We start from the raw sequence: 55041 nt of genomic DNA on the forward strand, positions 1-55041 counted from the left end.
ACGAGATTACAAGGTGACTGGAGTTCAGACGTGTGCTCTTCCGATCTTTTCCAAGTCCAGGCGCCATGCGCAGCAGCTATTTCATCGGCCTGATGTCGGGCACCAGCACGGACGGCGTCGACGGCGTGCTGGCGCAACTGCCCGACGACGCATCGCCGGCCCCGGCGCCGCATCAGGCGCCCGCCGACGCTTCAGCGGCGCCCATCCCCGCATCGGCCATCACCGTGCTGGCGGACGCCAGCCTGCCCCTGCCCGCCTCCCTGCGCCGGGAACTGCTGGCGCTGAACACGCCCGGCCCCGACGAGCTGGCCCGCGCCGCTCTGGCGGCCAATGCGCTGGCCGACTGCTACGCCGACACGGTGGCGGCGCTGCTGGCGCAAGCCGGCCTGCGGGCGGCCGACATCCGCGCCATCGGCGCCCACGGCCAGACGGTGCGCCACGCGCCCGAATCGGGCTATACCCTGCAGATCAATGCGCCCGCGCGGCTGGCCGAACGCACCGGCATCGCCGTGGTGGCGGATTTTCGCAGCCGCGACGTCGCCGCCGGCGGCCAGGGAGCCCCGCTGGTTCCCGCCTTCCATGCGGCCCGGTTCGGTTGCGGCACGGGCCGCGTGGTGCTCAATCTGGGCGGCATCGCCAACATCACCGTGCTGGAAGACCCGGTCCGGGGCTTCGACACGGGCCCGGCCAACATGCTGATGGACGCCTGGATCCAGCGGCATCAGGGGCGCGCATACGACCATGACGGCGCGTGGGCGGCGCGGGGCCGCTGCCACCCCGGGCTGCTGGACGCCCTGCTGTCGGAACCCTGGCTGGCGCTGCCGCCGCCCAAATCCACGGGCCGCGACCTGTTCAACCTGGACTGGCTGCAGGCGCGGCTGGACGCTCTTCCCGCCCGTCCCGATCCGGCGGACGTCCAGGCGACGCTGCTGCGATTTTCCGTGGAAACGATCGCCCAGGCGGTGGTCCGGCATGCTCCCGGCGCCCGCGCGGTCCTGGCCTGCGGCGGCGGGGCCCTGAACCCGGTGTTCATGCAGGCGCTATCCCGGGCGCTGCCGTGTCCGCTGGGCACGACCGCCGATCACGGGGTCCCGGTGCAATCAATGGAGGCGCTGGCCTTCGCCTGGCTGGCTCAGGCCCACGTCCTGGGCCGACCGGCCTGCCTGCCCGCAGTCACGGGCGCGCGGCACGCGACGATCGCGGGCTGCCTGTACCCGGTGTGAAAGGCCTTCAGGGCGCGAACGAGGAACCGCAGCCGCAGGTGGTGTTGGCGTTGGGGTTGCGGATCACGAACTGGGCGCCTTCCAGATCGTCCTTGTAGTCGATTTCCGAACCGACCAGATACTGGAAGCTCATGGCGTCGACCAGCAATTGCACGCCGTCGCGTTCGATGGTGGTGTCGTCGTCGGCCACGTCCTCATCGAAGGTGAAGCCGTACTGGAAGCCGGAACATCCGCCCCCCTGGACAAACACCCGCAGCTTGAGATCGGCGTTGCCTTCCTCGGTCAGCAGTTCCCGGACCTTGGCGGCGGCCGCATCGGTAAACACCAGCGGGCTGGGCGGAATGTCGAGGTCCACGTGTTCGATAGTGGTCATGATTGAGGCTCCTGCGCAGGGGTGGCCGCGCGGTTCAAAGCAGCATCCTGGGTGGCGCGAATGGTGTCGCCTTCCAGGATTTCCAGGCGCACCGACTGGATTTCCATGCCGGCGGGGATCTGCAGGACGCCGGTGCTGCGCTGGAATTGATCAAATACCAGCGCCAGCGGATCAACCGCGCCCGGCGCTGCGTCGGCCCCGCCGGCCTGATCCGGGGCCAGCGGCGGATTCAGATCCATTTTAACGGCTTTGCCCTGCAAGCGGCCCTGCGCCACAAAGCGCATGCGGCCTTTGAAGGGGTCGGCATTGGGCGCCGCATTGCGGGTCAGCAGCACCCGGTAGCGCAGGAAATCGGCATCCGCCTGGATTTCGAACGCCCGGACCGTCAAGGCGCCCGCGGGCCCCGGGGGAATGAGCTGTTCGTAAAAGGCCAACTGGCCGCGCACCTGCCCCAGCTGCTGCTGCAGATCGGCGAGCTTCTCCTGCAGCACCCGCTGCGTGCCGTCCTGCACGTCGGCGCGGCTGCGGGCCGCCGCCAGGTCGGTCTGCGCCTGGGCCAGTTCCGCCTGCCGGGCGGCGGCCTGCGCCTGCAGGTCCTGGATGCGTTGCTGATCGCCCGCGTGCATGCCCAGGTGCATGGCGGCCGCGCCGGCCAGGAACGCCAGCGCCAGAAGCAGCGCCAGCGTCAGGGTGCGGACCAGCCAGCGCCGGAAACCGCCGGTATGCGTATCGTCGCGTGCCATGCCAGCCCCCGTCAGGGCAATACCGCCACCTGTTGCAGGCCGGTGGTTTCAGGAAAACCGAACATCAGGTTCATGTTCTGCACGGCCTGCCCGGCCGCGCCCTTGACCAGATTGTCCTGCACGACCAGCACGACCAGCGTGTCGCCGTCCGCCGGACGATGGACGGCGATGCGCAGCATGTTGGACGCCCGCACCGACCGCGTCTGCGGCAGGCTGCCGGCCGGCATCACATCGACGAAAGGTTCGTCGGCGTAGCGCCGTTCGTACAGGGCCTGGAAATCGGTATCCAGGGCGTCGGGCAGGATGCGCAGATACAGCGTGGAGAACATGCCCCGGATCATCGGCACCAGATGCGGGACGAAGGTCAGGCCCACGGGGTGTCCCGCGACCCGGGCCAGGCATTCGGCGATCTCGGGATGGTGACGGTGGCCCGCCACCCCATAGGCGGCGAAATTGTCGGCCGCTTCGGAAAACAGGGATCCGACCTGGGTCTTGCGCCCCGCTCCGGACACGCCGGACTTGGAATCGGCGATGATGTGCGCGGTATCCACCAGGGGACGGTCAGCCTGCAGGAGAGGAGCGAGCCCCAGCAGCACGGTGGTCGGATAGCAGCCGGGGTTGCCCACCACCCGCGCCTGGCGGATGCGCTCGCGGTCCAGTTCGGGCAGGCCGTACACGGCATCCTTCAGCACCGTGGGGCAACTGTGCGGCATTTTGTACCAACGCTGGAAGGCATCGATGTCCTGCAGGCGGAAATCGGCCGCCAGATCGATCACGCGCACGTCATGTTCCAGCAGGCCGGGGGCCTGTTCCATGGCGACGCCGTGCGGCGTGGCGAAGAACACGACGTCGCACTGATCCAGGGAGGCTTCTTCAGGCGTCTGGAAGCGCAGATCGACGTGGCCCCGCAGGTTCGGGAACATGTCGGCCACCGGCATGCCGGATTCCTTGCGCGAGGTGATGGCGTGCAGCTGCACGTTCGGGTGCAGCGACAACAAGCGCAACAGTTCGACGCCCGTGTATCCGGTGCCGCCGACGATGCCGGCCTTGATGCGTGATGCGGTGATCATGGTGATGGATCCTGTCTGAGAAGCATGGCCCGCCGCGGCGGAACCGGAACATTCCAAGATTATGGCACGGGCCGCGCCCGAGCCAGGCTGCAAAAAGTCACAGGCCGCGCAGGCGCCGCCCGCCCTGCGCGCCGGGCCGGAAGCGGACTTCAGGGCGGGCGCAGAAGCGAAAAACCCCGGCGCAGGCCGGGGTTTTTGCATCGCGCCGGGCGGCGAACCGCCCGGAACAGAATCAGCGCTTGCTGAACTGCTTGCGACGACGGGCCTTGTGGAAGCCGACTTTCTTGCGTTCGACTTCGCGGGCGTCGCGCGTGACGAGGCCGGCTTGCTTCAGCGGCGACTTCAGCGTTTCGTCGTATTCGATCAGGGCGCGCGTGATGCCGTGACGCACCGCGCCGGCCTGGCCGGATTCACCGCCGCCGTGGACGTTGACGTGGAAGTCGAACGATTCCAGGTGGTTGGTCAGTTCCAGCGGCTGACGCACGACCATGCGGCCGGTTTCACGTGCGAAGTATTCGTCGACGGGGCGGCCGTTGACGATGATCTTGCCCGTGCCTTTTTTCAGAAACACCCGAGCCACCGAAGTTTTGCGGCGGCCAGTGCCGTAATTCCAATTACCGATCATGATGGCCTATCCTCAAATATCCAGGGTTTGCGGCTGCTGCGCGGTATGCGGGTGCTCGGCGCCCGCATAGACCTTCAGCTTTTTCGCCATGGCGTAACCCAACGGCCCCTTGGGCAGCATGCCTTTGACGGCTTTCTGCAGGGCGCGGCCCGGAAAACGCTGCTGCATTTTCTGGAAGTTGGTTTCCGTGATCCCGCCCGGATAGGTGGAGTGACGGTAGTAGCGTTTGTCCTGCGCCTTGGCGCCGGTCACGACGATATCGGCGGCATTGACGACGACGATGTAATCGCCCGTGTCAACGTGCGGCGTGAATTCGGGTTTGTGCTTGCCACGCAGACGGCGTGCGACTTCGCTGGCCACACGGCCGAGGACCTTGCCCTTGGCGTCGATCACAAACCAGTCACGCTTGACTTCATGCGGCTTGGCCACAAAGGTCTTCATGATGGTGTTCCTGATGAAATGAATGAAAATTTCCGTTCCGTGTCAGGGCTTTATCTGCTGGCCGATGATGCCTGGCCAGAACCCGTACACATTCAAATCCAAACGGAAATCCGACCATTGTAATTGACATCGGGCCGTCAGGCAAACAAAACCGCGTAACGCTCCCGCGCAGGCGGTGCGGTCCGAGCCATGGTCCGGGCCGCACCACCTGCGCGCCCACAAAAAACGCTCCGGCGAAGGAGCGTCTTTTGATCCGGGCAGCGGATTACTTCTTCTGACGAGCCAGGGCGGCGCCCAGGTAGTTGTCGAAGGAACCTTCGGCCACGCGGAACCAGGGCACCACGTTGTCGCGGAAAGCCATGTAGTTGTCGTGGATCTTCTTGAAGCCCGCGTTCTTGTCGCAGAATTCCTTGTAGACCTTGTTCGAGGCCTCGAAAGAAGCATCCATGACTTCGCGCGGGAAGCTCTTGAGGACGGCGCCCCCGGCGATCAGGCGGCGCAGGGCGTCCGGATTGTTGTTGTCGTAGTATTCGACCAGATGGTTCCCCGCCGCGCGGGAGGCCACCGCGATCGCCGTCTGGTAGGACTTGGGCAGTTCGGCATAGGCCTTGTCGTTGACGTACAGCGACACCTGGGCGGAGCCTTCCCACCAGCCCGGGTAGTAATAGTATTTGGCGACCTTCTGGAAGCCCAGCTTTTCATCGTCCACCGGACCGACGAATTCCACCGCGTCCAGGGCGCCCTTTTCCAGCGAGGGATAGATGTCCCCGGGCGGCACTTGCTGCGGGATCACGCCCATGCGGGACAGGACCTCGCCCGCGAAGCCGGCCGTGCGCATCTTCAGGCCCTTCAGGTCTTCGGGGGTCTTGATTTCCTTGCGGTACCAGCCGCCCATCTGGGTGCCGGTGTTGCCCAGGGGGAAGTTCACGATGCCGCGCGGCGCGAACAGCTCGCGCAGCAGCTTCAGGCCGTCGCCCTCGTACATCCAGGCGTTCATCTGGCGCACGTTCAGGCCGAAGGGCACCGCCGTGTCGAAGCAGAAGGAAGGATCCTTGCCATAATAGTAGTAGGACGCGGTCTGGCCGCATTCCACCGTGCGGTTGCCGACGGCGTCCATCACGCCGAAGCCGGGCACCAGTTCGCCGACCGGATACAGGCGGATGTTGAAATTGCCATCGGTCAGGTCCTTGACCATGCTGCAGAACAATTCAGCCGTGGAATACAGCGCCGGAGTCGACGGCGCATAGGTGGACGTCATCTTCCAGTTGAGCTGGGGGGTGGTTTGCGCGATGGAGGGCGCGGCCACGGCCGCCGTGCCGGCGACAGCCCCCAGCCCGGCCTTTTTCAGAAATGCACGACGCTGCATGATGAGTGATCTCCTTGGTGCGTTCGAATTAGAAGAAGTGTTCCCGATATTACACTGTGCAACCAATTGAGCGTAGCCCCCGCGCCGGCGCGGAGGCCGCCGATCACTGGCCGGCCACCGCCATGCGTTCGATCAGGATGGAACCGGTGGATTTCGCGCCCCGGGCATGCACGTCCGCCCCGACGGCGACCATCTGGCGGAACATGTCCGACAGATTGCCCGCAATCGTGATTTCATGCACGGGATGGCGGATCACGCCGCCTTGCACCCAATAGCCGAAGGCCCCTCGGGAATAGTCGCCGGTCACGTAATTGACGCCCTGGCCGATGAGTTCCGTCACCAGCAGGCCGGTGTCCATCTTGCGCAGCATGGCATCCAGGTCGTCCGACGGGCGCGTCAGGCGCGAGCGCAGGCTGAGGTTATGCGAGCCGCCGGCGTTGCCGGTCGTGGCCAGGCCCAGTTTCCGGGCGGTGTAGGTGGACAGGAAGTAGCCGTTCAGGATCCCCGCTTCGACCACGCTGCGGGCCTGCGTGCGCACGCCTTCGGCGTCGAAGGGGGAACTGCCTTGAGCGCCGGGGATATAGGGATTTTCGATCACGTCCAGGTGATCGGCCAGCACCGGCTTGCCCAGGCTGTCGAGCAGGAAGCTGGCCTTGCGGTACAGGGCGCCGCCGCTGGTGGCCTGCACCAGGGCGCCCAGCAGGCCCACCGCCAGGGGCGCCTCGAAGAGCACCGGATACTGGCCGGTCTTCACCGAACGGGCGTTGAGCCGCGACAGGGCGCGTTCGGCGGCATAGCGGCCCACGCGGACGGGGTCGGCCAGATCCCGGGCGCGGCGCGCGGACGTGTACCAGAAATCGCGCTGCATGCCGTCGCCCCGCCCCGCGATGGGCGCCACCGACAGGCTGTGGCGGGAATAGGGATAGCCCCCCAGGAAGCCGCGCGAATTGCCCAGAACGAAATGGCCTTCCATGGTATCCAGGGAAGCGCCTTCGGTATTGGTGATCCGGTCGCTGACGGCCATCGCCGCGCGTTCCGCCCGGATGGCCAGGCGGGCGGCGTCGGCCACATCGATTCCCCAGGGATGATGCAGGTCCAGATCCGGATAGTGCCGCGCCAGCTGATCGGCATCCGGCAGGCCGGCGGCGGGATCTTCCGCGGTATGCCGCGCGATGTGCCAGGCGGCCTCGACGGTCTTGCGCAGGGCGTCCGCCGAAAAGTCGGACGTCGAGGCCGAGCCCCGGCGCTGGCCGGCGAAGACGGTGACGGCCAGCGAGCGGTCACGGGTCTGTTCGATGGTTTCCAGCGTGCGGTTGCGCACGGCGACGGACAGCCCGCGGCTTTCGGACACTTCCGCGGCGGCATCCGAAGCGCCGGCATCGCGGGCGTACCGCAGGGCGTCGGTGATCAGCTCGCGGAACTGGGCCTGCTGGGCGGGGATGTCCAGGAAATCGTCGGTGTGTTCTGTCATGCGTAATCTGCCGGAGTCAAGACGGTTATCATAGCCAATTACGAACCATTTTATGCCCGAAGCCATGGACGAACGCCTGCCGGACGGGGACGCCGACCAAGACCAGCGGCCCAGCAAATCCCAGGTCAAGCGCGATCTGCATGCCCTGCTCGACCTGGGCCGCGAACTGATTGCCCTGCCTCCCGCCCGGCTGGCGCAGCTGCCGCTGGACGAATCCCTGCGCGAAGCCATCGCGCTGGCCCAGCGCATCCACGCCAACGAAGGCCGTCGCCGGCAGACCCACTACGTGGGCAAGCTGCTGCGCCGCGCCGACGCCGACGCCCTGCGCCGCCAGCTGGCGGAATGGGCCAGCGGGTCGCGCGAACAGACGCGCTCCATGCACCGCCTGGAAGCCCTGCGCGACCGCCTGATCGACGACGACGAGGCCCTGACCCGGCTGCTGGAATCCTTCCCGCAACTGGACATCCAGGCCCTGCGCGCCCAGATCCGCGCCGCTCGCAAGGAAGCCAAGGACAATCTGGCGCGCACCCCCGACCGGGAGCCTGCCCGTAAACATTACCGGGCCCTGTTCCAGACCCTGAAACAGATCGACTTCGAGGAGGCCTCCGATGGATACGACGCTGGAAACGATTGAACGCGCCACCGGCCCCCAGCCCACCCACAGCGTCATCTGGCTGCACGGCCTGGGCGCCGACGGCCACGACTTCGAGCCCATCGTCCCGGAACTGGCGGATCCCCGGCTGCCGGACATCCGCTTCGTCTTCCCGCACGCGCCGATCCGCCCCGTCACGCTGAACCAGGGCATGCCGATGCGGGCCTGGTACGACCTGTACGGCCTGGCGCGCGATGCCCACGAGGACGTGGACGGCATCCGGGCCACCCGGCACGCCGTCATGGATCTGGTCACGCGCGAAGCCGAGCGCGGCATTCCGCACGAACGGATCGTGCTGGCCGGCTTTTCCCAGGGCTGCGCCATGGCGCTGTACACCGGCTTGCGGCTGGAACACCGCCTGGCTGGGCTGATCGGCCTGTCGGGCTATCTGCCGCTGCGCAACACCACGGCGGCCGAGCGCCACCCGGCCAATGCGGCCACCCCGGTGTTCATGGCGCACGGCACCCAGGACATGGTGGTGCCCCTGACGTACTCCGAAGCCAGCCGCGACGTGATGCTGGGGCTGGGACAGCCGGTGCGGTGGCACACATACCCGATGCCCCACGGGCTGCACCCCCAGGAACTGGACGATATCCGGGAGTTTCTGGTGGAGGTGTTCGCGGGCTCCGATGAATCAGGCACGAAATAGTCCTCAGGGGATCTTGGATCGGAGCATCCACGTCGCGGCCTGCAGGCTCTTGGATTGCGGCATCCCTCCACGTCGCGCCTTGCAAGGCGCTCCGATGAATCAGGCACGAAATAGTCCTCAGGACTATTTCGTGTCCAGATTCATCCACACCCTTCTCATTCCCGGGTCTTCTTCGTCGGGGTCGTTCTGCAGGCCCAGGGACGTCATCAGGCCGATCATGGCGCGGTTGGTGGCCAGCACCAGGCCTTCGATGTAGCGCAGGCCCTGCTGGCGGGCCACCTGGAACAGACTGCGCATCAGTTCCCCGCCCAGGCCGCGGCGCTGCCAGTCGTCGGCGATGACCAGCGCGTATTCCGCGCCCTGGCCGTCGGCATTGCGCAGGTAATGGGCGAACCCGACGATGCGCTCGCGCAGCAGGCCGCGGTTTTCCGGATTGGGGACCTGCACCGTGGCCACCAGGGCGACTTCCCGGTCGTAATCGATGCGCGTGTAGCGGGCCAGCATGCGGGGGGTCAATTCGCGCAGCATGGACACGAAGCGCATGTAGCGCGACTCGTCGGACAGATCGCGCACGAATTCCTGCAGCAGCGTGGCGTCTTCCGGACGGATGGGGCGCAGCAGCCATTCCTGGCCGTCCTCCATCACCATGGGCCGCACCAGGCGGCGCGGATACGGATGGATGGCCATGTGGCGATACGCCTGGTTTTCCGGGCGCTCGCCGTCGTAATCCGGGTCCAGGCCGATCTGGATGTCTTCGGCGAAGAGGCTGGTGTCGTCCCACCACAGCGGGTCGATGCGCAGGGTCCGCACCCCGGGCAGGGCGCTGACGATCTCGGAAACGCGTTCCAGGGTCTCGCGCAGCTGCTCGAACACCGCGGGGCTGAGTTCCTTCTCCAGCACCCGGGACCAGAATTTGCCGCGCTGGATCAACTGGCGGGCCAGGTAATTGTTCAGCGGCGGCAGCTCGATTTCGCGGTGCGGCGACGCCAGCCGCGCGGGCCGCCCTCCCGGGCCGAACTGCAGGTAGGGACCGAAATGGGCGTCCTGGCGCACCTGGATCGCCATGGGCACATTGCGCCGGGCGGGCTCCGGGGCGGGATGGTCTTCCACCCGGACGGGGACGTGAAAACAATCCAGCAGCCAGCGGCAGCTGGCGCGATCCAGTTCCGTCCGCCCCGACATGATGGCGTCGTTCAGCAGCGCGCGGGCCTCGTCCAGGCGCGGCGGACGGTTCAGCATCTCGGGCGGCAGCGCCTGCTGGGCCAGGGTCTGGTTGTAGTGGTACGAAGCCAGGATGCCGAAGGCGTTGGCGGCCGACTCGGGCGTGCGGAAGGCCGGCATCCCCACGGCATCCAGCCGGTGGCGCTGCGAACGCATCGAAGCGTCTCCCAGGAAGCAGGAAATGATCGGCTTGGCGGCGGCCTCGGAAAACTGCGCCAGCGCCTCGGCCGCCGCGTCCATGTCCGACAGGGCATCGGGCGCGATCAGGACCAGCACCCCGTCGACGTTGCCGTCGGCGGCCAGCAGGGACAACGCCTGCCGCAGGCGGCCCGGATCCAGGGGAGCATGACTGACCACGGGGTTGTCCACGACCGCGCCGGGCTCCAGCAGCGCGGCCAGATCGCGGCGGGTCTGCGCGCCCAGGTCCGCGCACACCGCCCCGCCCGGGCCGATGGCGTCCAGCGCCAGGTGGGCGGCGCCGTGGCCATTGGAAAACAGCGCGATGCGCCGGCCCCGCTGGCGCTTGGTGTGCACCAGCACTTTCAACGCCGAAAACAGCTGCACGAAAAAGCGGATGCGCACGGCGCCGGTGCGGCGCAGCAGGGCGTCGAACACGGCATCGGCGGCCGAATCGCGGCCCGGCCCCTGGCGGCCGGCCTTCAGCACGATGACCGGTTTGACGCTGGCGGCCGCCATCAGGGCGCTGGTGAAGCGGCGCGAGGAATCGGCCTCTTCCAGGTAGAGCACGATGCTGTCGGAACGCGAATCCATGGACAGGTATTCCAGGACTTCGGCCGTGGTCACGCCCGACGCATCGCCCGTGGACACCACGGCGGAAAACCCCAGCTGGATGTCGCCGGCCCAATCGAGCACGGCGGCGGCCACCATGCGCGACTGCGCCACCAGCGCCACCCGGCCCACCGGAGCGCCGTGCGGATCCAGGCCCAGATTCAGGCCCAGGTGCGGACGCTGGACGCCCAGCGCTCCCGGCCCCAGGACCAGGCAATCGTTCATCTGCCCCCAGGCCTGGCAATAGGTCTGCGTTTCGACCGGATTGGCCGAGGGCGTCTCGTGCGGCAGCAGCACCAGGGCGCGCGGGCGATGGGCGCGCAATTCGCCCAGGGCGGCCGGCAGGCGGGCGGGATCCAGGCAGAGCAGGGCCATGTCCAGCCGCTGGCCTTCCTGCAGGAAATCCAGGCGCGCGGGCAACTGCCAGCGCCCCGCGGCATCGGTCCGCACGGCGGCGATGCGGCCGCGCAGCATGGGCGGCGGCGCCTGCACGACGGGCAGGTCGCGGGAACTGAGGACCAGCAAGGAGCGCGGCTCGAACAGAGCCGCCAGACGATGACGCAACATGAACGCAACCCCGAAGCCCCCAAAGGTGGGGCGTCCTTTAAAATACACGATTTCCATCTTGATTCTACAGGGCCTGCGTGACGCAACATGACACCGGCCCTGTCCGCAGACCATCGCCATGACCGTTTCCACCCAGCGCCCCGTGCGCACGCGCTTCGCCCCCTCTCCCACCGGCTACCTGCACCTGGGCGGCGCCCGGACCGCGCTGTTCTCCTGGGCCTTCGCGCGCCACTACGGCGGCACCTTCGTGCTGCGCATCGAGGACACGGACCTGGAACGATCCACGCCGGAAGCCGTCCAGGCGATTCTGGACGGCATGCAATGGCTGGATCTGCAGCCCGATGAAGGCCCCTTCTATCAGATGCAGCGCATGGACCGCTATCGCCAGGTCATCGCCGACATGCTGGCCCAGGGCACGGCCTACCACTGCTACAGCACCCCGGCCGAAGTCGAGGCCATGCGCGAGCGCGCCCGCGCCATCGGCGCCAAGCCCCGCTACGACGGCACCTGGCGCCCGGAACCGGGCAAGACGCTGCCGCCCGTGCCCGCCGGCGTGCAGCCGGTGGTGCGCTTCCGCAGCCCCCGGGAAGGCGTCACCGCCTGGGACGACCTGGTCAAGGGCCCCATCAGCTTCGACAACGGCGAACTGGACGATCTGGTGATCGCCCGTCCCGACGGCACCCCCACTTACAATTTCTGCGTGGTGGTGGACGACTGGGACATGCAGATCAGCCACGTGATCCGGGGCGACGACCACGTCAACAACACGCCTCGCCAGATCACGATCCTGCAGGCGCTGGGGGCGGAACCTCCCCGCTACGGCCACGTGCCGATGATCCTGGGCCCGGACGGCGAAAAGCTGTCGAAGCGCCACGGCGCCGTCAGCGTCATGGAATACGACCGGCTGGGATACCTGCCCGACGCCATGGTCAATTACCTGGCCCGCCTGGGCTGGAGCCACGGCAACGACGAGCTGTTCACCCGGGACCAGTTCGTGGAATGGTTCGATCCGCGCCACCTCAGCCGCTCGGCGGCGCAGTGGGACCCCAAGAAACTGAACTGGGTCAACGCCCACGCATTGCGCCAGCTGGATCCGGCCGACCTGGCCGAGCGCGTCGCCCCGCGCATCGCGCGGCGCGGCGGCAATCCGCAAGCCGCCGACCTGCCCGCCATCATGGCCCTGCTGCGCGAGCGTAGCGAAACCCTGGAAGACCTGGCCGAAGGCGCCCTGCTGTTCTGCGGCCCCTACGTGCCGGCCGACGCGGCGCTGCGGGCGGAAGTGCTGGACGAGGCCGCGCTGGGCCTGCTGCGGGCATTCCAGGCGCAGGCCCGGGACCTGAGCGACTGGACCGAGGCCGGGCTGGACGCCCTGATCAAATCCGTCCTGAAGGCCGAGGGCGTGAAAATGCCGAAACTGGCCATTCCCCTGCGGGTGGCCGTGACGGGCCAGAAACACACCCCGTCGATCGGCGCCGTGCTGACCCTGCTGGGGCGCGCCGCCGTGCTGGAGCGCCTGGAAGCCAGCCTGGCGGCCGCCTGATCTTTCCGGTCAGAAAGGCAGCCGGTAGCCCGGCGACATGCGCCGGGCGCGCACGCTGCCCTGCGGCCCCTGCAGACGCAGCTCTCTGGCATCGGACTGGACGATGCGATAGCGATTCGAATAGATGGGATCGTCCAGATTCACGGGCACGCCGTTGGATTCCAGGGTGCGCAGCACCAGCGTGTCGCGATCGCGCGACCAGCAGCCCGATTCCTCCAGCCCCTGGGACGGCGCGCGCGGACGCTTGATCTGTTCCACATAGGTCATGGTGCCGTCCGGGTTCAGGGTATAGAGGGTGCGCAAGGCGCCCGCCACCCCTTTCTGAGCCGCCACCGACAGCCAGTTGCCCACCAGCGAATCGCCGGCAGCCGCGGGCGTGCAGGACGGCGCGGCGGGCGGGGTCGAAGGCGCGGTCGCCGGTTTCGTGGGCGCGCAGCCTGCCAGCACCCCCAGGACGGCCGCGCCGGCAGCCGCCATCGAAAGATGAATGAATCGCATTGCTTGATTCCTGTTCATGACAATTGTCATCCAATACCCTCGCCGGAGGCGGGGGCGATCCCGACAGGGCCCATCACCCGGCCTACAATTTTTGCATCCCTGCGCGGTCTGCGGGAAAACAATCATTCTACTGACATGAGCCATTCCGTACTTGTGACTTTGCATCTGTTTGCCGCCATCATGTTCGTGGGCACGGTGTTCTTCGAAGTCCTGATCCTGGAAGGAATCCGCAAGCCCCTGGGACGGGAGGCCATGCGCAACGTGGAACTGGCCATCGGGCGCCGCGCGCGGCGCATCATGCCCTTCGTCATGATCGTCCTGTTCGGCGCCGGCCTGAGCATGGCCTGGCAATTCCGGGACGCGCTGGCGCAGCCCTTCGCCAGCCATTTCGCCACCCTGCTGTGGATCAAGATCGTCCTGGCCTTCAGCGTGCTGGGGCATTTCATTTTCGCCATGGCCATGAGCGGCACGGGCCGGCTGAAATCGCGCCATTTCCAGATCATTCACCTGAGCGTGTTCTGCCACGTCGTCCTGATCGTCTTCCTCGCCAAGGCCATGTTTTATCTTTGAACCTTGCCGATCAGGACAGAAACGCGACTTTTTCGAGACAAAGCGCAATCCCGTGGCGGAATAAAGGCCGCCGAGGCGCCAATAGTGCTTGGAAGCCCACAGTCCTTACGTTAGACTTGAATGCGTGTGATATTCATGATATTGCACGCCTGCGCCATTTGAGATGGGCCGCACCTGACGTGGGGGTCATATCAAATGGGTGGACGTTTCCTTTTGCCTTAAGGAGCCCGACAATGGCAACCGCCAAGAAAGCCGCAGCCACACCCGCAAAATCCGCCCCCGCAAAGAAACCCGCTGCCAGCAAGAAGGCAGCTCCCAAAGCCGCCGTGAAACCGGCCGCCGCCAAGCCCGCAGCCAGCACGAAGGCGGCCCCCAAGAAGGCAGCGCCCGCCGCCAAAAGCGCAAAAACCGCCGCTGTGAAGCCCGCAGCGAAAAAAGCCGCTCCCAAGGCCGCACCGGCCGCCAAGAAACCCGCGGCAGCCAAGGCGCCCGCCGCCAAGACCACCGCCGCCGTGAAGAAGGCCGCCGCCAAACCGGCGGCCAAGGCGACGGCCAGCAAGGCGGCCAAGCCGGCTGCGGCGAAGACCGCGGCCAAGCCGGCCGCCAAGAAAGCTGCGGCGAAACCGGCCACGGCCAAAGCCACTGCGGCCAAGAAAGCCGCTGCAAAGCCGGCCACGGCCAAAGCCACTGCGGCCAAGAAGCCCGCGGCCGCCAAGGCCCCGGCTGCGAAAAAGGCCGCTGCCGCCAAGGCTCCTGCCGCCAAAAAGGCCGCAGCCGTGAAGAAACCGGCGGCTGCCAAAGCCCCCGCCAAGAAAGCACCGGCAAAAGCCGCTGCCAAGGCCCCGGCCGCCAAGGCGGCGGCAGCGAAGAAACCGGCTGCCAGCAAAACCGCCGCCGTGAAAAAGGCCGCCAGCAAGCCCGCCGCCGCGGCTCCGGCTGCCCGCACCGACGCCAACCCGGGGGGCAACTGGCCGTTCCCCCTGAACAACCGCCCGTAAGCAACCCGGCCCGGCAGTAAAAAAGAAAGGTGCGGCAAGGCAACTTGCCGCACCTTTTGCGCTAATGCGACAATGGCCTACTTCACGCCATCTGTGAGCACCGCATGGTCCGCGACATCCTGCTTTTCCTGATCGATATCGTCTTTTCGCTCTTCGGCATCGCCCTGATTCTGCGGGCCTGGATTTTCGCGATCCGCCTGCACCCGTTCAATCCCTATTCCCAGGCGATCCTGCGCGTCACCGACTGGCTGGTGCAGCCGATCCGGCGCGTCGTGCCCGTCAGCGGACGTTTCGACTGGCCCAGCATTCTGGCCTGCTGGGTCACGGCCATGATCTATCTGCTGCTGACCTGGCTGATCGCCATGGGCGGCCTGCTGCCTCCGGCATCCGCGATCGGCTCGGTCCTGCTGACCGGGCTGCTGGTGGGCCTGAAATGGCTGTTCAATGTGATCGTGTGGGTGACGCTGATCCAGGCCGTGCTGTCCTGGATCAACCCGCTGTCGCCGGTCATGCCCGTGCTCTACACCCTGACGGCTCCGCTGCTGGACCCGATCCGCCGCATCCTGCCCCGCATGGGGGGGCTGGACCTGTCACCGCTGGTCTTGCTGGTGGTGGCCCAGATCGTGATGATGATTCTGAACCACCTGGCGTTTTCCATGTTCGGCGTATGACGCCGACGATCACATAGGCACGACGCGGGTCGGGCCGCCGCCGCTGATGACCTGCACCCGCTGGCCGGAGCTGAGCGCGACGTCGTTGGCCTGCGCGATGACGCGGGTTTCGCCGTTGTCCAGGCGCACGGTGATTTCCAGGCCCTGGGTCTTGCCGACCTGATTTTCGACGGCATTGCCCGCCAGGCCGCCCAACAGCGCGCCGCCGATGGACGTCAGGATCTGGCCCCGGCCGCCGCCGATGGTGCTGCCCGCCACGCCGCCCAGCGCGCCGCCGGCCAATGCCCCGACCCCCGAAGACTTGTCGGACTGGATGACGACCGGACGCACGGACACGACCGTGCCGTAACGCACGATCTGTTCCTGCTGGGCCTGGCCATAGGTGTAGACGGAGCTGGAAGCCGACTGATTGGCGCAACCGGCCAGGACCAGGGCGGACAGGGAAATCCCCGCCACGGCCGTCAGGCGCAAGGCGCGGGATGAAAGAGAAGAACTGCGGATCGCCATGAGAGGACTCCCGTAATAGCAGACAAAAGGATCAGGCGAAGCCCGCATCGACCCCATAATGGCGATGCAGCATCGCCGCAATTTGATCACGAGACGGGCAGTGATTCTGCGGACCCTGGCTGGCAATTTTAAAGCCGCCCATCACGTTCGCCAAACAGCAGGCGTCCCGCAGCGACCAGTCATTGACCAGGCCGTACAGCAGGCCGGCGCGATGGGCATCGCCGCAGCCGGTCGGGTCCACGACCCGGGCGACCGGCACGGGCGCGATGTCGGTCCGCGAGCCCTGGGCGTACAGCGTCGCGCCTTCGGCTCCCCGCGTGACGACGGCCGCCCGCAGCCCCGACGCGATCTCGGCAATGGACTGCCCCATGCGATCCTCGATCACGCTGGCCTCGTAGTCGTTGGCCGTCAGCACGCTGGCCATCGTCAGCATGCGGCGCAGGTCATCGCCGTCGAACAGCGGCATGGCCTGGCCCAGGTCGAAGATGAAGGGGATGCCGGCCGCATGCAGGCGCCCGGCGTGGACGAACATGCCGTCCTTGGAATCCGGAGACACGATGGCCCAGCGGGCGGCGCGCCCCGTCAGGTCGTTCTCGGCCGACCGCAGCATGGCGCCGGGATGGAAAGAAGCGATCTGGCTATTTTCCTGATCGGTGGTGATGTAGCACTGCGCGGTGTAGGTATCCGGCAGCACCCGCACCAGGCTGGCGTCGATCTGCAGGTCGCGCAGGCGCTGAAGATAGTCTTCGGCATCCTGGCCCACCGTGCCCACGGGCACCGGATGTCCGCCCAGGAGCTTCAGGTTGTATGCGATGTTGCCCGCGCATCCGCCGAATTCCTTGCGCAGCGTCGGCACGAAGAAGGACACGCTCAGGGACTTGAGGCTGTCGGGCAGAATGTGGTCGCGAAAGCGGCCCTCGAACACCGCGATGGTGTCGAAAGCCATCGAGCCGCAGATGAGCACATCCTGGGTGGGATTCATGAATGCATATTCCTTAGGGATAGAACAGGTCCAACTGGTAGCCGTTGATCCGCAGGCCGCTGAGCGTCAGGGGCACCTGGACCAGGACCTCGGCGCCCGCGGCGAAAGGATGCCGGGCGGCATCGGCCCCCAGATACTCGGCCGGCGACAGATTGCGCCGCACCAGCAACGTGCCGGCCGCGTCCTTCAGATCCAGCACCAGCGTCGGCCATTCCTGCGCATGCTCGGCCCGGTTGCGCAGCGTCGCCTGCAACACGAACCGCTGCACAGGCGCGGCCTCCGCCGCGGCGGAGGGCGGCGCCGCCGATGCCTGCGGCACCGTATCCTGGACCTTCAGGGCCGAGCCGGTGATGGCCAGCCGCGCCAGATCTCGGGCGTAAGGCACCTGGCAGCGCAGGGACACGCAAGCCTGCTCCAGCCAGGGCCGCAGGGCCGGAACGGCCTGCGCCAGCTGGGAACGGTACACATAGGCCAGCTGCGCGCCCATCAGCGCCACCAGCGCGATCAGCAGCAGGCGGGCCAGCAGCCGGGCGATTCCGGACCACCACGGCTGCGCATCCGCGGGCCGCAACAGCGGCGCGGCCGTGCCGCCCTGGCTGCGATGCCCGGGCCGGGCCTCGACGACGAAGGACTCGGCCGGATCCGCCGTCTCCGCCGGAGGCTCCATCCAGAAATCGTCGGCCCTGTCGCCGGGACCTGCGTCCGGGGCGAACTGGCCGCGCCCGGAGCGAAACACCTGAGGGGAAAATTCGTCGCCCGCGTCATCGGGCTCGTAGGGTTCGGGCGCCGGCGCCGGCACGACGGGATCGCGGGGCGGGAAAGCGGCCGGCTCGACGGACGGCATGCCGGCGCCCGAGGCGCCGGAAACGACTTCGGCATAGCCGTCGAAGATATGCGAACACTGCACGCAGCGGATATAACCCTTGCGCAGTTGCAAATCTGACAGACTGGCTTCAAACACAGTGCCGCATTGCGGGCAACGTGTGGTCAGGTCCATGCCCCGGCCTCCCGTTGATCAGTCTTTGTGCCCGGCCAGACAGACCCAGCCGTCACGCGCCGCCCACACCTGCAGAGTCATCCAGGGCGCATAGGCCTGGGCAACCTCGTCAGCCTGGCGTTCCAGCACGCCCGACAGGACCAGCCAGCCCCCGGACGACACCCGGGACGACAGCATCGGCGCCAGGACCTTCAGGGGATTGGACAGGATGTTGGCCACCACGATCTGGCTGGCGCCGGCGGGCAGATCGTCCGGCAGACAGGCCTGGACCTGCACCCGGTTGACCGCCGCGTTCTGCGTGGTCGACAGGACCGCCTGTTCGTCGATGTCCACCCCGCGCACGGCGCCCGCGCCCAGAAGCCGGGCGGCAATGGCCAGGATACCCGAACCGCAGCCATAGTCCAACACGGTCTCGCCGCCCTGGAGATGCGCGGCCAGCCATTCCAGGCACAGGTGGGTGGTGGGATGGCTGCCCGTGCCGAAGGCCAGGCCCGGATCGAGTTCGATGCGGATGATGCCGTCCCCCGAGCCGCCGGCCGGCAGATCGGCGTCCTCTCGGTGCCAGCTGGGCACGATCCAGATGCGGTCGCCCACGGCGATCGGCCCGAACTGGGACTGGGTCAGACGCACCCAGTCCGCATCCGGCACGTCGCGCAGCAGCCAGTCGCCCGCGGCCGGCGCCGGGCCGGCCAGGCCGTCCAGGGCCGCCAGCAGCTGGGCGGGGTCGTCGCCGTCGGCCAGCAGGGCCACCAGGCGGTTGCGCTGCCAGGCCAGGGTTTCGGGTTCCGTGCCCGGTTCGCCGAAGAGCGCCTGTTCCTGATCGGTATCGCCGTCGGCGTCTTCGACGGACACCGACAGGGCGCCGGCTTCCAGCAGCGCGTCCGACCAGACTTCCGCCTGGTCGCGCCTGCAGCTGAGCACCAATTCACGCATGCCTCGACCCTATGACCGCTGGGCCAGTTTGTGTTCGAGGTAATGGATGCTGGTGCCGCCCTTGATGAAGTTCTCGTCCTGCAGCAGTTCGCGATGCAGCGGGATGTTGGTGCGCACCCCTTCGACGATCATTTCCGACAGGGCGATGTCCATGCGCATCAGCGCCTGGTGGCGATCGTCGCCGTAGGCGATGAGCTTGGCCACCATGGAATCGTAGTACGGCGGGACCGTGTAGCCGGTGAAGACGTGCGAATCCATGCGCACCCCGGGGCCGCCCGGCACGTGCCAGTTGGTGACCTTGCCCGGGCTGGGCGTGAACTTGTGCGGGTCTTCCGCGTTGATCCGGCATTCGATGGCATGCCCGCGCAGATGGATGTCGCGCTGGCGCAGCGTGAATTTTTCACCGGCCGCGATGCGGATCTGCCACTGGACGAGATCCAGCCCCGTGATCATTTCGGTCACGGTGTGCTCGACCTGGATGCGGGTGTTCATCTCGATGAAGAAGAATTCCCCGTTTTCGTACAGGAATTCGAACGTGCCGGCGCCGCGATACCGCATCTGGCGGCAGGCTTCCGCGCAGCGTTCGCCGATGCGCTCGATCAGGGCGCGGTCGATGCCCGGCGCCGGGGCTTCCTCGATGACCTTCTGGTGGCGGCGCTGCATGGAGCAATCGCGCTCGCCCAGCCAGACCGCCTTGCCCTCGCCGTCGGCCAATATCTGGATTTCGATGTGGCGCGGGTTCTCCAGGAATTTTTCCAGGTAGACCTCGGGATTGTTGAAGGCGACCCCGGCTTCCGTGCGCGTCATGGCCACGGAATTGATCAGCGCCCCGGCCTCGTAGACGACGCGCATGCCGCGCCCGCCGCCGCCACCGGCGGCCTTGATGATCACGGGATAGCCGACCCTTTCGGCGATCCGCTGGATTTCGGCGGGATCGTCGGGCAGGGCGCCGTCCGAACCCGGCACCACCGGCACGCCGGCGGCGATCATGGCCTGCTTGGCGCTGACCTTGTCGCCCATGGTGCGGATGCTTTCAGGACGCGGGCCGATGAAGACGAAGCCGCTCTTCTCGACGCGTTCGGCGAAATCGGCGTTTTCCGACAGAAAGCCGTATCCGGGATGGATGGCCTCGGCGTCGGTGACCTCGGCCGCCGAAATCAGGGCCGGCATGTTCAGGTAGCTGTCGCGCGGCGAGGCGGGCCCGATGCAGACGGATTCGTCGGCCAGGCGGACGTACTTGGCCTCGCGGTCGGCTTCGGAGTGAACCACCACGGTCTTGATGCCCATCTCGCGGCAGGCGCGTTGAACCCGCAGGGCGATTTCTCCGCGATTGGCAATCAGTATCTTTTCAAACATGGCTTAGGCAATGATGAACAGAGGTTGGCCGTATTCGACGGGTTCGCCGTTGTCGACCAGGATTTCCTTGATCACGCCGGACTTGTCGGCCTCGATCTCGTTGAGGAGCTTCATCGCCTCGATGATGCACAGCGGGTCGCCTTCCTTGACGGTCTGGCCGACTTCCACGAACGCCGGGGAGTTCGGATTGGGCGCGCGGTAGAAGGTGCCGACCATGGGAGCCTTCACCTGATGACCCTGGGGCGCGGCGGCCGGAGCCGGCGCAGCGGCGGGCGCGGCCGCCGGCGCGGCCACCACCTGGGCGGCCACGGGCGCCGGCGCCACCACAGGAGTCTGCGAGAACTTGACGATGCGGACCTTGCCCTCGCCCTCGGTGATTTCGAGTTCGGCAATCCCCGAATCGGCCACCAGGTCGATCAGTGTCTTCAGCTTTCTGAGATCCATGAGAAATGATTCCTGTGAGCAGGCCCGCATCGGCAGGCCATTCATGATGAAATGCGGGCGGCAGAAACAAATACGCCGTCGGTCCGCCCTGTTCGAACAGGGAAAATCCACGACGGCCACATCTGACATGACGCCCGGGGGTCTGCTGAAAAAGAGGCAGCCACAACCTGAGCGCATCAGCCCTTAAAGCGCCTTTTTACGCTAAAACCGTCGATTTGTCCATTAAATCGGGGGCGGAAAGGCTGTCCGCCATTTAAATTGAAACTTAAAGTATCCTGGCGACCCGGGACTGCAGGTCGTCCGGTTTGAGTTCACCCACGACCGTGGAGCTTTCGCGCCCATTGCGATCGAACAGGACCGTGAAGGGCAGGCCGCCGCCCTTGTTGCCCAGGTCGCGCATCAGGGGAATGCCCTGGGTGCCCGTGAGCAGCAGGGGATAGGAGACGGAGACCTTGTCCAGGAACCGCAGGACGTTCGCGCGGGTATCGATGGCCAGCCCCAGCACCGTCAGATCGGAATGCTGCTGGTGCAGGGATTCGAGCAGCGGCATTTCGCGCACGCAGGGCGCGCACCAGCTGGCCCAGAAATTCATCACCACCGGGCGGCCGACATAGGCGGACAGCGGCTGGGCGGCGCCCTGCAAGTCGTCGAACGAGCGGCCGAACACCGGGTCGGCCGGCAGCATGGCCGCGCGAGCCATCCCGCCACCGGCGGCCAAGCCCAGCAAAGCCCCCGAAGCCGTGCGCAAGAACAAGCGCCTGTCCATCCATTCACCCACCGTGAAACCTGTTGCCAGGTCATCATAGCATTGGGCCCTACAATACAGCCCGGAGGATACGATGCACGTACACATACTGGGAATCTGCGGCACCTTCATGGGCGGCCTGGCCCTGATCGCCCGCTCGGCCGGACACCGGGTCACGGGCTGCGACGCCGGCGTCTACCCCCCCATGAGCACGCAACTGCGCGAACAGGGCATCGACCTGGTCGAAGGCTTCGACGCCAGCCAGACCGGGCTGGGCGCCGACCTGTACATCATCGGCAACGTCGTCAGCCGGGGCAACCCGCTGATGGAGGCCATCCTGGATCGCGGGCTGCCCTACATATCAGGCCCGCAGTGGCTGGCGGAACACATCCTGCCGGGCCAGCACGTGCTGGCGGTGGCGGGCACGCATGGCAAGACCACCACCAGCGCCCTGCTGGCCTGGATCTTCGAACACGCGGGACAGCCCGCCAACTTCCTGATCGGCGGGGTCGCGCCGGATCTTCAGGTGTCGGCGCGCTATCAGGCCCGATCCCGCCACTTCGTCATCGAGGCCGACGAATACGACACGGCCTTCTTCGACAAGCGATCCAAGTTCGTGCACTACCGCCCGCGCACGGCGATCCTGAACAATCTGGAATTCGACCACGCCGACATCTTCCCGGATCTGGCCGCCATCGAGACCCAGTTCCACCACCTGGTGCGCACCATCCCCGCCAGCGGGCGCATCATCCGCCCCGCCGCCGGCGACGCCCTGGACCGGGTGCTGGCCAGGGGCTGCTGGACGCCCGTCGACACCTTCGGCCCGGACGGGCTGTGGCAGGCCCACGCGGATCCGGACGACGATCGCCGCTGCCGGATCCTGCGCGACGGGCAGGATCAAGGCTGGCTGGACTGGTCGATGGCGGGACTGCACAACCGGTCCAATGCGCTGGCCGCCGTGGCCGCCGCGCATCACGCGGGCATCCCAGTGCCGGCGGCGCTCGACGCCCTGCATGCCTTCCAGGGGGTCCGCCGGCGGCTGGAACTGCGCGGCACGGCGCAGGGGGTGGCGGTCTACGACGACTTCGCCCACCATCCCAGCGCCATCGCCACCACCATCGACGGCCTGCGGCGGCGCATCGGCGCCGGCCCGCGCATCCTGGCGGTCCTGGAGCCCCGGTCGAACACCATGAAGCTGGGCACCATGGCCGCCCGCCTGCCCGAGTCCCTGGCGCAGGCCGACCGGGTGTACTGCTACGGGGAAACCGCCGGCAAGCAGGCGCTGGGCTGGGACGCCGCGCAGGTCCTGGCGCCGCTGGGCGACCGCCTCGCCTGGACGGGTCACGACCTGCCCGCCCTGATCGACGTCCTGTGCCGCGACGCGCGGGCCGGCGACCAGGTGCTCATCATGAGCAACGGCGGCTTCGGCGGCATCCACCTGAAACTGCTGGACGCGTTGGACCGGCGCCCGCCGGGCGCCGCTTCGGACCAGCCCCCCCACTGACCCTACCTACCGTTTATGCACGTTCTCTACGAAGACGCCGGCAAGCTCAAGGCCGAAACCATCTTTTCCGAAGCCGACACCTCGCTGCAAGTGGAGTCGGCCTCCGGCAAGCGCAGCAAGATCAAGCGCAACAACGTCCTGTTCACGTTCGAGCAGCCCGCCCCCGACACGCTGCTGCCCAGCGCCGAAGCGCTGGCGGCGACCCTGGAGCCGGACTTCCTCTGGGAGTTCGCGCCGCAGGAGGAATTCGAAGCCGCCGCCCTGGCGGAAGATTATTTCGGCCACGCTCCGGACGCCGTGGAAAAGACGGCCCTGATCCTGGCCCTGTCGGCCGCGCCGGCCTATTTCCACCGGCGCGGCCGCGGCCTCTACCGCCCCGCCCCGCCCGACATCCTGCAGGCCGCCCTGGCGGCCATCGAAAAGAAACGCCTGCAGGCCGAACAACAGCAGCAGTGGACCGAGGCCCTGGTCGCCGGACAGCTGCCCGAGGCCCTGCGCGGCGTCGCCCGCACGTTCCTGGACCAGCCCGACAAGAACTCGCTGGAATGGAAGGCCTTCGACGCCGCCATCCAGCAACTGGGCGCCAGCCCCGAGAAGCTGCTGCTCTCGCTGGGCGTCTGGCCCGATCCGCTGAGCATGATGCGCGAGCGCTTTCTGGCCGCGCATTTTCCCAAGGGCACCGAATGGCCGCCCGTGGCGGTCGAGCCCTGGGGCGAGGATCTGCCCCAGGCGGACGTCGAGGCCTACTCGGTGGACGATTCCAGCACCACGGAAATCGACGATGCCCTGTCGGTCACGCTGCCCGACGACGACACCCTGTGCGTCGGCATTCACATCGCGGCGCCCGCCCTGGCCATTCCGCGCGGCAGCGCGTTCGACGACATGGCGCGCAGCCGCATGTCCACCGTCTACATGCCGGGCGACAAGATCCCCATGCTGCCGCGCGAACTGATCGCCGCCTTTTCCCTGGACGAGGGCCAGTGGCGCCCCGCCCTGTCGCTCTACATCACGGCCCGTCGACACGACGGCGAGATCCTGGCCACCGACACGCGGCTGGAACGCATCCGGGTCACGGCCAACCTGCGCCACGACCGCCTCGGCGGCGCCATCACGGCCGAAGCGCTGGCCGACCCGGACGCCGAAGTCCCCTACGCCCACTGGCTGCGGCCGCTGTGGCAGTTCGCGCAGCACCTGAGCGCCGCCCGCGATCAGGTGCGGGGCAAGCCGGAAAACAACGACCGCGTGGAATACAGCTTCGAGCTGGACGGCCCGGCCGACGACCCGGATTCGATCATCCGGCTGATCCCCCGCCAGCGCAATGCCCCGCTGGAGCGGCTGGTGGCGGAATACATGATCCTGACCAACACCCAATGGGGCGCCTTGCTGGCCCGCCACGGGGTTCCGGGCATCTACCGCTCGCAGCAGATGGGGCGCACGCGCATGTCCACCCAGGCGCTGCCGCACGAATCCATCGCCGTGCCGCAATACATCTGGTCCACCTCGCCGCTGCGCCGCTACGTGGATCTGATCAACCAGGGCCAGATCCTGGCGGCCGCCGAACACGGGGTGTCGGCCCGCCTGGTCGCCCCCTTCAAGCCCAAGGACGCCGACCTCTACGCGCTGATCGGGGCCTTCGACTCGCAATACACGCTGTGGGGCGAATTCCAGTCCTCCATGGAACGCTACTGGTGCATCCGCTGGCTGCAGCAGCAGGGTCTGCAGGAAGTCCGCGCCCACGTGCTGCGGGAAAACCTCGTGCGGCTGGCGTGCGCCCCCCTGGTGACCCGCATCAACGGCCTGCCCGCTTTCGAACGCGGCCAGGAGATCATGCTGGACATTCTGGGCTACGATGATCTGGGACTGGACATCGAGTGCCGCCTGCGCGAAGCGCTCTGAACGACATGACACAGCCGCAGCCTTCCTCCCTGCCGCTGCAGTTGCTGGAACCCCGCCATGAAGGCCGCAGCCGCATGGCGCTGGCCCTGCTGTTGTCCGTCTGCGCCCACGCGCTGCTGCTGCTCTGGCAGGCGGTCGCCCCGCCCGCCGTCACCCAGGAATCCCCGCTGGAAATCACCCTGGTCAACAGCCGCAGCGACCAGGCGCCGCTGCGGCCCCAGGCCCTGGCCCAGCAGAACCTGGATGGCGGCGGCGAACGGGACCGGGGCATGGCCGCGTCGCCGCTGCCGCGCACCAGCGAGGGCGATGCCGACGACATCGTGCTGGCCGCCATGCGCCGCCGCCAGGCCGAACTGGAGGCCGAACAGCGCCGCCTGCTGACGCAGCTGGAATCCGCGGACAAGGCGCCGCAGACCCGGCCGGCGCCCGAGCTGCTGGGCCAGAGCGCCGAACCCGGCGAAGACGAACGCCAGCAGGACAGCCTGGTGCTCAGCGCCCGCATCGCCGCGCTGAAAGACAGGATCGAACGCTACAACGCCCTGCCCCGGCAGACTTTCGTCGCCCCGTCCACGCAGGCGGCCGATTATGCCAGGTACGTCGAAGAGTGGCGCCAGCGCATCGAACTGATCGGCACGCAGCACTATCCGCCCGAGGCGCGCGGGCGCATCTACGGCGACCTGCGGCTGACCGTCTACATCCGCCGCGACGGGCAGCTGGATCACCTGGTCTTCGACCAGCCGTCCGATCACGCCATCCTGAACAGCGCGGCCCGGCGCATCGTCGAACTGGCGGCGCCCTTCCCGCCCCTGCCTGCGGAACTGGCCGCGCGCACGGACATCCTGGCCATCACCCGCACCTGGCATTTCACGCGCGCAGGCGTGGATACGGCATCCCCATGAACCTGCGCCGCCTGATCACCGCCGTCGTGCTGGCAGCCCTGTGCGCCGGTTTCCTGTATCAGGTCGGCCTGCTGGGGATGGTGGTCTGGTTCAATTTCCGCAATCCGTCCAACACGCCGATCATGCAGGACACCCTGTACGCGCTGCGGGCCCGCGACCCCGACGCCCGCCTGTCTTATGACTGGGTGCCTTATGACCGCATCAGCGTCCAGCTGAAACGCGCCGTGATCGCATCCGAAGATTCGGGCTTCGTGGAACACGACGGCGTGGAATGGAGCGCCATCCGCAAAGCCTGGAGCTACAACCAGCGCCAGGAATCCCTGGGCCACAGCCGCCGGCGCGGCGGCTCCACCATCACCCAGCAGCTGGCGAAGAACCTGTTCCTGTCGAATTCGCGCAACTATCTGCGCAAGGGCCAGGAACTGATCCTGACCTACATGATCGAAGCGGTGATGAGCAAGCGCCGCATCCTGGAACTCTACCTGAACGTCGCGCAGTGGGGCGCGGCCACCTTCGGCGCCCAGGCCGCCGCCCGCCACTACTTCAAGACCGATGCGGCCCGGCTGTCCGGCGCCCAGGCGGCGCAGCTGGCGGCCATGCTGCCCAACCCGGCCTACTACGACCGGCGCGGCGCCACGGGGTACCTGCGATCCCATGCCGCCACCGTGCGCGCCCGCATGTCGCAGGTCGCCGTGCCCTGATCCGGCCCCGCATGGGGATCAGAGTACTATTGAGGTTTTCCCCGCAGTCAGACCCATGCGCACGGCCCGACAGTATCTCGCCCGCGAAATCTACCGCTCGACGACCGTCGTGCTGGTGGCGCTCGTGGGTCTGTTCATGTTCTTTGCCCTGATCGAAGGCCTGGACAAGGTCGGCGAGCACCTGTCGCTGCTGAATCTGTTCTACCTGCAGGCGCTGGATCTGCCCAACCATCTGTACGAACTGCTGCCCATCGGCCTGCTGATCGGCGCGGTGCTGGCCCTGGCCGGCCTGGCCCAGCGCAATGAACTGACCATCCTGCGCGCATCGGGAGTCAGCGGCCTGAAACTGCTGGGGACGCTCTGGCTGATCACCATCCCCCTGGTTCTGGGGGCCTACATCCTGTCGGAATACATCACGCCTGCCGCCGAACTGCGCGGCAGCGAATCGCGCCTGGCGCTGATGGGCCGCACCGACGGCGGGCGCCTGTCCAGCGGCTACTGGTTCAAGGAAGGCGACGCCAGCGGCGGCACGCGCATCATCAACATCCACCGGCTGGACGGGCAGGGCCGGGTGCAGGGGGTCATCCTGTACGAATTCCGCCCCGACGATACCTTGCAGGCCTACGTCCAGGCCAAGACCGGGCAATTCGAACAGGGCCGGCTGAGCCTGCAGGACCTGACCGAAACCCGGATCCAGCCGCAATCGGCCGGCGCCCTGGCGGACGCCCGCGCGCCCGCATCGCCCATCGCCGAAGTCCTGAAACTGGATCAACGCAGCATCCCGACGTCTCTCAGCCCGGAACGGCTGATCGCCCGCATCCTGACGCCGGAACGCATGGCCATCACCGACCTGCTGGACTACATCCAGTATCTGCGCAAGAACCACCTGCAGACCGACCGCCAGGAAGTCGCCCTGTGGCGCAAGATCGCCTATCCCTTCACGCTGCTGGTCATGATGACCATCGCCGCGCCGATCGGCTTCATGCAGACCCGGCGCGGCGGGGTCGGCCCCAAGGTCTTCCTGGGCATCATCCTGGGCGTGGGCTTTTTCATGCTCAACCAGCTGGCGCTGAACGCCGGCATGCTGGGCGACTGGCCGCCCTGGGCCACGGCGCTGGTGCCCAGCCTGCTGGGCCTGTGTCTGGCGCTTCTCGCGCTGCTGGCCATGGAACACCGCCATCCCCTGGCGCTCTGGTGGCGCCAGCGGCGCCTGGAACGCAAACCCGCATGAGCGCTGCCAAGGACATCTGGGTCGTCGGCGACGTGCAGGGCTGCGCGGGCGCCCTGCGGGCGCTGCTGGCCCGGCCGGAACTGTCCGGGCCGGACACGGAAATCTGGTTCGCGGGCGACCTGGTCAACCGGGGACCGGATTCCCTGGGGGCGCTGCGGCTGATCCGCGGCCTGGGCGACCGGGCCCGGGCGATTCTGGGCAATCACGACCTGCACCTGCTGGCGCTCGTGGCCGGGGTCCGCAAGCAGGGCAAATCCGACACGGTGCAGGACATCCTGGACGCCCCCGACCGGGACGAGCTCATCACCTGGCTGCGCCATCGCCCGCTGATGGTGCGCGACCACGGCCACGTGATGGTCCATGCCGGCATCCTCCCCGCCTGGACGCTGGACCAGGCCCAATCCCTGGCGCGGGAAATCGAGACCGCCCTGCGGCAGGACGACTGGCCCCAGGCGGTGCACGACCTGTACGGCGAGGAGCCGCTGCAATGGGACGACGCCCTGAGCGGGCCGGCGCGCATGCGGGTGATCGTCAACGCCCTGACGCGCATGCGGGTCTGCCGCGCCGACGGCAGCATGGACTTCCATCACAAGGGCGGCCCGGACGCGGGCCCCGACCTGCATCCCTGGTTCGAACTGCCCGGGCGCCGGGATCTCGGCGAACCCGTGGTCTTCGGCCATTGGTCCGCCCTGGGCCTGAACATCCGGCCCGACAGCATCTGCCTGGACACGGGCTGCGTGTGGGGGCGGTCCCTGACCGCCCTGCGCCTGAGCGACCACAGTCTGATCCAGCAGGACTGCGCGGATTGCCGCTAGGCGTCCGCCCCGGTCACGGCCCGGCGCACGGCCGCGTGCGCCTGGCGCGACACCCGGCCGCGGTCCAGGTGCGGCGCCGGGCCGATCACCGACAGGAATTCGCATTCCACCACCACGCCCCAAGCGCCCAGCAGGAACCACAGGTTCGCCGCCAGCGTCTGGTCCCCGACGAAGGCCAGCTCCGGCGCGCGACGCCCCCTGCGCAGGAACCTCAAGGCCACGGGCTGCACCGGGACGGCGGACTGCACGGCCGCCTCGAAGAGCCCGGCGTGAAACGGCAGGATGTCCGCGCCGTCCGTCGTGGTGCCTTCCGGAAACAGGCCCACCACGTCGCCGTGCCGGAAACAGGCCGCCATCTGGCGCCCGGCCTCGCGCACCGCCTGGCGGTGGCGCCGATCGATGAACAGGGTGCCCGCCCAGGCCACCAGCAGGCCGATCACCGGCCAGCGCCGGATATCGCTCTTGGCGACGAAAGAGGTGGTGCGTACGCTGTTCAGGACGAAGATGTCCACCCACGACACATGATTGACCGCCCACAGCACGGCGCCCCGGCGCATCGGCCGCCCCAGGACGCGCACCCGCACGCCGCACAGGACCAGCAGCGCCCGGGACCAGCCGCCGACCACCGCCCGCCGCCGCGCCCGTGACAGGCAGGGAAACACCAGCAATTCCGTCAGCAGGCCCAGCAGAATCCAGGCCAGCACCAGCATCAACCGCACAAGGAACAGCAATAGCGCCACGGGCACTCCCACGCCCGGCCAGCCCGGGCAACGCCGCTCATCATACCTGCTGCCGTCCGCGCTAACGGCGCACGGGAACCCGGGACAGGTCGCCGGCCTGGTCGGGGCGGCCCGACTGCCGATCCAGGTAGCGCTGCAGGATGACTGCCGCCGCCATGGCATCGTCGGGGTCGTTGGAACCCAGGATGCGCTGGGCTTCCAGGCTGGAGCCGCGTTCATCGACCAGTTCGACCGGCACGCGGAAGCGGCCTTCCAGCTGGTGGGCGAAGCGGCGGCTATGCTGCGAGGCGGGCTGCTCGCCGCCCTCCTGCGTCAAGGGAAGCCCCACCACCACCCGATCCGGCTGCCACTCGTCCAGCAGCGCGCGGATCCGGGCGAAGCGCTGGTCGCGCGTGGCGGGCGTCAGGATGCACAGGGGCCGGGCCTGCGCCGTCAGCGTGTTGCCGACGGCGACCCCGATCTTCTTCAGCCCGAAATCGAAGGCCAGCAGGACTTCCTCAGGCATGGCCCGCGTCGCCGGTCAGCATGGACGAGCGAATGCCCAGCTGCGCCAGCGCGGCGTCATACCGCTGTTCGGCGGGCACGTCGAACAGGATTTCATGGGACGCCAGGACATTGAGCCAGGCATTGCGGGCCAGTTCGTCCTCGAGTTGCCCCGCGCCCCACCCGGCGTATCCCAGTGTCACCAGCAGGTGGGCGGGGCCATGGCCGGCCGCGACGTCCTGCAGCACGTCGCGCGACGTGGTCAGGGCGACGTCTTCGCCCAGCGGGATGCTGGAGTTGTATTCCCCCCGGGGCACGTGCAGGACGAAGCCCCGGTCCGTCTGCACCGGACCGCCGAAAAACACGGGCGATTCGCGCACCGGACCGATTTCCAGCGAGAGCGGCAGATCGATGCGCTGCAGCAGGTCGCCAATGGTGAGATCCGTGGGTCGGTTGACCACCAGGCCCAGCGCCCCGTGTTCGGTGTGTTCGCAGACGTAGATCACCGTATTGGCCAGTTCCCCCGACACCATGCCCGGCATGGCCAGCAGAAACTGTCGGGACAGGTCGATACGCGAACGGCTGTCGGAGTCATGCGTTTCCGTCGTCATGGCAGTCCCCTGAGTCCGGCCTTTCGGCCCATATGACTAGAGTATCAGATCTCGATCAGTTCGAAGTCTTCCTTGCGGGCGCCGCATTCGGGACACACCCAGTTGGGGGGAACGTCCTCCCACCGTGTGCCGGGCGCAATGCCGTCTTCCGGAAAACCGGCCGCTTCATCGTAGATCCAGCCGCAAATCAGACACATCCAGGTCCGCATGACAATCCCAACCTTGCAACAGGCCCGTCCGGTCACCGGCGGGCCGCATCCATTAGAATGGATGCCATAGTACCTAATCCGCCGGCCACGCTGCCGGCCAGTTGTCCGCACCCATGGCCTCGCCTCTCGTCTCCACCCTGTCCCTGCCTCTGATTTTCGGCTCTTTCGACCCCAGCGGCGCCAGTAACCTGCCGATCGACGCGGTCATCTGCGCCCGGATGGGCATGCACGCGGGATCGGTGGCGACGGCCATCCACGTGCAGGATACGACCGGCGTCGAATCCATCCAGCGGCTGTCGCCAGAACTGATCGACGACCAGGCCCGCTGCCTGCTGGAAGACATGGCGATCGGCTCCCTGAAGATCGGCCCGCAATACGACCCCGAAACCATCGCCGTGCTGGCGCAGATCGCCGCCGACTACAACACCCTGCCCCTGGTGCTGCAGCTGGGCACGCCGCCGTCGGTTCCCGACCTGGACGACCTGGACCCCGAAGACACGCTCAGCGCCCTGCTGGATCTGCTGGCGCCCCAGGCGCGGCTGGTGATCGTGGACGCCACGCTGCCCGAACAATGGGCCGGCCAGGGCCTGCTGTCCGCCGCGGGGGCCGACGACCCCGTCCAGGCCCTGCTGGAACTGGGGGCGGATCACGTGCTGTGCAGCAATGCGTCGCTGAGTTCCGGCCTGAACGGCCTGACCCTGCATTCCCGGGATCAGGCCAGCCGCCGCTGGCCGTGGTCGACGGCGCCGGTGCGGGCCAGCGACGGCGACAGCCTGCTGGCGACCGTGCTGACCTGCCTGCTGGCTCGGGGCCTGGACCCCGCCGAAGCCGCCCAGCAGGCCGTCGCCACGGCGACCAACCTGATGGCGCACCCCTTTCACCCAGGCATGGGCCAGCATCTCCTGCAACACACTCTATCATGACGAACCCACGCTTTCCCCGAGGCCTGTACGGGGTCACGCCCGACTGGGCCGACACCGACCGCCTGCTGGCCGCCATCGAACAGGCCCATGCCGGCGGCATGCGGGCGCTGCAATGGCGGCGCAAGCACGGCACGGACGGCGAACGCCGCGCCCAGGCCGCCGCCGTGCGCGCGCTGTGCCTGCGCCTGCAGTTGCCCCTGATCATCAACGACGACTGGCGGCTGGCCGCCGACCTGGGCGCCGACGGCGTGCATCTGGGCAAGGACGACGAGGCCATCGCCCCCGTCCGCCAGGCCCTGGGGCCGGACACGCTGATCGGCTGTTCCTGCTACGACCAGCCCGAGCTGGCGCGCCGACATCTGCGGGAAGGCGTGGACTACATCGCCTTCGGCGCGATGTATCCCTCGTCCGTCAAACCCGATGCCGTCCGCGCCACGCTGGACCACGTCCGCAGCGGGCGGCGGCTGACGGAAGATTTCGCGCCCCGCCCCGCCGTCGTGGCCATCGGCGGCATCGGTCCCGACAATGCCGCTCCGGTCATCCAGGCCGGAGCCGACAGCATCGCCGTGATCAGCGCCCTGTTCGAAGCCGCTGACGTGCGCGACGCCGCTCGCCGCTGCAGCGCGCTGTTTTCCTGACCCTTTTCCACCGGAACCGATCCATGTCCCGCAATACCGAACTGTTCGAACGCGCCAGCCGCGCCATCCCCGGCGGCGTCAATTCCCCCGTGCGCGCCTTCCGGTCGGTGGGCGGCACGCCGCCGTTCATCCAGCGAGCCCGGGGCCCCTATCTGTGGGACGCCGAAGACACCCGCTACATCGACTACGTCGGCTCCTGGGGGCCGGCCATCCTGGGCCACGCCGACCCCGAAGTCGTCCGCGCCGTGCAGGCGGCCGCGGAAGGCGGCCTGTCCTTCGGCGCCCCGACCGAGGCCGAGGTCCGGATCGCCGAGGCGATCATCGATCGGATTCCGTCCATCGAACAGGTGCGGCTGGTCAGCTCGGGCACCGAGGCCACCATGTCCGCCATCCGGCTGGCGCGGGGCCACACCGGCCGCCACAAGATCATCAAGTTCGAAGGCTGCTACCACGGCCATTCCGACAGCCTGCTGGTCAAGGCGGGATCGGGCATGCTGACTTTCGGCAATCCGTCGTCGGCCGGCGTCCCGCCCGAGTTCGTGCAGCACACGCTGGTGCTGGACTACAACGACCTGGCCGCCGTCGAGGCCGCCTTCGCGCAATACCCGGACGAGATCGCCTGCATCATCGTCGAACCCATCGCGGGCAACATGAACCTGGTGCGCCCCGCGCCGGGCTTCCTGGAAGGCCTGCGCGCGCTGTGCTCCCGGCACGGCGCCCTGCTGATCTTCGACGAGGTGATGACCGGGCTGCGCGTCGGGCCGCAAGGCATGCAGGGACTGTGCGGCGTCGCGCCCGACCTGACGACGCTGGCGAAGATCATCGGCGGCGGCATGCCGGTGGGCGCCTTCGGCGGCCGCGCCGACGTCATGGCCGACATCGCGCCGCTAGGCGCCGTGTACCAGGCGGGCACGCTGTCGGGCAACCCGGTCGCCGTGGCGGCCGGCCTGGTCACGCTGCGCCGCCTGTCCGAACCCGGTTTCTACGACCGGCTGCACGCGCAGACCGGAAAACTGATCCAGGGCCTGGTGGAACGCGCCCGCCGGCACGGCGTGGCCTTCAGCGGCGACTGGCAGGGCGGGCTGTTCGGGATCTATTTCCGCGACACCGCGCCGACCAGCCTGGCGGAAGTTTCCGCCTGCGACCAGGAGGCCTTCAAGCGCTTCTTCCATGGCATGCTGGATGCGGGCGTGCATTTCGCGCCGTCGGCGTTCGAGGCCGGCTTCGTATCCATCACCCACGACGACGACGTCATCCAGGCGACGCTGGATGCCGCGGACCAGGTGTTCGCCGCGCTGTGAGCGCGCCATCGGGGACGCCCGCCCGCGTCCCCGATGCGGATATTGATAAGAACTTCAAGTTTCTTGACCCAGGACAAGGACGCGCCATTCCTGGACCCCTAAACTAAGTCCGTCATTCACATTACCGTGGCCGCCCGCGCGGCCAAGAGGCGCGCCATGACCGACTACTCCCACTACGCCGCCACGCAGCACCCCGCCGTCGCACTGAGCATTCCGGACCTGGAAACCCGGACCACCGGCCGGGAGCCCGCCGACATCCGCCTGTGGCTGCGCATGCTCAGCTGCTGCACCCTGATCGAAAACGAAGTCCGCAGCCGCCTGCGCAGCGAATTCCAGACGACCCTGCCGCGCTTCGACCTGATGTCCCAACTGACGCATGCCCCCAAGGGCCTGAAAATGAGCGAACTGTCGCGCCTGATGATGGTGACCAACGGCAACGTCACCGGCATCACCGACCAGCTCGAAAAGGACGGCCTGGTGGAACGCATGAAAGACGACGGCGACCGCCGCAGCTCCCTGATCCGCCTGACGATGAAGGGCCGCCGCTACCATCGCCGCATGCAGCGCGCCCACGAAACCTGGATCCAGTCGCTGCTGGGCGGCCTCGCCCCGGCGGCTCGCAACACGCTGTTCGACCTGCTGGGCGACCTGAAGCAGGCGACCTATTCGCGGCTGCCGGCGGCCTGAACCCGGACCGCTGCCGCGCGGCGCTGGGCGCGCTTTGCCGTCATCCGGCGCGACCGCGCCTGAACCCCTCTCCGGGCCGGCGGACCGCGCCGATCCCAAGCACCCCCATTCGTCATAGAATGGGGGTTTGTTTTTTTGTCCTCTGCGCCTTGCGCAGGCAACCCAGACGCACGATCACCATGGCCATCAATCTGCACATCCCGGCGCGAGACGCCATTTTCCCGGTCCCCGGCATCCGCATCGGCACCGCCGAGGCCGGCATCCGCAAGGCCGGCCGCCGCGACCTGACCGTGCTGCTGCTGGACGAGGGATCGTCGGTGGCGGGCGTATTCACGCGCAACCGCTTCCGCGCCGCGCCCGTCCAGGTCTGCGAAGCGCACCTGGCGGCCGGCCATGGCATCCGCGCCCTGGTGATCAATACGGGCAACGCCAACGCCGGCACCGGCGCCCCCGGCATGCAGGCGGCCCGGAACACCTGCAACGCCCTGGCGGGCGAACTGCGGGTCCAGGCCGACCAGATCCTGCCCTTTTCCACCGGCGTCATCCTGGAACCCCTGCCCGTCGACCGCCTGATCGCCGCATTGCCGGCCGCCATCGCCGACGCGCATCCCGATCACTGGTTCGAGGCCGCGCACAGCATCATGACGACCGACACCCAGCCCAAGATCCATTCCCGCCGGATGGACCTGGGCGGCGCGACCGTCACCATCACGGGCATCAGCAAGGGCGCCGGCATGATCCGCCCCAACATGGCCACCATGCTGGGCTTCCTGGGCACCGACGCCGGCCTGTCGCCCGTGCTGCTGCAGGCGCTGGCCCGCCGGATCGCCGACCAGTCCTTCAACCGCATCACGGTGGACGGCGACACCTCCACCAACGATTCCTTCATCATCATCGCCACCGGCGCCAGCGGCGCGCGCATCGAATCCGAACAGGATCCGCGCTACGCCCCGCTGGCCCAGGCCCTGACCGACGCCGCCCGCGAACTGGCGCAGAAGATCGTGCGCGACGCCGAAGGCGCGACGAAGTTCATGACCATCCGGGTGGAACAGGCCGCCACCACCGACGAGGCCCTGAAGGTCGCCTACGCGATCGCGCACTCGCCGCTGGTCAAGACCGCCTTCTACGCCTCCGACCCCAACCTGGGCCGCATCCTGGCGGCCATCGGCTACGCCGGCATCGACGACCTGGACGTGTCGAAACTGACCCTGTGGCTGGGCGACGTGCAGGTCGCCACCCAGGGCGGGCGCGACCCGCTCTACCGCGAGGAAGACGGCCAGCGCGTGATGGCCGAATCCGAGATCCTGGTGCGCGTGGCCCTGGGACGCGGCAGCGTGGCCGACACTGTGTACACCTGCGATTTTTCGCACGAATACGTCAGCATCAACGCGGATTACCGGTCCTGAACCCACACCCCCTTGATTTGCAAGCGGAATTCTGCAAAAATGACGGGCTTGGTCTGGCTTTTAACGAAGCTTGGCCGTTTTTGGCATCCCCGGCATGTTGAATCGGGCTGACCCCATCCAGGGGCAATCAGCCCCAGGTGCCGGGCATTCTCACAGGAAAACCCCATGTACGCGGTCATAAAAACCGGCGGCAAACAGTATCGTGTTTGCGCTGGCCAGAAACTGAAAATCGAACAGATACCGGCTGACATTGGGCAAGAAATCTCGCTGGACCAGGTGTTGTCGGTCGGCGAAGGCGAATCGCTGAAGATCGGCACGCCCTTCGTCGCCGGCGCCGCGGTCAAAGCCACCGTTCTTGCGCAAGGTCGTCACGACAAGGTCAAGATCTTCAAGATGCGTCGGCGCAAGCACTACCAGAAGCGCCAAGGCCATCGCCAGAACTACACCGAAATCCGCATCGACGCCGTTGCGGCCTGATCCTCAAGGAGCACAATCATGGCACACAAAAAGGGCGGCGGCTCGACTCGCAACGGCCGCGACTCCGAATCGAAACGACTGGGCGTGAAGGTCTACGGCGGCCAGGCGATCCTGGCCGGCGGCATTATCGTCCGTCAGCGCGGCACGCAATTCCACCCCGGCGTGAACGTCGGCATCGGCAAGGACCACACGCTGTTCTCCCTGGTGGACGGCACCGTGCAGTTCTCGATCAAAGGGGCGCTGAACAAGCGCACCGTCTCGGTCGAAGCGGTGAACTGACCCACGTCCAGGCCCATCCCCCAAAGTGGCGCTTTTTGCCTTGGGGGCGGCCTGACGGCAAAAAGGCCCTGCCACCCGGCGGGGTCTTTTTTTTCATTAGAATGTATTCACCATGAAATTCGTAGACGAAGCCACCATCGAGGTCATCGCCGGCAAAGGCGGCAATGGCGTGGCCAGCTTTCGCCGGGAAAAATTCATCCCGATGGGCGGCCCGGACGGCGGCGACGGCGGGCGCGGCGGCTCGATCATCGCGATCGCCGACCGCAACATCAATACCCTGATCGATTACCGCTACGCGCGCCTGCATCGGGCCAAGAACGGCGAGAACGGCCGGGGCTCGGACCAGTACGGCGCGGGCGCTCCCGACATCGTTCTGCGCATGCCGGTGGGCACCGTGATCCACGACGCCGACACGGACGAACAGCTGTTCGACCTGGACCGCCACGGCGCGCAGGTCACGCTGGCGGCCGGCGGCAACGGCGGCCTGGGCAATCTGCACTTCAAGTCCAGCACCAACCGCGCGCCGCGCCAGTTCACCCCCGGACGCGAAGGCGAACAGCGCCGCCTGCGGCTGGAACTGAAAGTCCTGGCCGACGTGGGCCTGCTGGGCATGCCCAACGCGGGGAAGTCCACGCTGATCACGCGCGTGTCCAACGCCAAGCCCAAGATCGCCGACTACCCCTTCACCACGCTGCATCCCAATCTGGGCGTGGTGCGCACGTCCGCGTCGCACAGCTTCGTCATCGCCGACATCCCGGGCCTGATCGAGGGCGCGTCCGAAGGCGCCGGCCTGGGACACCAGTTCCTGCGGCACCTCAGCCGCACGCGGGTGCTGCTGCACCTGCTGGACGTGCACTCGCCCGACCCCGACGTCGACGCCTGCGCCCAGGCCATCCAGGACGCCCGGGCCATCGTGCGCGAACTGGAACGCTACAGTCCCGAGCTGGCCGCCAAGCCGCGCTGGCTGGTGCTGAACAAGCTCGACATGGTCGAAGACCCGGCCGCCATCCAGGACCGCATCTGCCGCGAACTGCGCTGGACGGGCCCGGTGTTCGGAATCTCCGCCCTGACCGGCGCCGGTACCCAGCCCCTGATGGGCGCCATCCAGTCCTGGCTGGACGAGCAGCAGCGCGCCGAGCACGCGCACGACGACGACCCTCGTTTTCCGGACGGTTCGGGCGCTGCGGGAACGCCGGATGCGCCAGCCGGACAGACGCCATCCTGAACGACGCTGCGCTAAACTCCAAAGCACCTCCCCCGACGGCCCGATCACCGGGCCGTCGGATGACCCAGCCCCGGCACTCGCCGTCCCCATCTTTCGCACGACCGCATGTCCACGCCCGCCCTTTCCCCCTCCGTCGCCCGGGACGCCCACCGGCTGGTCCTGAAAGTCGGCTCTTCCCTGGTCACCAACGACGGGCGGGGCATCGACCTGCAGGCGGTCGCGCAATGGGCCGAGCAGATCGCTGCCCTGCACGCGGCGGGCCGCCAGGTGGTCCTGGTCTCCAGCGGGGCGATCGCCGAAGGCATGGCCCGCCTGGGCTGGCCGCGCCGCCCCAAGGCCATGTCGGAACTGCAAGCGGCGGCGGCCGTCGGCCAGATGGGTCTGGTCCAGGCCTACGAGGCCGCGTTCGCCCGCCACGGCATCCGCACGGCCCAGATCCTGCTGACCCATGAAGACCTGGCGGACCGGCGCCGCTACCTGAACGCCCGCAGCACCCTGGTGACGCTGCTGAACCTGGGCGTGGTGCCCATCGTCAACGAAAACGACACGGTCGTCACCGACGAGATCCGCGTGGGCGACAACGACACGCTGGGCGCCCTGGTGACCAATCTGGTGGAAGCCAGCGTGCTGATCATCCTGACGGACCAGGCCGGCCTGTACAGCGCCGACCCGCGCAAGCATCCCGATGCGCAGTTCATCCACCAGGGCCAGGCGGGCGATCCCGCCCTGGAAGCCATGGCGGGCGGCTCGGGCAGCGCCATCGGCACGGGCGGGATGCTGACGAAGGTCCTGGCCGCCCGGCGCGCCGCCAACAGCGGCGGGCACACCATCATCGCGTCCGGTCGCGAGCCCGCCGTGCTGCAGCGCCTGACGTCCGGCGAGGCCATCGGCACCGAATTGCAGGCCGTGCTGCCGGTCAGGTCCGCCCGCCAGCGCTGGATGGTGAATCACCTGCGACTGCGCGGCCGCATCACCCTGGACGCCGGCGCCGTGCGGGCCCTGACCCAGGGCCATCGCAGCCTGCTGCCCATCGGCGTCACGGACGTGGAAGGCGATTTCGAACGCGGCGACGTGGTGGCCTGCGTCGACGAGCACGGCGTGGAATGCGGCCGGGGCCTGATCAATTACTCGTCGGACGACACGGCGCGCATCCTGCGCCAGCCCAGCGCCCGCATCGCGGACATCCTGGGACACCTGTCCGACCCGGAACTGATCCACCGCGACAACCTGGTGGTAGTGCGCGCCCGCGCCCCGCAGACGGACGAATAAAGACGGGCGCGCCGCCAGCGGGACAGGCGGCCTGCGGCCGGCTATTTCTGCGCCGGAACGAACAGGGTTTCCTTGACCTCTTCCATGACCACGCAGCTTTTGGTCTGGGTCACGCCCGGCAGGCGCAGCAGGATGTTGCCCAGCAGATTGCGGTACTGGCCGATCTCCTTGATGCGGGCCTTGATCAGGTAGTCGAATTCCCCCGACACCAGATGGCATTCCAGCACCTGGGGCACGCACAGCACTTCGCGGCGGAATTCCTCGAAGGTGCGCTCGGACTTGCTGGACATGCTGATTTCCACGAACACCAGCAGGCCGGCATCCAGGGCGGCCGGGGACACCCGGGCATGGTAGCCTGTGATGACGCCGTCCCGTTCCAGGCGCCGCACCCGCTCGATGCAGGGAGTGACGGTCAGGCCGACCGCATCCGCCAGCTCCGTCATGGACAGGCGGCCGTTTTGCTGCAGCAGATCCAGGATGCGACGATCGATCTTGTCCAGCGTGTGGACGGATTCTTTCTGAATGCGCATAGAACTTCCTGAAGAAACGCGCCGCGGCCGCCGGCGGCGCGGCATCCGACGCGAACGGCGAGTCCCCTCCCGAAACCGGTGAAAGCCGCCCGCCGACCGCGGAAAACCCGCGCCGGAAAGGTTGTGCCCGCCCTGTCAGCATTTTGTCCTGCTGCCTGGAGTTTGGCTAGACCGCGCACGTCGAAAATCATGAAAACCCTATTTTTTCATGAAAAATCACCTGAGGTTATTGCCTATCATCATCAAAAATTAATCCAATCGAGGTTCGATCATGAAGGTTCTCGTTTTAGGGGCCGGCGTCGTGGGGGTCACGAGCGCCTATTACCTGGCGTGCCAGGGACACGAAGTGACCGTCATCGACCGGGAATCCGGCACCGCCGAGGAAACCAGCTTCGGCAATGCCGGGCAGTTGTCCTTCGGCTATTCGTCCCCCTGGGCGGCGCCCGGCATCCCCTTGAAGGCCCTGAAGTGGCTGTTCACGCAGCATGCGCCGCTGACCATCCGGCCCGACGGCAGTCTGTTCCAGCTGCGCTGGATGTTCGACATGTGGCGCAACTGCACGCCGGCCCGCTATGCCACCAACAAGGACCGCATGCTGCGTCTGTCGGCTTACAGCCGCCAGTGCCTGCACGAACTGCAGTCGGATACCGGCATCCAGTTCGAAGGCCGCCGCCAGGGCACACTGCAGGTATTCCGCACCCAGAAGCAGATGGACGATGCCCAGCGCGACGTCCAGGCCCTGAGCGACGCCGGAGTGGCCTACGAGCTGATCGACGGCGACCATCTGGCGGACTACGAACCCGCCCTGCACCAGGTGCGCCACAAGCTGGTCGGCGGCCTGCGCACCCCCGACGACGAGACGGGCGACTGCCGGCTGTTCACCCATGCCCTGACCCGGCTGGCCGAAGCCCGGGGCGTGCAGTTCCGGTATGGCGAAACCATCCAGGCCCTGCATCAGGCGGGCGGACGCATCACCGGCGTGCAGTGCGTGTCGGGCCTGCAGCAGGCCGACGCCTACGTGGTGGCGCTGGGCTCGTATTCGCCCCTGCTGCTGCGCGGCATCGTGGACATTCCGGTCTACCCCATGAAAGGCTATTCCATCACCGTGGACATCGCCGACCCCGCCCGGGCGCCCGTTTCCACGCTGCTGGACGAAACCTACAAGATCGCCCTGACCCGCTTCGAGCAGCGCATCCGCGTAGGCGGCATGGCCGAGGTCGTCGGCTACGACACCCATCTGGATCCGCGCCGTCGGCGCACCCTGGAAATGGTCCTGAACGATCTGTTCCCGGGCAGCTACACGCCCGGCGACGTGAATTTCTGGACCGGCCTGCGTCCCAAGACCCCGGACAGCACCCCCATCGTCGGGCGCACCCGGCTGGACAATCTGTTCCTGAACACCGGCCACGGCACGCTGGGCTGGACCATGTCCTGCGGCAGCGGCCGCCTGATCGCCGACATCGTGTCCGGCCAGTCCACCGCCATCCGCAGCGACGACCTGGGGGTGCAGCGCTACCGCTGAGCCCCGGCGGACGGGGGCCGTCCGCCGCGCCTTTCACAAGGCCCAGGCGTAGCCGAAATCGCGCAGGGATTCGATCGGCGGCGCGGGCATGCCGACCGCGCCGGCGCGCCGCCGCAGGCGGCTGATGGTGCTGCGGCACCGGGGATCGCGGATACGGACCTGCTGGGGCCGCCAGACATGCAGCACCGCGGCGACCAGATCGGCATGACTGGCCACGTGGCCCGGCGCGTCGAACAGGCACAGCAGGATCGCGCGTTCCGACACGGTCAGGCGCAGCGACGCGTCCTCGTGTTTCAGGACCCACGCCAGATCCGCCAGACGCCACGGTCCGATCCGCAGGTCCGCATCTTCTTGGCCCGGCGCAGGGAAATGGCGGGGCAGCCCGGCCGCGCCGAAGCGGTCGCGGCGGCAGGCCAGCGCCGCCAGCACCGACGCCAGCAAGGGCGGCGGGTCGTCTGGCCGCAGCACATAATCCACCCCGCAGGACAGCAGGGCCGCCTGTTCGGGCCCCACCGGCTGGCCGTGCCAGGCGACGAGGCTCAGCCCGGGCCAGGTCAGCCGGGCAGCCTGCGCCGCCCGGCAATTGGACGCGACGTCGTCCAGCAGCACCAGCGCGGCCGGTTCCCGGACATCCGGCCGCGCCATCGCTCGCCGCAGGGCCGACGCATCGGTGAAGCGCGTCACCCGGCACCCCGCGGATGCCAAACGATGAAGCCACACATTGTCTGTCTGCGCCAGCGCCCAGACCCCCTGGCCGCCCGTGCCGGTTTCCCCGAACATTCATCCCCCGCCGCCGCGCCTGCGGCCATCCATGCATGGCCCGTGCGCGGCAAGTGTCATCATCCAGTCTCTCATTATTACATTAGTGATATCCAATGAACACCAACGTGGTATAGGTTTTTAGTCCAATGGGGGCGTGGAAACATTTGGCGAACGATTGCGGCAAACCCGGATCCGGCTGGGCCTGTCACAGGCGCAACTGGCGCATGCTTGCGGGCTGTCTCAAAGCGCCATTTCCAGCTACGAGAACGGCAGCCGGCGATCCCCCAAGAAACTGCTGAACCTGGCGCAGACGCTGGGCGTGGACATCTACTGGCTGAGCCGCGGCGACGGCGCCGCCCATCCGGCCAGCAACACCCCGGCCTCCATGCACGATCCGGCATCCCCCTGGCCGTTTCCCTCCATCGAACCCCGCGTGTTCTGGTCGCTGAGGCAGAAAGACCGGCAGGCGGTGGAAGCAACGGTCTCCGCCTTGATCGACAGCCTGCTGTCTCCCGAAAAATACTGACTATTTTCAGGGCGGGCACTGGCGGACGGCGCACGATCCCCCTATACTTGACTCCTCGCAGGGGTACTCGACGGCAAAGCCGGCGGGTTGAGAAACACCCTTCGTACCAGTACGGATAATGCCGATGCTGGGAGCGTGCGCGGTGTCCAGCTCTTCCCCGGAACGCGCTTTCCCTCCTCCCCGACTCGGCTCCATTTCCGAAAACTTTCGAACCTGGAGCTTCCTCTTGAACGCCAATCCTCAGTTTTTCGCCACTCAGGCCACGGTCGACAGCGCCGCCGTCCAGCCGCTGCCCGCTTCCCGCAAAGTCTATGAAACGGGCTCCCGCCCCGACATCCGCGTCCCCTTCCGGGAAATCCGGCAGGACGACACGCCCTCGCTGTTCGGCGGCGAAAGCAATCCGCCCCTGACAGTCTACGACACCAGCGGCCCCTATACCGACCCGGATGCGGCCATCGACATCCGGCAAGGTCTGGGCACCCCCCGCCTGCCCTGGATCCTGGAACGCCGGGACACCGAAGCCCTGGAGGGCCTGAGCAGCCAGTACGGCCGCGCCCGCCAGGCCGACCCGGAACTGGACGCTCTGCGCTTCGCCCGCACCCGGGCCCCGCGCCGCGCCAGCGCCGGCGCCAACGTCACGCAGATGCACTACGCGCGGCGCGGCATCGTGACGCCGGAAATGGAATACGTCGCCATCCGGGAAAACCTGCGCCGCGAACACTATGTGGAAAGCCTGCGCAACTGCGGCCCCGAAGGCGCCCGCCTGGCGGAACGCCTCACGCGCCAGCATCCCGGCCAATCGTTCGGCGCCGCCATCCCGCCGGCCATGACGCCGGAATTCGTGCGCGACGAAGTCGCCCGGGGCCGCGCCATCATTCCGGCCAACATCAACCACCCGGAAGTCGAACCCATGGCCATCGGCCGCAACTTCCTGGTCAAGGTCAACGCCAACATCGGCAACTCGGCGATCCGTTCCGACATCAGCGAGGAAGTCGAAAAGATGACCTGGGCGATCCGCTGGGGCGGCGACACCGTGATGGACCTGTCCACCGGCAAGCACATCCACGAGACCCGGGAATGGATCATCCGCAATTCGCCGGTGCCCATCGGCACGGTGCCGATCTACCAGGCCCTGGAGAAGGTCGGCGGCGTGGCCGAGGAGCTGAACTGGGAGATCTTCCGCGACACGCTGATCGAACAGGCCGAACAGGGCGTGGACTATTTCACCATCCACGCCGGCGTGCGCCTGCCCTTCGTGCCCATGACCGCCAGCCGCATGACCGGCATCGTGTCGCGCGGCGGCTCGATCATGGCCAAATGGTGCCTGGCGCACCACAAGGAAAGCTTCCTGTACGAGCATTTCGAAGACATCTGCGAGATCATGAAGGCCTATGACGTCAGCTTTTCCCTGGGCGACGGGCTGCGCCCCGGCTCGGGCTACGACGCCAACGACGAAGCCCAGTTCGCGGAACTGCGCACGCTGGGCGAACTGACCCAGGTGGCCTGGAAGCACGACGTGCAGGTGATGATCGAAGGCCCCGGCCACGTGCCGATGCAGATGATCCGCGAGAACATGGACCTGCAGTTGAAGCACTGCCACGAGGCGCCGTTCTACACCCTGGGACCGCTGACGACGGACATCGCTCCGGGCTACGACCACATCACTTCCGGAATCGGCGCCGCGCTGATCGGCTGGTACGGCACGGCGATGCTGTGCTATGTGACGCCCAAGGAACACCTGGGCCTGCCCAACAAGAAGGACGTGAAGGACGGGATCATCACGTACAAGATCGCCGCCCACGCGGCCGATCTGGCCAAGGGCCATCCGGGCGCGGCGATCCGGGACAATGCCTTGTCCAAGGCGCGTTTCGAGTTCCGCTGGGACGATCAGTTCAATCTGGGCCTGGATCCGGACACGGCCCGGGCCTTCCACGACGAGACGCTGCCCAAGGATTCGATGAAGGTGGCGCACTTCTGTTCGATGTGCGGGCCGAAGTTCTGCAGCATGAAGATTTCGCAGGACGTGCGGGATTACGCGAAGGACAACGGTCTGGACGAGGCGACCGCCCTGGCGCAGGGCATGGCGGCGAAATCCGCGGAGTTCATTGCGCAGGGGGCGGAGATCTATCAGAAGGCGTGATGCCGCTCACGCGTCAAACGGCATGTCCCGCCAGAAGGCTGGCCAATTCGCGGGACACGCCGTGATACGCGATCCCGGGGACCGGCGGCGCGCGCGGCGCCTCGCTCGCCAGCCCCGCCTGGACCGCCTGCGCCATGGCGGCCGCGAGCGGGTCGATCAGCCGGACGGAGGCCCGCAGGCGCCCCCCGAAGCCGGACAGGGCCGAACCGCCCAGAATGATCGTACGGGCTCCGGCCCGGGTGGCATCATCCACGGCGCTTTGCATCATGTCTGTGAAGGCGGCAGGATTCCTGGTGATGTCCAGACCCGTGGTATCAACGGCAAATATGCCGCGCGCCAAATCGGCATGCGGCATCGACAGCATTCGCTCGCCGAGCATCGGCACCCATGCCGCGCCCGCCGTGATGATCGCGAAAGGCTCTTGATGGAAAGCAGCGGACGCTACCGACGATTCCAGCAAGCCGACCACAGGCACCGAGGCGAGCTCGCGCAGCGCCTCAAGGCCCGGATCACCGAAGCAGGCAACGACGACGACATCCACCCGGCCGTGATACTGCACGTAGGCATCCAGGCCCGCATGAGCGGCAATGGCATAAGAGACCCGCGACGCAATGACCGCTCCTCCGAATCGAGCCGTCGCCGGCACGATTGTCACGTCCCCAGGAACGTGCTGCCGCGCTTCTCGAACAATATGCCGCGTCATCTCCAGCGACGTATTGGGGTTCAACAGCAGGATATCCATGCTATCGATCTCCCGCCGGGGACGCCGCCTTCCGCGCGGCATAAGAGTCAATCGCCCGACGCAGCGCAGGCAGTACATCCGCCTTTCCCGCCGGAACCGCCCGCGGCAGCAACCGGGTTTCAATCAGCGCCAGATGCACCATCATGGCGTGCGCAGCGGCGGGCGAGTCCCGCTCCTCCAGCGCGCGCAGTATGGCTTCATGCTCATCCACCGCGCAAGCCGTCGCATTGCTGTCTTCGAAGAGAGCAACCAGCATGGAAGTTTTCGCGACCAATTCCTGCATGGTACGGATGAGGAAGTCGTTGCCCGTCATATGCGCCAGGATGATGTGGAACTCTCCTGACAGACGGACCGATTCGGCGCGGCTACGCTGGTGATGCGCATGCTGCTCGCTTGCGAAATGAATCCGGAGCGACGCCCTCTGTTCATCGTTCAGGCACTCGGCAAGCCGCCAGGCGATGCCGCCTTCCACAATCCGGCGCGCCTCATAAATTTCATGGGCATCCTGGATGCTGGGGTTGACGACATAGGCGCCGCGATTGGGAATGATTTCAATCAGGCGCTCATGCCCCAGACGGTGCAGGACCTTGCGGATGCGCTCCCGAGTGACGCCAAACGTGGTGGCCAGCCGCTGTTCTCCCAGTTTGGCCCCGGCAGCCAGCTGTCCCGAAAGCAGGGCCTCCGACAGAACGTCATAAATGACTTGGTCATCGAACTTCAGCGCCATCGATGCTTCACCTGTCCTATGCTGCCGACGGCACGCTGGCTATCCAATGCCGAGCGATCTGCTCTCGGGTGGCAACCCAGCCGCCCTGCGCAGCGACGTGCGCAAAAATTCGCTCCAGCGCGCTCATCCGTGCGGGTCGACCGATCATACGCAGGTGCAGCCCGACCGACAGCATTCGCGGAAACCGCTGCCCTTCGCGATACAGCCAGTCGAACCCATCGCACACATAGCGGGCAAACGACTCCCCCGTGTCGAAGCGATTGGTATTCTGGAATTGCATGTCGTTCGTATCGAATGCATAGGGCAGGACAAGATGACGTTCACCGCACACGTCGACAAAATAGGGCGTGTCGTCATTATAAGCATCGCTGTCGTACAGAAAGCCCTGTTCGCGCAGCAGGACGCGAGTGTTGGCCGTCCGGACCGAGCGCGTATGCCAACCCACCGGGGAGCGCCCCGTGGCCTGCCGGATCGCTTCCACGGTCATGGCAATGACCCGGCGTTCGGTCTCGATCGGCATGCCGGCATGGGTCTGCCAGCGAAATCCATGCGCGGCGATTTCGTGTCCCCGGCGAGCCGCGTCCTGAACCAGCCAAGGCGATCGCCGGACCGCCTGGCCACAGGCGCTGACGGTCAGCGGAATCCCGTACTGTTCCGCAAGATCGACGATGCGCCAGTAGGCGACCCTGGTCCCGTATTCAAAATGGCTGTCGATGCAAGGGTCCAGGACGTCCTGTTGATCAATGACTTCATAAATCGACTCGTTGCAGGCGTCGCCATCTGCGATACTGAACTCCGCGCCTTCCTCGAAATTCAATACGAACGACACCGCCACCCTGGCCCCGCCCGGCCACGCCACAGCGGGCGGCTGGTCGCCATACCCCCTCAGATCACGCATCATGTTTTCCTTAACGACCTATCATTGTTCTGGGCAGATACAGCACAATTTCCGGGAATATCGCGAACATCACGATTGCCGACACCAACAAAAAGAAGAACGGCACCGACGCCTTGGCCACAGCCAGCAGATCGCGTCCCGTCAGGGCTTGCAGAATAAAAAGGTTGAAGCCGACCGGCGGCGTGATTTGCGCCAACTCGACAATGACCACCAGGTAGATGCCAAACCAGACCGGGTCGATGCCAACCGCCTGGGTCATGGGCAACACGATGGCCGCAGTCAGCACGATCATCGACACGCCTTCCAGGAAGCATCCCAGCACCAAATACAGCAGCGTCAGAGCCGCCAGTAATTGATACTGATTCAAGTTCATGGCGACCACGGCTTCGGCTGCGACCTTCGGGATGCCCGAGAAGTCCAGCGCCGTGGTGAGCACGGACGCACCCGCAATGATCAATAGAATCAAGGTGGACGTCTTGACCGTGCCCGTGAGCGCCCTGTGCAGCATGGGCCAGGACATGGAGCCGCCGGCCGTAGCAAGCACCATGGCGCCAGCCACGCCGATGACAGCCGACTCCGTGGGCGTGGCCCAGCCGCCGTAGATGCTGCCGATCACCACGAACACCAGCATGATCGGGGGCACGATTCGTCCCACGTCGCGCCAGCGGACCTGATCATCGGCCCGATCTTCGGGCACGCCGTCACGATGCAACAACGACCAGAGGACGATATACCCCATGAACAGGCCCATCAGCACCAAGCCCGGCAACACCCCTGCGAGAAACAGTCGAGCGATCGAGGTCTGGCTGACAATACCGTAGACGATCATCATGATCGACGGAGGAATCAGCAAACCCAGCGTTCCAGACCCGGTCAGGGTGCCAATGATCATGCTTTCCCGATAGCCGCGGCGGGTCAGTTCAGGCACCGACATTCGCCCGATCGTCGCGCAACACACGCCGCTGGAGCCGACGATTGCGGCCAGCACCCCGCAGCCCAGGACATTGACGTGCAGCAGCCTGCCCGGCAGCCAGCGCACGAGCGGAGCAAACCCGCGAAACATGTTTTCCGACAACTTGGACTGGAACAGCAGTTCGCCCATCAGCAGGAACAGCGGCAATGCGGTCAAGGGCCAGCTGTCGATGGATGCGAAAACCGCGCTGGCCACCAGCCCGCCGGCATTGCTGGCATCGAGCATCACCAGCCCCGCGATGCCGACGACCAGCAATGACAAGCCGACCCAGAACCCCAAGGACAACAGAACGGCGAGCAACACGACCAACGTGATGAAAATACCAGTCATGGCGTCTCCTTCGAACCGGCCGCTGCCAAAGCAGCCGCATCGTCTTTTTCACTGACGGCGAAACAGACCGGCTGTCCCCGCAGGACCCGCACGCCATCCCGCAACAGCGCCAGAGCGAACAAGCCGAAACCCAACGCCACCGGCGACATGGGCAGCCACATCGGAATGGCAATCAAGCCATCGCTCAAATCGTGATAAACAAAAGCCATCCAGGCGAGGCTGCCGGAATGCCAGGCGATGGCGCCACACAACGCGGCAGCCCCGACATGGCTGAGTACGTCCACGCCACGGCGCAACCCCGCGGGCAGATGCCGGTACAGCGCATCCACACGGACGTGCGCCCCCCCCGCGTAGGCGTAGACCAGCCCGAAGAACGCCATGCCCACCATCAGATAAGTCGTGATGATTTCGGATGACGGCACCAGGATTCCAAAGGGACGCAACACCAAGGTCGCGATGAGAACCAACACCATCCCCGACAGGCACATCACGGAAACGGCGCCCGCGCATCGAACGAGGCGATCCATGACCGAGCCCTAGCGCTTGACCGAATCAAGATAGAGATCCAGCACCTTGCGTTGCTCAGCGGATGCCTTCGATTTCCAATCTTCTTCCATCTGCACACCGACCTGCTGCAATTGCTTGATGAACGACGGGGACGCCTGGACGACATTCACCCCCTTGTTCCGCATGACGAGCAATTGCTCATCCGTCAGTGCCTTCATCCGATCAAAGCCGGCCTTTTCAGCAGCCTTGCCTGCGTCGATCAACGCCGCCTGCTCCTGCTTCGACAATTTCCGGAACACATCGGTATTGATGACCACCAGCTGCTTCGTGAACAGCGCGCCGACCATCGTCAGATTCTTCACGAAATCCCACGCCTGCGTGTCAATGCCCGTCTGGGGAGACGTGAACATCGCATTGATCAGTCCGGTCGAAAACGCCTGCGGAATTTCTCCGAACTGGACAATCAAGGGCTCAGCCTTCAGCAAATCGCCCATGCGACGGGTTTCCGTGCTGTAGACCCGCAGTTTCAGGCCCTCCAGATCCTGCACTTGCGCGACAGGCTTGACCGTGTAGAAACCCTGCGGCGGATTCCACATCGCGAACAGCACCGTCATGCCGCGCTTTTCAAACGAAGCGGTCAGATAGGGCCGGGAGGCCTGCCAGAGCTTCTCGGCGGCATCATAGTCACCGGCCAGAAAAGGGATGGCATCCAGAATATAGACGGGGTCCTGATTCCCATAGTTGCCAAGCCGGACATCCGCCAATGCCACCTGGTTGGTCTGCACCGCCCTCATCATTTCCGGCAACTTCACCAGCGATTGATTGTTGTGCAAGTCGATTCCCAAGGAGCCGCCGCTGCGGCTGTGAACGTCCGCAATAAAGTCGCGGACGGTCTGGGTCAGATAGTTGGCATCCGGATATCCGGATGCCATTTTGAGATTGGCGGCGGCAGCGGAAACAGCTGCCGCCCACAGCAGGGCGCCCACGAAAGCCACAACGTACAGCGGGGTCCTGAAAGCAAGCTTTGTCTTGGAAGTCTGCATGATCGGTCTCGCAAGTAACGGTTTAGGGGGAAGATTGTGCCTAACTCCATACACATTGTGCACAAATTACATTCGATAGGGCACAACAGGCAAGCACCAAGTGCAGCCATGGCGCTCAAACTAGGGAAAACGTGGAGATTCCTGCCGCTACGGACGGGCTCGGATGATTCTGAAAGGTGGGCGGAAAAGAGGCCGGGCGTAGAACAGTCTCGAGGACTGCCCTACGCCCGACGAATGCAAGTCGCGCGGGCGACTTGAGAACTCAAGCGAACAATCGGATCACTTCACCGCGTACAGGAACAATTCCACCCGCCGGTTCAGCGCCCGCCCTTCCGGCGTATTGTTGTCGCCCACCGGGCTCGCCGACCCGCGGCCTTCCGCCGTCAGCCGGCCCGGCGCCACCCCCTGGCCCGCCAGATACTGCGTCACCGCGCCCGCGCGGCGCTGCGACAGCGGCATGTTGATCGCATCCGACCCCGTCGTATCCGTATAGCCGATCGCCTTCGCCCGCAATTCGGGATGCTGATTCAGGGCCCGCGCCACGCTGTCCAGCACAGGCAGCAGCGCCGGCTTGAGCACCGACTTGTTCGTGTCGAACGACACATTGCTGGGAATGTTGACCTTCAAGGTCCCATCCGGCATTTCAATCACGGCAACCCCCAGATCGGATGCCCCCGACTTCTCGACATCCTGTTTGATGCCCTTCCAGTTGTAGCCCACCACCCCGCCGACCACCGACCCGATGCCCGCGCCGATCAGCGCTGCCTGACTGCTGTCCCCGATCAGCGCCCCGAGGCCCGCGCCCAGGGCCGCCCCGGCCCCCGCCCCGACAGCCGTGTGCTGGCCCTGGGGAGACATGTTGGCGCACGCCGTGAGCAAGGCCAGACTGCCGACCGCAGCCATCCGGGTGACATAGTAAGTTGCCGCTGCCATGGAACTCTCCTGTGCGTGATGAGATGCGCCTAGCGTAGCAGGATGTGTCCGCGCAAATGTAAATCCTTGTTGCGATCATGGCTTTTCGTCGCAGGGCTCCGCGGGCCGCCATCCGGCCGGGCGACACGGAATACAATCAGGTCGGACAGGCGGCAGAGCCTGGCACAGGGACCTCATGATCGAATTCCAGCACGTCTTCAAATCCTACGGGCGCGGCCGCAACATCCTGGCTGACGTCAACTTCCGCATCGAGCCGGGGGAATTCATCTTCGTGTCCGGCCCCTCGGGCGCGGGGAAATCCACCTTGCTGAAACTGATGGGGGGACTGGAACCCGCCAGCCGGGGATCCGTCACCGTCAACGGCCACCGCATCGACCGCCTGTCGTCGCGCACCCTGCCCTATCTGCGCCGCACCGTCGGCCTGATCCTGCAGGACGCCCACCTGCTGTTCGACCGCCACGCATTCGACAACGTGCTGCTGCCCCTGGCCGTGCAGGGCCTGGAACCCGCCATGGCCGCCACCCGGGCGCGCGCCGCGCTGGAAAAAGTCGGCCTGCGCGGCAAGGAAGCCATGCTGCCCATCGAATTGTCCGGCGGCGAACAGCAACGGCTGGCGATCGCCCGGGCCATCGTCGGGCGGCCGGCCATTCTCATCGCCGACGAACCCACCGCCAACCTCGATCACGACAGCGCCACGCACATCATGGACGTTTTCCGGGATTTCAATCAGGTCGGGGTCACGACCCTGATCGCTTCGCACGATACGGCCCTGATGGCCCGCTACGCCCAGCGCACCCTGCACATCGATGCCGGCCGCTTCACCGACCTGGCCGGAGTTCCCGCATGAAACGCTGGCTGCGCCACCACCGCTATGCCTTCAGGGTCGCCCTGCGCCGGCTGCGCCTGCACCCCTTTTCGTCCCTGGCCAACATCGTCGTCATCGCTCTGATGCTGGCGGTCCCCATCCTGGGCGCCGCCGTGCTGCAGTCCAGCCAGCCGCTGGCCAGGCAACTGGCCGTGGCCCCGGAACTCACCCTGTTCCTGGCCCCCGGCACGCCGACCGGCCAGCAGCAGGCCCTGCTCAAGCGCCTGCAGGACCAGGCGGGCGACAAGATATCCGACGCCCGGCTGCTGCCGCGCGACCAGGCCATGGCGCAATTGCGCGCAGACCCGGCCTGGGCGCAGGCCCTGGACGCCCTGGCCGACAACCCGCTGCCCGACGCCCTGATCGTGACGTTGAAGGATTCCGACGCTCCGGCCCAGCAGGCGCGCGAACTGGCTGACACCTGGCGGCAGTGGCCGGGGGTGGACCACGTGCAGCTCGACAGCGAATGGGTGCGGCGCCTGGAATCCCTGCTGTCGTTCGTCCGGGTGGGCCTGGGTCTGCTGGCCATCGCCGTCGTCGTCGTCGTCCTGGCCACCGTCTTCAACACCGTGCGGCTACAGGCCCTGACTCTGCGGGAGGAAATCGCCGTCGCGCGGCTGGTCGGCGCCACCGAATCCTTCGTCCGGCGGCCCTTCCTGTATCTGGGCGCGCTGACCGGGCTGGCCGCCAGCCTGCTGGCCCTGCTGCTGGCCTGGCTGGCCATGGCGCCGCTGAACACCCTGCTGGGGCATTTCGCCCAAAGCTACGGCATAGACTGGTCGCTGCGCCTGCCGGCCACGCCGGACCTGCTCCTGTCGGGCGCGCTGATCATCCTGCTGGGGGCCGTCGCCGCGCGCCTGTCCGTCACCCGCCACACGCAGTTCTGATGTCGGCCGCAGACCCCGCATCCCGCATCGCGGCCTGGCAGCTGCAGGCCGGCCGCCACGGCCTGCCCTGGCAGCGCACCCGCGATCCCTACCGGATCTGGCTGTCGGAAATCATGCTGCAGCAGACCCAGGCCGCCACCGTCATTCCCTACTACCAGCGCTTCCTGGAGCGATTCCCCACCGTCGCCGCCCTGGCCGATGCGCCCGCCGACGCGGTGCTGCAAGCCTGGGCGGGCCTGGGATACTACGCCCGCGCCCGCAACCTGCACCGCTGCGCCCAGGCGATCCGCGACCGGCACGCGGGGCAATTTCCCCGCAGCGCGGCCGAACTGGAATCCCTGCCCGGCATCGGCCGTTCCACGGCGGCGGCCATTGCGGCCTTCGCCTACGGCGAACGCGCCCCGATCCTGGACGGCAACGTCCGCCGCGTGCTGGCGCGATATCTGGCCCTGGAAGGAGATCCCGGCACGACCGCCATGATGCGCGCGCTCTGGACGCACGCGCAGGCCTGGCTGGACCGTGCGCCCGCCGACCTGGACATGCAGGCCTACACCCAGGGCCAGATGGATCTGGGCGCCACCATCTGCACCCGCTCCCGCCCGGACTGCCCGCGCTGCCCGCTGTCGGCGGACTGCGCCGCGCGGCGACTGGGCCTGCAGGACGCGCTGCCCAGTCCCCGCGCACGGCGCGCCCAGGCCCGGCACCACTGCTGGATGCTGATCCTGGAATGCGAGGGTCATCTCTGGCTGCAGCGCCGGCCCGACGCCGGCATCTGGGGCGGCCTGTGGGCGCTGCCGACCTTCGACGACCGGCCCGCGCTGGACGCCGCCTGCGCCCGGTTGCCAACCGCCGCGGAAAGTTTGCAGGCCCTGGCCGGCGTCGAGCACGTGTTCACGCACTTTCGCCTGCTGATGCAGCCTGCGCGGCTGCAGCTGCCCGGGCCCTGCGCCGGAATCCGCCTGGCGCAGGACAGCGAGCCCGCGTCCCTCGCAACGCAGCGGCCGCGCAATCCGGCCGTGATCCCGGCGCAGGCGGGCGAATCCGCCTGGATCCCCATCGCCCGGCTGCGGGAAATCGGCCTGCCGGCGCCGTTGTCGCGCCTGCTGCTGGGCCTGTATCCGCCCGCCTGCGATCTCTTCTCAGGCGCGTAAGGCCGTCATCCCGACGAGCGGGGCTGGTGCGCCCCGATGCTCATCAGCAGGCCGCAGGCCACGCCCAGCGTCATCAGGGCGGTGCCGCCGTAGCTCATGAAGGGCAGCGGCACCCCGACCACCGGCAGCACGCCCGTCACCATGCCGATATTCACGAAGACGTAGACGAACATCATCATGGACATGGCGCCGCCCAGCAGGCGTCCGAACTGGGTCGGCGCCCTGACCGTGATCGTCAGGCCGCGCAACACCATCAGGGCATACAGGAGCAGCAGGGTCACGCCGCCATAAAGCCCGAATTCCTCGGCGAACACGGCGAAAATGAAGTCCGTGGTGCGCTCGGGGATGAAATCCAGGTGCGTCTGCGTACCCTGCATGTAACCCTTGCCGTAGACGCCGCCCGACCCCACGGCGATCATGGACTGGATCGTGTGGAAGCCTTTGCCCAGCGGATCGGAGCCTGGATTCAGCAGGACGCAGACCCGGTATTTCTGATAATCGTGCAGGACTACCCAGTCCACGTCCGGCTGGCAGATCTGGTCTTCGTAGGCCACCAGCGTGCCCAGGCCTAGCGCCGCTACCAGCGCCACGGGCACCAGCAGCTTGAAGGACAGGCCCGCGAAATAGATCACGCAAAAGCCGGAGGCCAGCACCAGCAGCGCCGTGCCCAGGTCGGGCTGCTCGATGATCAGCGCGGCGGGCACCAGCAGCAGCACCCCGGCCACCAGGAAGTCCAGCACCCTGAAACGCCCTGCGGACTGCCGCTGGAAATACCAGGCCAGCATCAGCGGCACGGCGATCTTCATCATCTCCGAAGGCTGGACGCGGCCGAAGCCCAGTTCCAGCCAGCGCGTCGCCCCTTTGCTGGTCACGCCGAACAGCATCACCGCCACCAGCAGCGCCACGCCCGCGACATACAGGAAGGGCGCCGTGCGCATGATGAAGGTCGGGCGCATCAGCGCCACCACCCACATGGCGGCGAAGGCGATCAGGAAATTGCGCAGCTGATCCGCGAAGCGCCAGTCGGTGTTGCCCACGGCCGAGTGCATGGTCGCCATGCCGACCAGCGCCATGAGCACCAGAAGGATCAGCAAGGGCCAGTCCAGGACCGACAGCATGCGGCGCGCGGCCTGCACGATGAGCTTCATGGCGTGTCCTCCTGCGCCCCGTCTTCGGGGGGAGTGGCGGCATCCGGCAAGGGAGCGGGTTCGGGCGCTTCATCGTCTTCGGGAGCGGGCGACGCGTCCGGCGCGCCCTGGCCCGGACGCGCGACCGCATCGTTCGCCTGGCGAGCGGCCTGCTCCGCCTGCAGCTGCTGCCGGCGCGCGGCCACCCGGGCCGGATCCAGCCAGTAGTCGAAGACGGAACGGGCGATCGGCGCCGCGACCGAGGCGCCCCAGCCGCCGTTCTCGACGATCAGGGCCACGGCGATCTGCGGGTCGTCCACCGGCGCATAGGCCATGAACAGGGCGTGGTCGCGCAGGCGCTCATCCACCGCATGGGCCTTGTATTTCGCGCCCCGCAGGCTGTAGACCTGGGCGGTGCCGGTCTTGCCCGCGGCCTGGTAGGCGGCCCCCTGGAAGGCCCGCCGCGCGGTGCCCTTGTTGATGACGTCGACCATGGCGTCGCGGACGGCCTTCAGATTGGCAGGCTTGAGCGGAATCGTGTATTGCGGCGCCAGCACCGGATACGTGAACCGGCCGGTCTGGGGATCGATGATGCGGCGCACCAGGTGAGGCTTCATGTAGACCCCGTCATTGGCCAGGACCGACGTGGCCTG

At 67.0% G+C, this 55041-nt stretch carries 59 protein-coding genes and 1 riboswitch (1 of these 60 only partly in view); of the genes, 28 read left to right on the top strand and 31 right to left on the bottom strand.

What is annotated here, in order from left to right:
- Window positions 1–65 precede the first annotated feature (65 nt).
- Entirely contained in the window at window positions 66–1223 is a 1158-nt protein-coding gene (locus tag Q0263_RS06150; protein WP_298014395.1) for an anhydro-N-acetylmuramic acid kinase, read from the top strand.
- A gap of 7 nt (window positions 1224–1230) precedes the next feature.
- On the opposite strand, the gene erpA is transcribed toward Q0263_RS06150, so the two are convergent.
- The 7 genes from erpA to pmbA all read right to left on the bottom strand — a co-directional run bounded on the left by erpA (window position 1231) and on the right by pmbA (window position 7312).
- Window positions 1231–1596 (bottom strand): iron-sulfur cluster insertion protein ErpA, encoded by a 366-nt coding sequence (gene erpA / locus Q0263_RS06155; protein ID WP_298014396.1) that lies wholly within the window; start codon window positions 1594–1596, stop codon window positions 1231–1233.
- Window positions 1593–2339 carry a DUF6776 family protein gene (locus Q0263_RS06160; RefSeq protein WP_298014398.1) on the bottom strand — a complete coding sequence of 249 codons (747 nt, stop codon included), beginning with the start codon at window positions 2337–2339 and terminating at the stop codon, window positions 1593–1595. The genes erpA and Q0263_RS06160 overlap by 4 nt, the downstream gene beginning before the upstream one ends.
- A gap of 11 nt (window positions 2340–2350) precedes the next feature.
- Window positions 2351–3409, bottom strand: coding sequence for an N-acetyl-gamma-glutamyl-phosphate reductase (gene argC / locus Q0263_RS06165; protein WP_298014400.1), 1059 nt, complete (start codon window positions 3407–3409; stop codon window positions 2351–2353).
- A 232-nt stretch (window positions 3410–3641) separates the two neighbouring features.
- Window positions 3642–4034, bottom strand: coding sequence for a 30S ribosomal protein S9 (gene rpsI / locus Q0263_RS06170; RefSeq protein ID WP_298014402.1), 393 nt, complete (start codon window positions 4032–4034; stop codon window positions 3642–3644).
- 12 nt (window positions 4035–4046) lie between these two features.
- Window positions 4047–4475 carry a 50S ribosomal protein L13 gene (rplM, locus tag Q0263_RS06175; protein ID WP_298014404.1) on the bottom strand — a complete coding sequence of 143 codons (429 nt, stop codon included), beginning with the start codon at window positions 4473–4475 and terminating at the stop codon, window positions 4047–4049.
- A 265-nt stretch (window positions 4476–4740) separates the two neighbouring features.
- Entirely contained in the window at window positions 4741–5841 is a 1101-nt protein-coding gene (locus Q0263_RS06180) for a TRAP transporter substrate-binding protein (RefSeq protein WP_298014405.1), read from the bottom strand.
- Between the two features lie 103 nt (window positions 5842–5944).
- Window positions 5945–7312, bottom strand: coding sequence for a metalloprotease PmbA (gene pmbA, locus Q0263_RS06185; RefSeq protein WP_298014407.1), 1368 nt, complete (start codon window positions 7310–7312; stop codon window positions 5945–5947).
- A gap of 52 nt (window positions 7313–7364) precedes the next feature.
- Between pmbA and yjgA the strand changes: the two genes are divergently transcribed.
- Entirely contained in the window at window positions 7365–7946 is a 582-nt protein-coding gene (gene yjgA, locus Q0263_RS06190) for a ribosome biogenesis factor YjgA (protein ID WP_298014409.1), read from the top strand.
- The gene (locus tag Q0263_RS06195) at window positions 7921–8613 is read left to right on the top strand and encodes a carboxylesterase (protein ID WP_298014410.1); all 693 of its coding nucleotides are present in this window, start codon (window positions 7921–7923) and stop codon (window positions 8611–8613) included. The genes yjgA and Q0263_RS06195 overlap by 26 nt, the downstream gene beginning before the upstream one ends.
- Window positions 8614–8736: 123 nt before the next feature.
- Here the strand turns inward: Q0263_RS06195 and Q0263_RS06200 are convergent, their stop codons facing one another.
- The gene (locus Q0263_RS06200) at window positions 8737–11190 is read right to left on the bottom strand and encodes a GNAT family N-acetyltransferase (RefSeq protein ID WP_298014412.1); all 2454 of its coding nucleotides are present in this window, start codon (window positions 11188–11190) and stop codon (window positions 8737–8739) included.
- Between the two features lie 118 nt (window positions 11191–11308).
- On the opposite strand from Q0263_RS06200, the gene gltX reads away from it, so the two are divergent.
- Window positions 11309–12730 carry a glutamate--tRNA ligase gene (gltX, locus tag Q0263_RS06205; RefSeq protein WP_298014413.1) on the top strand — a complete coding sequence of 474 codons (1422 nt, stop codon included), beginning with the start codon at window positions 11309–11311 and terminating at the stop codon, window positions 12728–12730.
- Window positions 12731–12739: 9 nt separating this feature from the next.
- Here gltX and Q0263_RS06210 read toward each other — a convergent pair whose 3' ends face one another.
- On the bottom strand, window positions 12740–13228 hold the full coding sequence (locus Q0263_RS06210) for a hypothetical protein (protein WP_298014415.1): 489 nt from the start codon (window positions 13226–13228) through the stop codon (window positions 12740–12742).
- Window positions 13229–13363: 135 nt separating this feature from the next.
- Between Q0263_RS06210 and Q0263_RS06215 the strand changes: the two genes are divergently transcribed.
- The 3 genes from Q0263_RS06215 to Q0263_RS06225 all read left to right on the top strand — a co-directional run bounded on the left by Q0263_RS06215 (window position 13364) and on the right by Q0263_RS06225 (window position 15467).
- Entirely contained in the window at window positions 13364–13798 is a 435-nt protein-coding gene (locus Q0263_RS06215; protein ID WP_298014416.1) for a hypothetical protein, read from the top strand.
- A gap of 233 nt (window positions 13799–14031) precedes the next feature.
- The gene (locus Q0263_RS06220; protein WP_298014945.1) at window positions 14032–14796 is read left to right on the top strand and encodes a histone; all 765 of its coding nucleotides are present in this window, start codon (window positions 14032–14034) and stop codon (window positions 14794–14796) included.
- 104 nt (window positions 14797–14900) lie between these two features.
- Window positions 14901–15467 (top strand): YggT family protein, encoded by a 567-nt coding sequence (locus Q0263_RS06225; protein WP_298014418.1) that lies wholly within the window; start codon window positions 14901–14903, stop codon window positions 15465–15467.
- A gap of 9 nt (window positions 15468–15476) precedes the next feature.
- On the opposite strand, the gene Q0263_RS06230 is transcribed toward Q0263_RS06225, so the two are convergent.
- The 7 genes from Q0263_RS06230 to Q0263_RS06260 form a co-directional block, all read right to left on the bottom strand.
- Window positions 15477–15974 (bottom strand): glycine zipper 2TM domain-containing protein, encoded by a 498-nt coding sequence (locus Q0263_RS06230; RefSeq protein ID WP_298014419.1) that lies wholly within the window; start codon window positions 15972–15974, stop codon window positions 15477–15479.
- Between the two features lie 31 nt (window positions 15975–16005).
- Window positions 16006–16956 (bottom strand): carbohydrate kinase family protein, encoded by a 951-nt coding sequence (locus Q0263_RS06235; RefSeq protein WP_298014421.1) that lies wholly within the window; start codon window positions 16954–16956, stop codon window positions 16006–16008.
- Window positions 16957–16969: 13 nt separating this feature from the next.
- The gene (locus Q0263_RS06240; protein ID WP_298014423.1) at window positions 16970–17953 is read right to left on the bottom strand and encodes a zinc-ribbon and DUF3426 domain-containing protein; all 984 of its coding nucleotides are present in this window, start codon (window positions 17951–17953) and stop codon (window positions 16970–16972) included.
- A gap of 18 nt (window positions 17954–17971) precedes the next feature.
- A complete protein-coding gene (gene prmA, locus Q0263_RS06245; protein WP_298014425.1) occupies window positions 17972–18886 on the bottom strand; it encodes a 50S ribosomal protein L11 methyltransferase in 915 nt (304 codons plus the stop codon).
- 9 nt (window positions 18887–18895) lie between these two features.
- Entirely contained in the window at window positions 18896–20242 is a 1347-nt protein-coding gene (gene accC / locus Q0263_RS06250; RefSeq protein ID WP_298014427.1) for an acetyl-CoA carboxylase biotin carboxylase subunit, read from the bottom strand.
- A gap of 3 nt (window positions 20243–20245) precedes the next feature.
- Window positions 20246–20686: an acetyl-CoA carboxylase biotin carboxyl carrier protein gene (gene accB / locus Q0263_RS06255; protein WP_298014429.1), complete on the bottom strand. Its 441-nt coding sequence runs from the start codon at window positions 20684–20686 to the stop codon at window positions 20246–20248.
- Between the two features lie 265 nt (window positions 20687–20951).
- Complete coding sequence (locus tag Q0263_RS06260) at window positions 20952–21440, bottom strand: TlpA disulfide reductase family protein (RefSeq protein ID WP_298014431.1); 489 nt, start codon at window positions 21438–21440, stop codon at window positions 20952–20954.
- 85 nt (window positions 21441–21525) lie between these two features.
- On the opposite strand from Q0263_RS06260, the gene mpl reads away from it, so the two are divergent.
- Genes mpl through Q0263_RS06290 form a run of 6 tightly spaced genes read left to right on the top strand, consistent with a single transcriptional unit; the run spans window position 21526 to window position 28477 of the window.
- Entirely contained in the window at window positions 21526–22935 is a 1410-nt protein-coding gene (mpl, locus tag Q0263_RS06265) for a UDP-N-acetylmuramate:L-alanyl-gamma-D-glutamyl-meso-diaminopimelate ligase (protein ID WP_298014433.1), read from the top strand.
- A 15-nt stretch (window positions 22936–22950) separates the two neighbouring features.
- Window positions 22951–24831, top strand: a complete 1881-nt coding sequence (locus Q0263_RS06270; protein WP_298014435.1) for an RNB domain-containing ribonuclease — start codon at window positions 22951–22953, stop codon at window positions 24829–24831.
- 5 nt (window positions 24832–24836) lie between these two features.
- On the top strand, window positions 24837–25730 hold the full coding sequence (locus Q0263_RS06275) for an energy transducer TonB (protein ID WP_298014437.1): 894 nt from the start codon (window positions 24837–24839) through the stop codon (window positions 25728–25730).
- A complete protein-coding gene (gene mtgA / locus Q0263_RS06280; protein WP_298014440.1) occupies window positions 25727–26431 on the top strand; it encodes a monofunctional biosynthetic peptidoglycan transglycosylase in 705 nt (234 codons plus the stop codon). The genes Q0263_RS06275 and mtgA overlap by 4 nt, the downstream gene beginning before the upstream one ends.
- A 55-nt stretch (window positions 26432–26486) precedes the next feature.
- Window positions 26487–27662 carry an LPS export ABC transporter permease LptG gene (lptG, locus tag Q0263_RS06285; RefSeq protein WP_298014443.1) on the top strand — a complete coding sequence of 392 codons (1176 nt, stop codon included), beginning with the start codon at window positions 26487–26489 and terminating at the stop codon, window positions 27660–27662.
- On the top strand, window positions 27659–28477 hold the full coding sequence (locus Q0263_RS06290) for a symmetrical bis(5'-nucleosyl)-tetraphosphatase (RefSeq protein WP_298014446.1): 819 nt from the start codon (window positions 27659–27661) through the stop codon (window positions 28475–28477). The genes lptG and Q0263_RS06290 overlap by 4 nt, the downstream gene beginning before the upstream one ends.
- Here the strand turns inward: Q0263_RS06290 and Q0263_RS06295 are convergent.
- The 4 genes from Q0263_RS06295 to Q0263_RS06310 form a co-directional block, all read right to left on the bottom strand.
- The gene (locus tag Q0263_RS06295) at window positions 28474–29217 is read right to left on the bottom strand and encodes a lysophospholipid acyltransferase family protein (protein WP_298014448.1); all 744 of its coding nucleotides are present in this window, start codon (window positions 29215–29217) and stop codon (window positions 28474–28476) included. The two genes, Q0263_RS06290 and Q0263_RS06295, sit on opposite strands and share 4 nt — an antisense overlap.
- A gap of 61 nt (window positions 29218–29278) precedes the next feature.
- Window positions 29279–29722: a Holliday junction resolvase RuvX gene (gene ruvX, locus Q0263_RS06300; protein WP_298014451.1), complete on the bottom strand. Its 444-nt coding sequence runs from the start codon at window positions 29720–29722 to the stop codon at window positions 29279–29281.
- Window positions 29715–30311: a YqgE/AlgH family protein gene (locus Q0263_RS06305; RefSeq protein WP_298014453.1), complete on the bottom strand. Its 597-nt coding sequence runs from the start codon at window positions 30309–30311 to the stop codon at window positions 29715–29717. Before Q0263_RS06305 ends, ruvX begins: the two co-directional genes overlap by 8 nt.
- Before the next feature lie 44 nt (window positions 30312–30355).
- Entirely contained in the window at window positions 30356–30520 is a 165-nt protein-coding gene (locus tag Q0263_RS06310; RefSeq protein ID WP_043685094.1) for a rubredoxin, read from the bottom strand.
- 113 nt (window positions 30521–30633) lie between these two features.
- Between Q0263_RS06310 and Q0263_RS06315 the strand changes: the two genes are divergently transcribed.
- The 9 genes from Q0263_RS06315 (at window position 30634) to proB (ending at window position 38725) form a co-directional block, all read left to right on the top strand.
- The gene (locus tag Q0263_RS06315) at window positions 30634–31443 is read left to right on the top strand and encodes a bifunctional hydroxymethylpyrimidine kinase/phosphomethylpyrimidine kinase (protein WP_298014458.1); all 810 of its coding nucleotides are present in this window, start codon (window positions 30634–30636) and stop codon (window positions 31441–31443) included.
- Window positions 31440–32081, top strand: a complete 642-nt coding sequence (thiE, locus tag Q0263_RS06320) for a thiamine phosphate synthase (RefSeq protein ID WP_298014459.1) — start codon at window positions 31440–31442, stop codon at window positions 32079–32081. The genes Q0263_RS06315 and thiE overlap by 4 nt, the downstream gene beginning before the upstream one ends.
- Before the next feature lie 23 nt (window positions 32082–32104).
- Entirely contained in the window at window positions 32105–33382 is a 1278-nt protein-coding gene (gene hemL, locus Q0263_RS06325; RefSeq protein WP_298014462.1) for a glutamate-1-semialdehyde 2,1-aminomutase, read from the top strand.
- 156 nt (window positions 33383–33538) lie between these two features.
- A complete protein-coding gene (locus Q0263_RS06330; protein ID WP_298014464.1) occupies window positions 33539–34069 on the top strand; it encodes a MarR family transcriptional regulator in 531 nt (176 codons plus the stop codon).
- Between the two features lie 179 nt (window positions 34070–34248).
- Complete coding sequence (argJ, locus tag Q0263_RS06335) at window positions 34249–35475, top strand: bifunctional glutamate N-acetyltransferase/amino-acid acetyltransferase ArgJ (RefSeq protein ID WP_298014466.1); 1227 nt, start codon at window positions 34249–34251, stop codon at window positions 35473–35475.
- 165 nt (window positions 35476–35640) lie between these two features.
- Window positions 35641–35952 (top strand): 50S ribosomal protein L21, encoded by a 312-nt coding sequence (rplU, locus tag Q0263_RS06340; protein WP_298014469.1) that lies wholly within the window; start codon window positions 35641–35643, stop codon window positions 35950–35952.
- Between the two features lie 18 nt (window positions 35953–35970).
- Entirely contained in the window at window positions 35971–36231 is a 261-nt protein-coding gene (gene rpmA, locus Q0263_RS06345; protein WP_298014471.1) for a 50S ribosomal protein L27, read from the top strand.
- Window positions 36232–36343: 112 nt separating this feature from the next.
- Window positions 36344–37456 (top strand): GTPase ObgE, encoded by a 1113-nt coding sequence (obgE, locus tag Q0263_RS06350; RefSeq protein WP_298014473.1) that lies wholly within the window; start codon window positions 36344–36346, stop codon window positions 37454–37456.
- 105 nt (window positions 37457–37561) lie between these two features.
- A complete protein-coding gene (gene proB, locus Q0263_RS06355; RefSeq protein WP_298014475.1) occupies window positions 37562–38725 on the top strand; it encodes a glutamate 5-kinase in 1164 nt (387 codons plus the stop codon).
- Between the two features lie 41 nt (window positions 38726–38766).
- On the opposite strand, the gene Q0263_RS06360 is transcribed toward proB, so the two are convergent.
- Window positions 38767–39255 carry a winged helix-turn-helix transcriptional regulator gene (locus Q0263_RS06360; protein WP_298014477.1) on the bottom strand — a complete coding sequence of 163 codons (489 nt, stop codon included), beginning with the start codon at window positions 39253–39255 and terminating at the stop codon, window positions 38767–38769.
- Between the two features lie 271 nt (window positions 39256–39526).
- Between Q0263_RS06360 and Q0263_RS06365 the strand changes: the two genes are divergently transcribed.
- Window positions 39527–40777 carry a D-amino acid dehydrogenase gene (locus tag Q0263_RS06365; protein WP_298014479.1) on the top strand — a complete coding sequence of 417 codons (1251 nt, stop codon included), beginning with the start codon at window positions 39527–39529 and terminating at the stop codon, window positions 40775–40777.
- Between the two features lie 33 nt (window positions 40778–40810).
- Here the strand turns inward: Q0263_RS06365 and Q0263_RS06370 are convergent, their stop codons facing one another.
- Window positions 40811–41557, bottom strand: a complete 747-nt coding sequence (locus tag Q0263_RS06370) for a hypothetical protein (protein WP_298014481.1) — start codon at window positions 41555–41557, stop codon at window positions 40811–40813.
- A gap of 157 nt (window positions 41558–41714) precedes the next feature.
- On the opposite strand from Q0263_RS06370, the gene Q0263_RS06375 reads away from it, so the two are divergent.
- Both Q0263_RS06375 and thiC read left to right on the top strand, forming a co-directional pair.
- Window positions 41715–42065 carry a helix-turn-helix transcriptional regulator gene (locus tag Q0263_RS06375; RefSeq protein WP_366140687.1) on the top strand — a complete coding sequence of 117 codons (351 nt, stop codon included), beginning with the start codon at window positions 41715–41717 and terminating at the stop codon, window positions 42063–42065.
- Window positions 42066–42114: 49 nt separating this feature from the next.
- Window positions 42115–42215: riboswitch (TPP riboswitch) on the top strand.
- Window positions 42216–42291: 76 nt separating this feature from the next.
- Window positions 42292–44205: a phosphomethylpyrimidine synthase ThiC gene (thiC, locus tag Q0263_RS06380; protein WP_298014485.1), complete on the top strand. Its 1914-nt coding sequence runs from the start codon at window positions 42292–42294 to the stop codon at window positions 44203–44205.
- A gap of 13 nt (window positions 44206–44218) precedes the next feature.
- On the opposite strand, the gene Q0263_RS06385 is transcribed toward thiC, so the two are convergent.
- From Q0263_RS06385 to Q0263_RS06415, 7 genes are all read right to left on the bottom strand, one after another.
- Complete coding sequence (locus tag Q0263_RS06385; RefSeq protein ID WP_298014487.1) at window positions 44219–44947, bottom strand: aspartate/glutamate racemase family protein; 729 nt, start codon at window positions 44945–44947, stop codon at window positions 44219–44221.
- Window position 44948: 1 nt separating this feature from the next.
- Entirely contained in the window at window positions 44949–45674 is a 726-nt protein-coding gene (locus Q0263_RS06390; RefSeq protein WP_298014489.1) for a GntR family transcriptional regulator, read from the bottom strand.
- A 16-nt stretch (window positions 45675–45690) separates the two neighbouring features.
- Entirely contained in the window at window positions 45691–46575 is an 885-nt protein-coding gene (locus tag Q0263_RS06395; protein WP_298014491.1) for a polysaccharide deacetylase family protein, read from the bottom strand.
- 7 nt (window positions 46576–46582) lie between these two features.
- The gene (locus Q0263_RS06400; RefSeq protein ID WP_298014493.1) at window positions 46583–47875 is read right to left on the bottom strand and encodes a TRAP transporter large permease subunit; all 1293 of its coding nucleotides are present in this window, start codon (window positions 47873–47875) and stop codon (window positions 46583–46585) included.
- The gene (locus Q0263_RS06405; protein ID WP_298014495.1) at window positions 47872–48402 is read right to left on the bottom strand and encodes a TRAP transporter small permease; all 531 of its coding nucleotides are present in this window, start codon (window positions 48400–48402) and stop codon (window positions 47872–47874) included. Before Q0263_RS06405 ends, Q0263_RS06400 begins: the two co-directional genes overlap by 4 nt.
- 9 nt (window positions 48403–48411) lie before the next feature.
- Window positions 48412–49425: a TRAP transporter substrate-binding protein gene (locus tag Q0263_RS06410; protein WP_298014497.1), complete on the bottom strand. Its 1014-nt coding sequence runs from the start codon at window positions 49423–49425 to the stop codon at window positions 48412–48414.
- A 279-nt stretch (window positions 49426–49704) separates the two neighbouring features.
- A complete protein-coding gene (locus Q0263_RS06415) occupies window positions 49705–50358 on the bottom strand; it encodes an OmpA family protein (RefSeq protein WP_298014499.1) in 654 nt (217 codons plus the stop codon).
- Between the two features lie 175 nt (window positions 50359–50533).
- Here Q0263_RS06415 and Q0263_RS06420 point away from each other — a divergent pair, with 175 nt between their 5' ends.
- The 3 genes from Q0263_RS06420 to mutY are packed head-to-tail and all read left to right on the top strand — an operon-like array spanning window position 50534 to window position 53261.
- Window positions 50534–51205, top strand: coding sequence for an ATP-binding cassette domain-containing protein (locus Q0263_RS06420; RefSeq protein ID WP_298014501.1), 672 nt, complete (start codon window positions 50534–50536; stop codon window positions 51203–51205).
- On the top strand, window positions 51202–52110 hold the full coding sequence (locus tag Q0263_RS06425) for an ABC transporter permease (protein ID WP_298014502.1): 909 nt from the start codon (window positions 51202–51204) through the stop codon (window positions 52108–52110). The genes Q0263_RS06420 and Q0263_RS06425 overlap by 4 nt, the downstream gene beginning before the upstream one ends.
- Window positions 52110–53261 (top strand): A/G-specific adenine glycosylase, encoded by a 1152-nt coding sequence (gene mutY, locus Q0263_RS06430; RefSeq protein WP_298014504.1) that lies wholly within the window; start codon window positions 52110–52112, stop codon window positions 53259–53261. Before Q0263_RS06425 ends, mutY begins: the two co-directional genes overlap by 1 nt.
- Before the next feature lie 5 nt (window positions 53262–53266).
- On the opposite strand, the gene rodA is transcribed toward mutY, so the two are convergent.
- The gene (rodA, locus tag Q0263_RS06435; protein WP_298014506.1) at window positions 53267–54409 is read right to left on the bottom strand and encodes a rod shape-determining protein RodA; all 1143 of its coding nucleotides are present in this window, start codon (window positions 54407–54409) and stop codon (window positions 53267–53269) included.
- Window positions 54406–55041 carry the 3' end of a penicillin-binding protein 2 gene (gene mrdA, locus Q0263_RS06440; RefSeq protein ID WP_298014507.1) on the bottom strand. 1401 nt of this gene lie beyond the right edge of the window, so 636 of the gene's 2037 nt are visible here — the last part of the coding sequence; the start codon falls outside the window, past its right edge — the gene reads right to left on this strand; it ends in the stop codon at window positions 54406–54408. The genes rodA and mrdA overlap by 4 nt, the downstream gene beginning before the upstream one ends.

Origin of the sequence: uncultured Castellaniella sp., assembly GCF_937988725.1 — a bacterium.
Lineage (GTDB): Bacteria > Pseudomonadota > Gammaproteobacteria > Burkholderiales > Burkholderiaceae_B > Castellaniella.

What these genes read in the sequence shown, in the direction of transcription:
- Q0263_RS06150 (WP_298014395.1), top strand. Translation starts at nt 66, where the DNA reads ATGCGCAGCAGCTATTTCATCGGCCTGATGTCGGGCACCAGCACGGAC.
- erpA (WP_298014396.1), bottom strand. Translation starts at nt 1,596, where the DNA reads ATGACCACTATCGAACACGTGGACCTCGACATTCCGCCCAGCCCGCTG.
- Q0263_RS06160 (WP_298014398.1), bottom strand. Translation starts at nt 2,339, where the DNA reads ATGGCACGCGACGATACGCATACCGGCGGTTTCCGGCGCTGGCTGGTC.
- argC (WP_298014400.1), bottom strand. Translation starts at nt 3,409, where the DNA reads ATGATCACCGCATCACGCATCAAGGCCGGCATCGTCGGCGGCACCGGA.
- rpsI (WP_298014402.1), bottom strand. Translation starts at nt 4,034, where the DNA reads ATGATCGGTAATTGGAATTACGGCACTGGCCGCCGCAAAACTTCGGTG.
- rplM (WP_298014404.1), bottom strand. Translation starts at nt 4,475, where the DNA reads ATGAAGACCTTTGTGGCCAAGCCGCATGAAGTCAAGCGTGACTGGTTT.
- Q0263_RS06180 (WP_298014405.1), bottom strand. Translation starts at nt 5,841, where the DNA reads ATGCAGCGTCGTGCATTTCTGAAAAAGGCCGGGCTGGGGGCTGTCGCC.
- pmbA (WP_298014407.1), bottom strand. Translation starts at nt 7,312, where the DNA reads ATGACAGAACACACCGACGATTTCCTGGACATCCCCGCCCAGCAGGCC.
- yjgA (WP_298014409.1), top strand. Translation starts at nt 7,365, where the DNA reads ATGCCCGAAGCCATGGACGAACGCCTGCCGGACGGGGACGCCGACCAA.
- Q0263_RS06195 (WP_298014410.1), top strand. Translation starts at nt 7,921, where the DNA reads ATGGATACGACGCTGGAAACGATTGAACGCGCCACCGGCCCCCAGCCC.
- Q0263_RS06200 (WP_298014412.1), bottom strand. Translation starts at nt 11,190, where the DNA reads ATGTTGCGTCATCGTCTGGCGGCTCTGTTCGAGCCGCGCTCCTTGCTG.
- gltX (WP_298014413.1), top strand. Translation starts at nt 11,309, where the DNA reads ATGACCGTTTCCACCCAGCGCCCCGTGCGCACGCGCTTCGCCCCCTCT.
- Q0263_RS06210 (WP_298014415.1), bottom strand. Translation starts at nt 13,228, where the DNA reads ATGCGATTCATTCATCTTTCGATGGCGGCTGCCGGCGCGGCCGTCCTG.
- Q0263_RS06215 (WP_298014416.1), top strand. Translation starts at nt 13,364, where the DNA reads ATGAGCCATTCCGTACTTGTGACTTTGCATCTGTTTGCCGCCATCATG.
- Q0263_RS06220 (WP_298014945.1), top strand. Translation starts at nt 14,032, where the DNA reads ATGGCAACCGCCAAGAAAGCCGCAGCCACACCCGCAAAATCCGCCCCC.
- Q0263_RS06225 (WP_298014418.1), top strand. Translation starts at nt 14,901, where the DNA reads ATGGTCCGCGACATCCTGCTTTTCCTGATCGATATCGTCTTTTCGCTC.
- Q0263_RS06230 (WP_298014419.1), bottom strand. Translation starts at nt 15,974, where the DNA reads ATGGCGATCCGCAGTTCTTCTCTTTCATCCCGCGCCTTGCGCCTGACG.
- Q0263_RS06235 (WP_298014421.1), bottom strand. Translation starts at nt 16,956, where the DNA reads ATGAATCCCACCCAGGATGTGCTCATCTGCGGCTCGATGGCTTTCGAC.
- Q0263_RS06240 (WP_298014423.1), bottom strand. Translation starts at nt 17,953, where the DNA reads ATGGACCTGACCACACGTTGCCCGCAATGCGGCACTGTGTTTGAAGCC.
- prmA (WP_298014425.1), bottom strand. Translation starts at nt 18,886, where the DNA reads ATGCGTGAATTGGTGCTCAGCTGCAGGCGCGACCAGGCGGAAGTCTGG.
- accC (WP_298014427.1), bottom strand. Translation starts at nt 20,242, where the DNA reads ATGTTTGAAAAGATACTGATTGCCAATCGCGGAGAAATCGCCCTGCGG.
- accB (WP_298014429.1), bottom strand. Translation starts at nt 20,686, where the DNA reads ATGGATCTCAGAAAGCTGAAGACACTGATCGACCTGGTGGCCGATTCG.
- mpl (WP_298014433.1), top strand. Translation starts at nt 21,526, where the DNA reads ATGCACGTACACATACTGGGAATCTGCGGCACCTTCATGGGCGGCCTG.
- Q0263_RS06270 (WP_298014435.1), top strand. Translation starts at nt 22,951, where the DNA reads ATGCACGTTCTCTACGAAGACGCCGGCAAGCTCAAGGCCGAAACCATC.
- Q0263_RS06275 (WP_298014437.1), top strand. Translation starts at nt 24,837, where the DNA reads ATGACACAGCCGCAGCCTTCCTCCCTGCCGCTGCAGTTGCTGGAACCC.
- mtgA (WP_298014440.1), top strand. Translation starts at nt 25,727, where the DNA reads ATGAACCTGCGCCGCCTGATCACCGCCGTCGTGCTGGCAGCCCTGTGC.
- lptG (WP_298014443.1), top strand. Translation starts at nt 26,487, where the DNA reads ATGCGCACGGCCCGACAGTATCTCGCCCGCGAAATCTACCGCTCGACG.
- Q0263_RS06290 (WP_298014446.1), top strand. Translation starts at nt 27,659, where the DNA reads ATGAGCGCTGCCAAGGACATCTGGGTCGTCGGCGACGTGCAGGGCTGC.
- ruvX (WP_298014451.1), bottom strand. Translation starts at nt 29,722, where the DNA reads ATGCCTGAGGAAGTCCTGCTGGCCTTCGATTTCGGGCTGAAGAAGATC.
- Q0263_RS06305 (WP_298014453.1), bottom strand. Translation starts at nt 30,311, where the DNA reads ATGACGACGGAAACGCATGACTCCGACAGCCGTTCGCGTATCGACCTG.
- Q0263_RS06310 (WP_043685094.1), bottom strand. Translation starts at nt 30,520, where the DNA reads ATGCGGACCTGGATGTGTCTGATTTGCGGCTGGATCTACGATGAAGCG.
- Q0263_RS06315 (WP_298014458.1), top strand. Translation starts at nt 30,634, where the DNA reads ATGGCCTCGCCTCTCGTCTCCACCCTGTCCCTGCCTCTGATTTTCGGC.
- thiE (WP_298014459.1), top strand. Translation starts at nt 31,440, where the DNA reads ATGACGAACCCACGCTTTCCCCGAGGCCTGTACGGGGTCACGCCCGAC.
- hemL (WP_298014462.1), top strand. Translation starts at nt 32,105, where the DNA reads ATGTCCCGCAATACCGAACTGTTCGAACGCGCCAGCCGCGCCATCCCC.
- Q0263_RS06330 (WP_298014464.1), top strand. Translation starts at nt 33,539, where the DNA reads ATGACCGACTACTCCCACTACGCCGCCACGCAGCACCCCGCCGTCGCA.
- argJ (WP_298014466.1), top strand. Translation starts at nt 34,249, where the DNA reads ATGGCCATCAATCTGCACATCCCGGCGCGAGACGCCATTTTCCCGGTC.
- rplU (WP_298014469.1), top strand. Translation starts at nt 35,641, where the DNA reads ATGTACGCGGTCATAAAAACCGGCGGCAAACAGTATCGTGTTTGCGCT.
- rpmA (WP_298014471.1), top strand. Translation starts at nt 35,971, where the DNA reads ATGGCACACAAAAAGGGCGGCGGCTCGACTCGCAACGGCCGCGACTCC.
- obgE (WP_298014473.1), top strand. Translation starts at nt 36,344, where the DNA reads ATGAAATTCGTAGACGAAGCCACCATCGAGGTCATCGCCGGCAAAGGC.
- proB (WP_298014475.1), top strand. Translation starts at nt 37,562, where the DNA reads ATGTCCACGCCCGCCCTTTCCCCCTCCGTCGCCCGGGACGCCCACCGG.
- Q0263_RS06360 (WP_298014477.1), bottom strand. Translation starts at nt 39,255, where the DNA reads ATGCGCATTCAGAAAGAATCCGTCCACACGCTGGACAAGATCGATCGT.
- Q0263_RS06365 (WP_298014479.1), top strand. Translation starts at nt 39,527, where the DNA reads ATGAAGGTTCTCGTTTTAGGGGCCGGCGTCGTGGGGGTCACGAGCGCC.
- Q0263_RS06370 (WP_298014481.1), bottom strand. Translation starts at nt 41,557, where the DNA reads ATGTTCGGGGAAACCGGCACGGGCGGCCAGGGGGTCTGGGCGCTGGCG.
- Q0263_RS06385 (WP_298014487.1), bottom strand. Translation starts at nt 44,947, where the DNA reads ATGGATATCCTGCTGTTGAACCCCAATACGTCGCTGGAGATGACGCGG.
- Q0263_RS06390 (WP_298014489.1), bottom strand. Translation starts at nt 45,674, where the DNA reads ATGGCGCTGAAGTTCGATGACCAAGTCATTTATGACGTTCTGTCGGAG.
- Q0263_RS06395 (WP_298014491.1), bottom strand. Translation starts at nt 46,575, where the DNA reads ATGATGCGTGATCTGAGGGGGTATGGCGACCAGCCGCCCGCTGTGGCG.
- Q0263_RS06400 (WP_298014493.1), bottom strand. Translation starts at nt 47,875, where the DNA reads ATGACTGGTATTTTCATCACGTTGGTCGTGTTGCTCGCCGTTCTGTTG.
- Q0263_RS06405 (WP_298014495.1), bottom strand. Translation starts at nt 48,402, where the DNA reads ATGGATCGCCTCGTTCGATGCGCGGGCGCCGTTTCCGTGATGTGCCTG.
- Q0263_RS06410 (WP_298014497.1), bottom strand. Translation starts at nt 49,425, where the DNA reads ATGCAGACTTCCAAGACAAAGCTTGCTTTCAGGACCCCGCTGTACGTT.
- Q0263_RS06415 (WP_298014499.1), bottom strand. Translation starts at nt 50,358, where the DNA reads ATGGCAGCGGCAACTTACTATGTCACCCGGATGGCTGCGGTCGGCAGT.
- Q0263_RS06420 (WP_298014501.1), top strand. Translation starts at nt 50,534, where the DNA reads ATGATCGAATTCCAGCACGTCTTCAAATCCTACGGGCGCGGCCGCAAC.
- Q0263_RS06425 (WP_298014502.1), top strand. Translation starts at nt 51,202, where the DNA reads ATGAAACGCTGGCTGCGCCACCACCGCTATGCCTTCAGGGTCGCCCTG.
- mutY (WP_298014504.1), top strand. Translation starts at nt 52,110, where the DNA reads ATGTCGGCCGCAGACCCCGCATCCCGCATCGCGGCCTGGCAGCTGCAG.
- rodA (WP_298014506.1), bottom strand. Translation starts at nt 54,409, where the DNA reads ATGAAGCTCATCGTGCAGGCCGCGCGCCGCATGCTGTCGGTCCTGGAC.